The 57104-nt window shown below is 70.2% G+C and carries 49 protein-coding genes (2 of these 49 only partly in view); 30 read left to right on the top strand and 19 right to left on the bottom strand.

Annotation, left to right across the window (positions count from 1 at the left end; translation table 11 throughout):
* The 4 genes from GRI72_RS00490 to GRI72_RS00475 all read right to left on the bottom strand — a co-directional run.
* Positions 1–236 carry the beginning of an alpha-E domain-containing protein gene (locus GRI72_RS00490; protein WP_160731990.1) on the bottom strand. The gene continues 709 nt to the left of window position 1, outside the view, so the window shows 236 of its 945 coding nt (coding positions 1–236); the start codon lies at positions 234–236; its stop codon lies beyond the left edge, outside the window.
* Positions 237–252: 16 nt separating this feature from the next.
* Positions 253–1680, bottom strand: a complete 1428-nt coding sequence (locus tag GRI72_RS00485; protein WP_160731989.1) for a circularly permuted type 2 ATP-grasp protein — start codon at positions 1678–1680, stop codon at positions 253–255.
* 69 nt (positions 1681–1749) lie between these two features.
* A complete protein-coding gene (locus GRI72_RS00480; RefSeq protein WP_160731988.1) occupies positions 1750–2523 on the bottom strand; it encodes an esterase/lipase family protein in 774 nt (257 codons plus the stop codon).
* Between the two features lie 93 nt (positions 2524–2616).
* Positions 2617–3159 carry a DUF3617 domain-containing protein gene (locus GRI72_RS00475; protein WP_160731987.1) on the bottom strand — a complete coding sequence of 181 codons (543 nt, stop codon included), beginning with the start codon at positions 3157–3159 and terminating at the stop codon, positions 2617–2619.
* A 105-nt stretch (positions 3160–3264) separates the two neighbouring features.
* Here GRI72_RS00475 and uvrB point away from each other — a divergent pair, with 105 nt between their 5' ends.
* The 4 genes from uvrB to GRI72_RS00455 all read left to right on the top strand — a co-directional run bounded on the left by uvrB (position 3265) and on the right by GRI72_RS00455 (position 8227).
* Positions 3265–5454, top strand: a complete 2190-nt coding sequence (gene uvrB / locus GRI72_RS00470) for an excinuclease ABC subunit UvrB (RefSeq protein ID WP_160731986.1) — start codon at positions 3265–3267, stop codon at positions 5452–5454.
* Positions 5455–5502: 48 nt separating this feature from the next.
* Complete coding sequence (locus GRI72_RS00465) at positions 5503–6066, top strand: hypothetical protein (RefSeq protein WP_160731985.1); 564 nt, start codon at positions 5503–5505, stop codon at positions 6064–6066.
* 84 nt (positions 6067–6150) lie between these two features.
* Complete coding sequence (locus GRI72_RS00460; protein ID WP_160731984.1) at positions 6151–7665, top strand: S10 family peptidase; 1515 nt, start codon at positions 6151–6153, stop codon at positions 7663–7665.
* Positions 7637–8227 carry a hypothetical protein gene (locus GRI72_RS00455; protein ID WP_160731983.1) on the top strand — a complete coding sequence of 197 codons (591 nt, stop codon included), beginning with the start codon at positions 7637–7639 and terminating at the stop codon, positions 8225–8227. Before GRI72_RS00460 ends, GRI72_RS00455 begins: the two co-directional genes overlap by 29 nt.
* On the opposite strand, the gene GRI72_RS00450 is transcribed toward GRI72_RS00455, so the two are convergent.
* Positions 8139–10295, bottom strand: a complete 2157-nt coding sequence (locus tag GRI72_RS00450) for a protein-disulfide reductase DsbD family protein (RefSeq protein ID WP_337191099.1) — start codon at positions 10293–10295, stop codon at positions 8139–8141. The genes GRI72_RS00455 and GRI72_RS00450 overlap by 89 nt on opposite strands.
* A 4-nt stretch (positions 10296–10299) precedes the next feature.
* Between GRI72_RS00450 and GRI72_RS00445 the strand changes: the two genes are divergently transcribed.
* Entirely contained in the window at positions 10300–11553 is a 1254-nt protein-coding gene (locus GRI72_RS00445; RefSeq protein ID WP_237486634.1) for an FAD-dependent monooxygenase, read from the top strand.
* A 1-nt stretch (position 11554) separates the two neighbouring features.
* Here the strand turns inward: GRI72_RS00445 and GRI72_RS00440 are convergent, their stop codons facing one another.
* From GRI72_RS00440 to hemC, 3 genes are read right to left on the bottom strand one after another with little or no spacing between them, the layout of a single operon-like run.
* Complete coding sequence (locus GRI72_RS00440) at positions 11555–12478, bottom strand: MICOS complex subunit MIC60 (RefSeq protein WP_160731982.1); 924 nt, start codon at positions 12476–12478, stop codon at positions 11555–11557.
* Between the two features lie 51 nt (positions 12479–12529).
* Entirely contained in the window at positions 12530–13213 is a 684-nt protein-coding gene (locus GRI72_RS00435) for a uroporphyrinogen-III synthase (protein WP_160731981.1), read from the bottom strand.
* Positions 13210–14160 carry a hydroxymethylbilane synthase gene (gene hemC, locus GRI72_RS00430; RefSeq protein ID WP_160731980.1) on the bottom strand — a complete coding sequence of 317 codons (951 nt, stop codon included), beginning with the start codon at positions 14158–14160 and terminating at the stop codon, positions 13210–13212. Before hemC ends, GRI72_RS00435 begins: the two co-directional genes overlap by 4 nt.
* 45 nt (positions 14161–14205) lie before the next feature.
* On the opposite strand from hemC, the gene tsaD reads away from it, so the two are divergent.
* The 9 genes from tsaD (at position 14206) to GRI72_RS00385 (ending at position 22748) form a co-directional block, all read left to right on the top strand.
* Positions 14206–15234, top strand: a complete 1029-nt coding sequence (tsaD, locus tag GRI72_RS00425; RefSeq protein ID WP_160731979.1) for a tRNA (adenosine(37)-N6)-threonylcarbamoyltransferase complex transferase subunit TsaD — start codon at positions 14206–14208, stop codon at positions 15232–15234.
* Positions 15231–16247, top strand: coding sequence for an NAD(P)H-dependent glycerol-3-phosphate dehydrogenase (locus GRI72_RS00420; RefSeq protein WP_160731978.1), 1017 nt, complete (start codon positions 15231–15233; stop codon positions 16245–16247). The genes tsaD and GRI72_RS00420 overlap by 4 nt, the downstream gene beginning before the upstream one ends.
* Positions 16244–17743 (top strand): lipopolysaccharide biosynthesis protein, encoded by a 1500-nt coding sequence (locus tag GRI72_RS00415; protein WP_337191098.1) that lies wholly within the window; start codon positions 16244–16246, stop codon positions 17741–17743. The genes GRI72_RS00420 and GRI72_RS00415 overlap by 4 nt, the downstream gene beginning before the upstream one ends.
* A 65-nt stretch (positions 17744–17808) precedes the next feature.
* Positions 17809–18549: an OmpA family protein gene (locus GRI72_RS00410; RefSeq protein WP_160731977.1), complete on the top strand. Its 741-nt coding sequence runs from the start codon at positions 17809–17811 to the stop codon at positions 18547–18549.
* A gap of 111 nt (positions 18550–18660) precedes the next feature.
* The gene (locus GRI72_RS00405; protein WP_160731976.1) at positions 18661–19311 is read left to right on the top strand and encodes a hypothetical protein; all 651 of its coding nucleotides are present in this window, start codon (positions 18661–18663) and stop codon (positions 19309–19311) included.
* An 85-nt stretch (positions 19312–19396) separates the two neighbouring features.
* Entirely contained in the window at positions 19397–19759 is a 363-nt protein-coding gene (locus tag GRI72_RS00400) for a response regulator (protein WP_160731975.1), read from the top strand.
* A 156-nt stretch (positions 19760–19915) separates the two neighbouring features.
* Positions 19916–21091, top strand: a complete 1176-nt coding sequence (locus GRI72_RS00395; RefSeq protein ID WP_160732574.1) for an acyl-CoA dehydrogenase — start codon at positions 19916–19918, stop codon at positions 21089–21091.
* A complete protein-coding gene (gene maiA / locus GRI72_RS00390) occupies positions 21091–21741 on the top strand; it encodes a maleylacetoacetate isomerase (protein ID WP_160731974.1) in 651 nt (216 codons plus the stop codon). The genes GRI72_RS00395 and maiA overlap by 1 nt, the downstream gene beginning before the upstream one ends.
* Positions 21738–22748, top strand: a complete 1011-nt coding sequence (locus tag GRI72_RS00385; RefSeq protein ID WP_160731973.1) for a fumarylacetoacetate hydrolase family protein — start codon at positions 21738–21740, stop codon at positions 22746–22748. Before maiA ends, GRI72_RS00385 begins: the two co-directional genes overlap by 4 nt.
* 133 nt (positions 22749–22881) lie before the next feature.
* Here GRI72_RS00385 and GRI72_RS00380 read toward each other — a convergent pair whose 3' ends face one another.
* The 4 genes from GRI72_RS00380 to GRI72_RS00365 form a co-directional block, all read right to left on the bottom strand.
* The gene (locus tag GRI72_RS00380) at positions 22882–26085 is read right to left on the bottom strand and encodes an autotransporter outer membrane beta-barrel domain-containing protein (protein ID WP_160731972.1); all 3204 of its coding nucleotides are present in this window, start codon (positions 26083–26085) and stop codon (positions 22882–22884) included.
* A gap of 94 nt (positions 26086–26179) precedes the next feature.
* Positions 26180–28540: a TonB-dependent receptor gene (locus GRI72_RS00375; RefSeq protein WP_160731971.1), complete on the bottom strand. Its 2361-nt coding sequence runs from the start codon at positions 28538–28540 to the stop codon at positions 26180–26182.
* A gap of 2 nt (positions 28541–28542) precedes the next feature.
* Positions 28543–29502, bottom strand: a complete 960-nt coding sequence (locus tag GRI72_RS00370) for a FecR family protein (protein ID WP_160731970.1) — start codon at positions 29500–29502, stop codon at positions 28543–28545.
* A gap of 56 nt (positions 29503–29558) precedes the next feature.
* Positions 29559–30086, bottom strand: coding sequence for a sigma-70 family RNA polymerase sigma factor (locus GRI72_RS00365; protein WP_160731969.1), 528 nt, complete (start codon positions 30084–30086; stop codon positions 29559–29561).
* A gap of 187 nt (positions 30087–30273) precedes the next feature.
* Here GRI72_RS00365 and GRI72_RS00360 point away from each other — a divergent pair, with 187 nt between their 5' ends.
* From GRI72_RS00360 to GRI72_RS00340, 5 genes are all read left to right on the top strand, one after another.
* Positions 30274–31578 carry an acyl-CoA dehydrogenase family protein gene (locus GRI72_RS00360; RefSeq protein WP_160731968.1) on the top strand — a complete coding sequence of 435 codons (1305 nt, stop codon included), beginning with the start codon at positions 30274–30276 and terminating at the stop codon, positions 31576–31578.
* Between the two features lie 143 nt (positions 31579–31721).
* On the top strand, positions 31722–33158 hold the full coding sequence (locus GRI72_RS00355) for an MFS transporter (protein WP_160731967.1): 1437 nt from the start codon (positions 31722–31724) through the stop codon (positions 33156–33158).
* Positions 33159–33175: 17 nt separating this feature from the next.
* Positions 33176–34387 carry an acyl-CoA dehydrogenase family protein gene (locus tag GRI72_RS00350; protein WP_160731966.1) on the top strand — a complete coding sequence of 404 codons (1212 nt, stop codon included), beginning with the start codon at positions 33176–33178 and terminating at the stop codon, positions 34385–34387.
* A 15-nt stretch (positions 34388–34402) separates the two neighbouring features.
* A complete protein-coding gene (locus tag GRI72_RS00345; RefSeq protein ID WP_160731965.1) occupies positions 34403–35473 on the top strand; it encodes an acyl-CoA dehydrogenase family protein in 1071 nt (356 codons plus the stop codon).
* 4 nt (positions 35474–35477) lie between these two features.
* Positions 35478–36782: an MFS transporter gene (locus tag GRI72_RS00340; RefSeq protein WP_160731964.1), complete on the top strand. Its 1305-nt coding sequence runs from the start codon at positions 35478–35480 to the stop codon at positions 36780–36782.
* Here the strand turns inward: GRI72_RS00340 and GRI72_RS00335 are convergent, their stop codons facing one another.
* The 3 genes from GRI72_RS00335 to GRI72_RS00325 all read right to left on the bottom strand — a co-directional run bounded on the left by GRI72_RS00335 (position 36783) and on the right by GRI72_RS00325 (position 41013).
* Entirely contained in the window at positions 36783–38015 is a 1233-nt protein-coding gene (locus tag GRI72_RS00335) for a TetR/AcrR family transcriptional regulator (protein ID WP_160731963.1), read from the bottom strand.
* 62 nt (positions 38016–38077) lie between these two features.
* Complete coding sequence (locus tag GRI72_RS00330; RefSeq protein ID WP_160731962.1) at positions 38078–39832, bottom strand: class I adenylate-forming enzyme family protein; 1755 nt, start codon at positions 39830–39832, stop codon at positions 38078–38080.
* 2 nt (positions 39833–39834) lie between these two features.
* Positions 39835–41013: an acetyl-CoA C-acyltransferase gene (locus GRI72_RS00325; protein WP_160731961.1), complete on the bottom strand. Its 1179-nt coding sequence runs from the start codon at positions 41011–41013 to the stop codon at positions 39835–39837.
* A 214-nt stretch (positions 41014–41227) separates the two neighbouring features.
* Here GRI72_RS00325 and GRI72_RS00320 point away from each other — a divergent pair, with 214 nt between their 5' ends.
* The 6 genes from GRI72_RS00320 (at position 41228) to GRI72_RS00295 (ending at position 50710) form a co-directional block, all read left to right on the top strand.
* Positions 41228–42463: a serine hydrolase domain-containing protein gene (locus tag GRI72_RS00320; RefSeq protein ID WP_202388869.1), complete on the top strand. Its 1236-nt coding sequence runs from the start codon at positions 41228–41230 to the stop codon at positions 42461–42463.
* Positions 42464–42478: 15 nt separating this feature from the next.
* Positions 42479–44518, top strand: a complete 2040-nt coding sequence (locus GRI72_RS00315; protein ID WP_160731960.1) for a 3-hydroxyacyl-CoA dehydrogenase NAD-binding domain-containing protein — start codon at positions 42479–42481, stop codon at positions 44516–44518.
* A gap of 414 nt (positions 44519–44932) precedes the next feature.
* A complete protein-coding gene (locus tag GRI72_RS00310) occupies positions 44933–47944 on the top strand; it encodes a TonB-dependent receptor domain-containing protein (RefSeq protein WP_160731959.1) in 3012 nt (1003 codons plus the stop codon).
* 198 nt (positions 47945–48142) lie between these two features.
* Complete coding sequence (locus GRI72_RS00305) at positions 48143–49084, top strand: acyl-CoA thioesterase (RefSeq protein WP_337191097.1); 942 nt, start codon at positions 48143–48145, stop codon at positions 49082–49084.
* Between the two features lie 52 nt (positions 49085–49136).
* Positions 49137–49901 (top strand): SDR family NAD(P)-dependent oxidoreductase, encoded by a 765-nt coding sequence (locus tag GRI72_RS00300; RefSeq protein ID WP_160731958.1) that lies wholly within the window; start codon positions 49137–49139, stop codon positions 49899–49901.
* On the top strand, positions 49898–50710 hold the full coding sequence (locus GRI72_RS00295) for an SDR family NAD(P)-dependent oxidoreductase (protein ID WP_160731957.1): 813 nt from the start codon (positions 49898–49900) through the stop codon (positions 50708–50710). Before GRI72_RS00300 ends, GRI72_RS00295 begins: the two co-directional genes overlap by 4 nt.
* 39 nt (positions 50711–50749) lie before the next feature.
* Here the strand turns inward: GRI72_RS00295 and feoB are convergent, their stop codons facing one another.
* The 4 genes from feoB to GRI72_RS00275 are packed head-to-tail and all read right to left on the bottom strand — an operon-like array spanning position 50750 to position 54212.
* Complete coding sequence (feoB, locus tag GRI72_RS00290) at positions 50750–52615, bottom strand: ferrous iron transporter B (protein ID WP_160731956.1); 1866 nt, start codon at positions 52613–52615, stop codon at positions 50750–50752.
* Entirely contained in the window at positions 52612–52851 is a 240-nt protein-coding gene (locus GRI72_RS00285; RefSeq protein WP_160731955.1) for a FeoA family protein, read from the bottom strand. Before GRI72_RS00285 ends, feoB begins: the two co-directional genes overlap by 4 nt.
* A 55-nt stretch (positions 52852–52906) precedes the next feature.
* Entirely contained in the window at positions 52907–53584 is a 678-nt protein-coding gene (locus GRI72_RS00280) for a COQ9 family protein (RefSeq protein WP_160731954.1), read from the bottom strand.
* Positions 53585–53594: 10 nt separating this feature from the next.
* Positions 53595–54212, bottom strand: a complete 618-nt coding sequence (locus GRI72_RS00275) for an ankyrin repeat domain-containing protein (RefSeq protein ID WP_237486629.1) — start codon at positions 54210–54212, stop codon at positions 53595–53597.
* 136 nt (positions 54213–54348) lie between these two features.
* Here GRI72_RS00275 and GRI72_RS00270 point away from each other — a divergent pair, with 136 nt between their 5' ends.
* From GRI72_RS00270 to ribD, 5 genes are all read left to right on the top strand, one after another.
* A complete protein-coding gene (locus GRI72_RS00270; RefSeq protein WP_237486627.1) occupies positions 54349–54942 on the top strand; it encodes an SCO family protein in 594 nt (197 codons plus the stop codon).
* On the top strand, positions 54930–55373 hold the full coding sequence (locus GRI72_RS00265; RefSeq protein WP_160731952.1) for a YcgN family cysteine cluster protein: 444 nt from the start codon (positions 54930–54932) through the stop codon (positions 55371–55373). Before GRI72_RS00270 ends, GRI72_RS00265 begins: the two co-directional genes overlap by 13 nt.
* Entirely contained in the window at positions 55370–56095 is a 726-nt protein-coding gene (locus GRI72_RS00260; protein ID WP_160731951.1) for a YgjP-like metallopeptidase domain-containing protein, read from the top strand. Before GRI72_RS00265 ends, GRI72_RS00260 begins: the two co-directional genes overlap by 4 nt.
* 63 nt (positions 56096–56158) lie before the next feature.
* On the top strand, positions 56159–56608 hold the full coding sequence (locus GRI72_RS00255; protein ID WP_160731950.1) for a hypothetical protein: 450 nt from the start codon (positions 56159–56161) through the stop codon (positions 56606–56608).
* A 7-nt stretch (positions 56609–56615) separates the two neighbouring features.
* Positions 56616–57104, top strand: partial view of a bifunctional diaminohydroxyphosphoribosylaminopyrimidine deaminase/5-amino-6-(5-phosphoribosylamino)uracil reductase RibD gene (ribD, locus tag GRI72_RS00250; RefSeq protein WP_337191096.1) — the beginning only. 519 nt of this gene lie beyond the right edge of the window; 489 of the gene's 1008 nt are visible here — the first part of the coding sequence; the start codon lies at positions 56616–56618; its stop codon lies beyond the right edge, outside the window.

Genomic DNA, 57104 nt, shown 5'->3' with positions numbered 1-57104 from the left:
TCCGGATCGCGCAGCAGGTAGTTCCAGGCCTGGTGGCCGGTATAGGTGCCGTGCTTCGCCTCGTAACCGGCGCGCTGGCCGAACGCCTCGATGACGGAGCGCCATTCCTCCTCCGCCGTGGCCACGTCGCGGGTCAGCGCCATGTGGAACCCGGCCTCCAGCAGGCGCGCGGTATTCTCCGCCCGCTCGAGATAGCGACACATCCAGAACAGGCCGTGCGCGGTCCGGCCTAGCAAGGGCACCTCCTGTCCATCAGTCCTTCAACACCCAGGTATCCTTCGTGCCGCCGCCCTGGCTCGAATTGACCACCAGCGAGCCCTTGCGCATCGCCACCCGCGTCAGGCCGCCGGGCACGATCTCGATCCCGTCGGGCGAAACGAGAACGAACGGGCGCAAGTCCACGTGCCGGGGGGCAAGGCCGCTGCGGCTGAAGATCGGGCAGGTCGAAAGCGACAGCGTCGGCTGGGCGATGTAGTTTTCCGGCCGCGCCTCCAGCTTGCGCCGGAACCGCGCCAGTTCGCGCCGCGAGGCGGCCGGGCCGATCAGCATTCCGTAACCGCCCGAACCGTGGACTTCCTTGACCACCAGGTCGGCCAGGTTGTCGAGCACGTAGGCCAGGCTTTCGCGGTCCGCGCAGCGCCAGGTCTCGACATTGGGCAGCAGCGGCTTCTCGCCGGTATAGAATTCCACGATCTCGGGCATGAAGCTGTAGATCGCCTTGTCGTCGGCGACGCCGGTGCCGGGCGCATTGGCGATCGTGATCCTGCCCGCGCGATAGACGTCCATGATCCCCGGCACGCCGAGGATCGAATCCGGGTTGAACGTCAGCGGGTCGAGGTATTCGTCGTCCACCCGGCGATAGAGCACGTCCACCGGCTCGTAGCCGCGGGTGGTCCGCATCGCCACGCGCCCGTCGGTAACGCGCAGGTCGCTGCCCTCGACCAGCTCGGCCCCCATCTGGTCGGCAAGGAAGGCGTGTTCGTAATAGGCGCTGTTGTAGATGCCCGGCGTCAGCACCGCGACCGTCGGCCGGCCCGAGGTGCCCGAAGGCGCGCAGGCGGCAAGGCTCTTGGCGAGGCGGCGCGGATAGTCCGATACCGGGCAGACCGGGATCCGCGTGAACAGCTCGGGGAACATGGCCATCATCGTCTCGCGGTTCTGGAGCATGTAGCTGACGCCCGAAGGGGTCCGCGCATTGTCTTCCAGCACGTAGAACTCGTCGGGCCCGGTGCGGACCAGGTCGATCCCGACGACATGGGTATAGACCCCGCCCGGCGGGGTGAAGCCGACCATGTTCGGCAGCCAGGCCGCGTTGTCGCGCAGCACGCGCTGGGGAATGCGCCCGGCGCGCACGATTTCCTGCCGGTGGTAGAGATCATGGATGAAAGCGTTGAGGGCGCTGACGCGCTGTTCGATGCCCCGCGTCAGGCGGCGCCATTCGGCGGCCGTGATGATCCGCGGCACCATGTCGAAGGGGATCAGCCGTTCCTCGGCCTCGTCCTCGCCATAGACGTTGAAGGTGATGCCGGTGCGGCGGAACGCGATCTCGGCATCGCGATGCTTGCCCATCAGGAAACGCGATTCCTGGTCCTCGTACCAGTTCAGGTAATCGCGATAGGCCGGCCGTACGGCGCCGTCGCCGGCCCGCATCTCGTCGAAAGTCGCGTCAGGCGCGTACATGAACCCCCTTGCCACGAATTCCTGGCGCAGCATGGGCCGGCCGGTCGCACTTCGTGCCCAAAGAAAGGTTCAGGCCCGGTCCAGTTCCCGCAAGACGGCATGGATCGATTCGGGCGCGTAGGTGAACCCCATGTGCGTGCAGCGCAGGGCCACCGCGCGATCGCGCTCGCACCCGCGCCCGCAGGCGCTGCGGGGGCTGACGATCCCGTCGCGCGGGCTCCACAGCGCCACGGTGGGCACGGGCGGCTTCTCGCAGATGTCGGTTTCGATCGGCGGCTGGTCGACCCGGTGGCCGGTCACGAACTGGTACACCCGCCAGGCATGGTTGGCGCGCGGATTGCCGGAAAAGGGCGAACCCATGGTAATGACCTTGGCCACGCGGTCGGGGTGGCGCTTGGCGATCTCGCGCGCGAACAGGCCGCCCAGGCTCCAGCCGACCAGGTAGACGTCGCGGCCATAGCGTTCGTGCACTTCGACCAGGCGCCGTTCGAGGTAGCGGATATTGGCCTCTGTCGGCCCGAAATTGACGCCCAGGCCCCAGCGCTTGACCTTGTGCCCGGCGCGTTCGAGCAGGCCGGCCATGTAGCGCATGCGGATCGGATGGGTCGCGAAGCCGGGCAGGAGCATGACCGTGCGCACATGCGCGGCGGCGGGAATGTCGATCCGGCGGAAAGGCCGGCGAAACGGCTCGACCAGGTGCGACAGCTCGCCCACCAGGTATCGCAGCTTCGGCCCGCCGCGCGCATCGGCGGCCGGCTCGCTGGCCAGCTCCCAGCGTTCCAGCAGCTCTTCGCGCGAACTGGGCAAGTGCTCGAAAGAGGACGGGGCGGGAGAACTGGCCATGCGATCGCTATACCCTTTTCGGGCTAACGGCCGCTGAACGCCCCCGTTCCGGCGCGCGGCCGGCTTCATGGTCGGCCCGCGCACCTGCGCCCGTTACGGACAGTCGCCGACCCGTTCGGATTCGACTTCCATCGTCATGCGCATCTCGCCGCCGGGGATGGCGGCGGCTTCCTGGCGGATTTCCATCCGCATCCGGCTGGATTCGGGCGCCACCGTGCCGTCGATCGTCATCTGCGCGTTGACCCCGCCCGGCCCGGTGCAGGTCAGCGCGGCATCGAGATCGCTTCCGTCCGCCTCGAAGCTGGAGAAATCGCAGCTGACCCCGCGATCGCCCTCGCCCAGGTCGCGCACGACCCGGCGGAACCCCTCGTCCGCCTGTTCGCGCGTGACGCACTGGGTATGCTCTTCCCCGCGCAGGCCGGCCGCCATCTCGCGCATGCGCGCGGCCTGTTCGGGCGGAATGCCGGGAATGTCGAATTCCACGATCTCCGCCGTGCTGCGATAGAGGCCGGGCCGCGGCTTGGTCAGCTTGTCGGCCGCCGCGATGACTTCTTCCGCCGTTTTCGGTTCGTCCGGCTCGCTGCTGCAAGCCGCCAGCGCCAGCGCGCCCCCCGCAATCATGACAAACGCACGCATTCGATCGCTCCCTCTCGATGTCCCCGAGCGGTGACACTGCTACCAAGCGGGCCGCGCGCTGCCAACCGCTTGCCGCGGGCGGGATGCAGGCCCATATTCGCCGCCATGGCCGAACTCGTCATCCGCCGGGGCCTCGAAGAGCCGGACACTTCGGGCAGCTTCACCCCGCACAAGCCGCAGCGCCCCGAAAAGAGCATGGGCGGGCGCAAGTTCGAACTCGTGTCCGACTATCGCCCCGCGGGCGACCAGCCGGCCGCGATCCGCGAACTTGCCGAGGCCGCGAAGGAAGGGGAGCGGACCCAGGTCCTGCTGGGCGTGACCGGATCGGGCAAGACCTTCACGATGGCCAAGGTGATCGAGGAACTGCAGCGCCCGGCGCTGATCCTCGCGCCGAACAAGATCCTCGCCGCGCAGCTTTATGGCGAGTTCAAGAGCTTCTTTCCCAACAACGCGGTCGAGTATTTCGTCAGCTATTACGACTATTACCAGCCGGAGGCCTACGTCCCGCGGTCGGATACCTATATCGAGAAGGAAAGCTCGGTAAACGAGGCGATCGACCGGATGCGCCACTCTGCCACGCGCGCCCTGCTGGAGCGGGACGACGTGGTGATCGTCGCGTCGGTTTCCTGCCTCTACGGCATCGGTTCGGTCGAGACTTACTCGGCCATGATCTTCGACATCAAGAAAGGCGAGACGGTCGACCAGCGCGAGCTGATCCGCAAGCTCGTGGCCCTGCAGTACAAGCGCAACGATGCCGCTTTCGCGCGCGGCAACTTCCGCGTGCGGGGCGACAGTCTGGAAATCTTCCCCAGCCACTACGAGGACATGGCCTGGCGGGTCAGCTTCTTCGGCGACGAGATCGAGGAAATCAGCGAGTTCGATCCGCTCACCGGTGCCAAGGGCACCCGGCTCGACAAGGTGCGCGTCTATGCCAACTCGCACTACGTCACGCCCGGCCCGACGATGAAGCAGGCGAGCGAGGCGATCCGCTTCGAACTGACCGAGCGGCTGAAGGAACTGCACGAGGAAGGCCGCCTGCTCGAAGCCCAGCGGCTGGAACAGCGGACCAATTTCGACCTGGAGATGATCGCCGCCACCGGTTCGTGCGCGGGGATCGAGAACTACAGCCGCTTCCTGACCGGGCGCCTGCCGGGCGAACCGCCGCCGACCCTGTTCGAATACCTGCCCGAAAATGCGCTGCTGTTCGTCGACGAAAGCCACCAGACGGTGCCGCAGATCGGCGCGATGGCGCGCGGCGACCACCGGCGCAAGCTGACCCTGGCCGAATACGGGTTCCGCCTGCCCAGCTGCATCGACAACCGCCCCTTGCGCTTCAACGAATGGGACGCGATGCGCCCGCAGACCATCGCCGTCTCGGCCACGCCCGGCGGGTGGGAGATGGAACAGACCGGGGGCGTCTTCGCCGAACAGGTTATCCGCCCGACCGGCCTGATCGATCCCCCAGTCGAAATCCGCCCGGTGGAAGACCAGGTGCAGGATTGCATCGCCGAGGCCAAGGCCACCGCGCAGAAAGGTTACCGCACGCTGGTGACCACGCTGACCAAGCGCATGGCGGAGGACCTGACCGAGTTCATGCACGAACAGGGCGTCAAGGTCCGCTACATGCACTCCGACGTCGAAACGCTCGAGCGGATCGAGCTGATCCGCGACTTGCGCCTCGGCGTCTACGACGTGCTGGTGGGGATCAACCTGCTGCGCGAGGGGCTCGACATTCCCGAGTGCGGGCTGGTCGCGATCCTCGATGCCGACAAGGAAGGCTTCCTGCGTTCGGAGACTTCGCTGATCCAGACGATCGGCCGCGCCGCGCGCAACGTCGATGGGCGCGTGATCCTCTATGCCGATCGCGTGACCGGATCGATGGAACGGGCAATGGCCGAGACCGAGCGCCGGCGCGAGAAACAGCGCGCCTATAACGAGGAACACGGCATTACCCCGCAGACGATCCGGCGCGAGATCGCCGATATCGTCGCCCACACGGCGTCGAAGGACGGCGTCACCGTGGGCCTCGAGGCGGAGGACGGGCGCAACAACCTCGTCGGCCACAACCTGCGCGCCTATATCGAGGACCTGGAGAAGAAGATGCGCGCCGCGGCGGCCGATCTCGAGTTCGAGGAAGCCGGCCGGCTGCGCGACGAGATCAGGCGGCTCGAGAACGACGAGCTGGGGCTGGACGACAGCGAGAAGAAGGCCCCCCGCGTCGGGCGCAGCAACGAGGGGAAGCCGGGGACGCGCAAGCTGCGTTACGGCAAGACCCAGCGCAAGTGGGGCAAATAGGCGGAACGACTGGCCCGCGCGCACCGTTGCCGGTGCAGGAGGTGCCCGATGAAACATGTCATTCCCGCCCTGGCCACCCCTGCGCTGGCCCTTGCCCTTGCCGCGTGCGGCGACGCCGATCGCGGCGACGAGACCACCCTCGCCGAAAGCGACCCGATCGCTGCCGGCGATGGCGCGACGCCGCCCGCTCCGCCGCAGGGCGCACGCGACGACACCGACCCCGCCATGGGCCCCACGGCCGCGCCCGGGGGCTGGACCACCAAGACGATGGCCGGCGCGCCGGCGGCCCTGTTCGGTCCGCCCGATAGCGAGGCCGCCTTCTCGGTCCGCTGCGAAGACGGGACGCTCGTGCTCTCGCGCTCGGTCCTCCTGCCCGAGGGCGAAGCGTCGATGACGGTCGCCGCCGGGGGCGAGACGCGCACGCTCGCGGCCTCATCCTCGCCCGACCCGATGCCTTCGGTCACCGCCCGCCTGCCGGGCGCCGACCCCTTCATCGGCCAGCTGGCCGACGCGACCGGTGCGATCTCGGTCACCGTGGGCGGCGAACGGACGCTGGAAGTGCCCTCGGCCCCGGCCTTTCGGCAGGTCGTCGGCGGCTGCATGGCCAGCTGACGCGCCGCGCGCGGCTGGGGAAAGGGCCCGGCCGCACCGGCAGCGGCGATTTACCTTGCACGGCGGGTTTGCCATAGGGCGGACATGAAACGTCGTATCCTGCCCGCATTCGCCCTCTTCGCCGTGCTCGCCGCCCCGCTTGCCGGGGCACCCGCCCGGGCGGCCGAACCCGCCGACAGGGAAGCCGGCGACGGGCAGGCCGAAGCCTACGAGGCCAATTCGGCCAGTCGCACTTTCACCGGCACGTTCGGCGGGCGCAGCCTGCGCTATACCGCGACGGTCGAGGAACAAGTGCTGAAGGGCGATGACGGCACGCCCAAGGCGGCGATCGTCACGACCGCCTACGTCGCCGAGCCGCGCGACCCGGCCCGCCCGGTCACTTTCCTGTTCAACGGCGGCCCCGGCTCCGGCTCGGTATGGTTGCAGATGGGCGCCTTCGGCCCGCAGCGGGTCGCGATCCCGTCCGACGCGCGCGACGACGGCGCGCCCCCCTTCCCCATCGTGCACAACCCGGATTCGATCCTCGACGTCACCGATCTCGTCTTCATCGACCCGGTCGGCACCGGTTTCAGCCACACGATCGGCGATACGAAGGGCGAGGAATACTGGGGCGTGACCAAGGACGCCAAGTCGGTCGCCGCGGTGATCCGCAAGTGGATCAGTGACAACGGCCGCTGGAACAGCCCCAAGTTCCTCGGCGGGGAAAGCTACGGCACGACCCGCTCGGCCGCGGTCGTGCACGAGCTGGAGGGGGGATACAACGACGTGTCGCTCAACGGCGTGATCCTGATTTCCGCCGTGCTCGATTTCGGTGCCGGGGCAGAGACCCAGGGCGCGGAGCTGGGCTATATCACCACGCTGCCGACAATGGCCGCGACCGCGCTCTACCACGGCAAGACAACCGCCCCCTCGGTCGAAGGGTTCGTCGAGGAAGCCCGCCAGTTCGCGATCGGCCCTTACGCGGCCTTCCTGCTGAAAGGTCAGAACGCCGATGCCGCCGAACGCGCCGCGGTGCGGGCCCAGCTGGCGCGCTTCACCGGGCTTTCGGAAGACTTCCTCGACCGGGCGGACCTGCGCGTGACCTCGGGGCGGTTCTACAAGGAACTGCTGCGCGACCGCGGGCTGACGGTGGGCCGGCTCGACAGCCGCTATACCGGCGTTGACTACGACAATGCGGGCGAAACGCCCGACAACGATCCCAGCTTCTACGGGATCGACGGCGGCTATGCGGCCGCGATCAACCACTTCATGCGCGAGACGATCGGCTATCGCACCGATCGCGACTACGTGACGATCGGCAATGTCGGGCCGTGGGACTGGCGCCTGCCCGGCGGGCGCGATACCAATGCCTATCTCAACGTCGCGCCTTACCTCGGCAAGGCGATGCGCGAGAACGCCGACATGCGGATCCTCGTCGCGCAGGGATGGTACGATTTCGCCACCCCGTTCTTCGCCGCCGAATATGCCCTGACGCGGACCGGTTTCCCGCAGGACCGGATCGAGTGGCAATATTACGATTCCGGCCACATGATGTACATTCGCGACGAGGATCGGCGCAAGCTGTCGGACGATGTCCGGGCCTTCATCCGCGCGCGGTGACGCGGTGACGTTCCGGCCGGCCCTTGGCGCCGCCCTGGTCCTGCTCGCGGGCTGCAAGCCCCCGGCGACCGACGACTACGTCGAACGCGTCGCGCTGGACGAAACGCGCGCCCGCGCCAGCGACCCGCTTCCTTCGCCCGATGTCGAGGGCGCGCTCTGGGCCGAAACCGGCCAGGCGGGGCGCCTCGTCTACGGCAAGCCGGGCGAGGCGCCGCTGCTCGCCCTCGCCTGCGAACAGGGGGCCGGTGCCGCGCGCATCCGCGTGACCCGGTTCGTGTCCGCAGACCCGAAGGCGAAGGCGGTCCTGGCTCTCGTCGGCAATGGCCACGCCGCGCGCATCCCGGTCGATGCCACGTGGAACGGGCGCGCGTGGCTGTGGGAAGGGCACATCGCGGCCGACGACCCGGCCATCGGGGTGCTGACGGGCCCGCGCCGGATCGAGGCGACGGTGCCCGCCGGCGGGACGGTGGAAATCAATCCCAGCCCGCGCCCGCGGCACCTGGTGGAAGTGTGCGCGGGCCAGCGCGCGCCTGGCGATCCGGTACCGCCCGAGCCAGGCTGACGAGCGCCTCCGGCCCCAGGACCTGCGGCAGTTGCCGCCCTTCCTCGCCCGGGTCGTACCACAGGTAGAGCGGCACCCCGGCCGCGCCGTGATCGGAAAGAAACTGCGTGATCGCAGGGTCGCGCCGGGTCCAGTCGCCGCGCAAGGTCACGACGCCCGCGGCGGCGAAGGCCTCGCGCGTGGCCTCGCGCTCTATCGCGACGCTTTCGTTGACCTTGCAGCTGACGCACCAGTCGGCGGTGAACCAGACGAAGACCGGCTGCCCGCCGGCCCGCGCGCGCGCCAGCGCCTCTTCGCTGAAAGGCTCGGGATCGAGAAGGCTCTCGGCCGCTTCGACCTCCTCGCTCGCGAGCCGCGGGAGGAAGGCGATCGCGCCGATCGCCAGCATCAGCGCCGCGGCGAGGCCCGCCTGGCGGCCGGCGCCCTGCCTGCGCCCGGCAAGCGCGAGGAAGAGGATCAGGATCGCCGCCATCGCCGCGGCGACCCAGCCCAGTTGCGGGCCGCCGAGCCGGAACGCGAGCCACAGCAGCGCGAGCGCGGTCAGGCCCATCGGCACGGCCATGACCCGGCGGAAGGTTTCCATCCACGGGCCGGGTCGCGGCAGCAGCCGGCGCAGCGCCGGGACGAGGCCGATCGCGAGGAAGGGCAGCGCGAGCCCGAGGCCGAGCGCGGCGAACAGGACGAGCGCCTCCAGCGGGGGCAGGACCAGCGCGGCCCCCAGCGCGGCCGCCATGAACGGGCCCGTGCAGGGCGTGGCGACGAAAGCCGCCAGCAGCCCGGTCGCGAAGGCACCGGCCGGTTCGCCCCGCCGGGTCAGCGCGATCGAAGGCAAGGCGAACAGCCCGGCAAGATTTGCGGTGATCGCGCTCGCCAGTGCCAGCAGCGCGATCACGACGGCCGGTTCCTGCAACTGGAACGCCCAGCCGACCGCCTCGCCGGCCGAACGCAGTGCGAGCAGCACGCCGCCCAGCGCGACGCAGGCGAGCAGGGCGCCGGCGGTATAGGCGATCCCTTCGCGCCGCGCCTCGGCCTGGCTCTCCCCCGCCCGCGCCAGGCTCAGCGCCTTGAGGCTCAGGATCGGGAACACGCAGGGCATGACGTTGAGCAGCAGGCCGCCCGCCAGCGCACCCAGGACCAGCAGCCAGAGCGCCGGCGTCTCCTGAACCGCGACCGGCTTGCCCGCGCTCGGCACCGCGCCCGGCACCGCGGTGAAGCGCACCCCCACATCGCGCGAGAAGGCCAGGATGCCGTCGAGCCGGGAAGGCGCCGGTTCGCGCACGATTTCCGCCGGCAGGTTCAGCTGGTCCAGCGGCACTTCCGCCACCAGCAGGTCGCCGTCGCGATAGAACGTCTGCTCGCGCGCGTAGGCCGGCCGCCGGCCCTTGCCCAGCTCGCGCTCCTCGATGAACAGGTGCGGGCTGGACAGGGTCATGTCGGCAGGCAGGGGGATGCCGATGCGCAGGCGGCGATCCTCGATCGCGAAGTTCGCCCGGCTGTCGAGCATCGGCGCGATCGCCGCGCGCCAGCGCACGAAGCGCGGATCGCCGCCGCCGACCTCCGGCGGGTCCAGCGTCAGCTCGGCGCGCTGCGGGACGCAGAGCTTGTCGGTGCAGGCAAGATAGTCGGCCGTCACGCCGATCGGGCCGATCTCCGACAGGTCCGCCCCGCGCGGCACGCGGATCGGCACGAGGACCGCATAGGACCCTTCGTAGACGTGGTTCATCAGCCCGCCGATCACCAGCCGGCGCGGCACCGGGTATTGCGGCTCGCCCGCCGACCATCCGCGGGGGAGGTCCCAGGCGAGCTCCATCCCCAGCCCGGCATCGCCGGGGTTCGACCAGTACCCGTGCCATTCGGGCGACCGGGGGGTGAAATGCAGCGCCAGCATCCATTCGCCGCCCGCGACCGGGGGGCCTTCGGCCGCCAGGGCGGCACGGATGTTCTCGTCGCCGATCTCGGGCTGGGCCGCCGCGCGGCCCGGGGTGAACAGGGCCAGCACGGCCAGCAGTGCCAGCACGGCCCAAGCGAACCGGCGGCCCGCCCCGCCCATTGTCCTTGCCTCGATCACGCGCATGGCCCTAGGACGGAGAAAGGATTACCGCAACGAGAAGGCGATGGACGACACCCGCGACCTGTTGATCCTGGGCGGCGGCCTGGTGGGCATGACCCTGGCGCTGGCCGCGGCGCGGCAGGGCCTGTCGAGCCACGTGGTCGATCGCGCCGATCCGGCCGAGCTGACCGCCGAGGGCTTCGACGGACGGGCGAGCGCGATCTCGACCGCGAGCTGGAACCTGTTCCGCAACATCGGCCTCGCCCCCGCGCTGGAGCCGCATGGCTGCCCGATCGAGGCGATCGCGGTGACCGACCAGCTCAGGCCCGGGCGAATCGACTTCCGCCCCGAGGCGCACGAAGGTTCGCTGGGCCGGATGTTCGCCAACCGCACGCTGCGGCTCGCGCTGTTCGAGGCGGCGACGCAGGAACCGCTGATTGCCTGGCATTCGCGGGCCGAGGTGGTCGCGCGCGACAGGGGCGAGCACGCCGTTTCCGCCCGCCTCGCCGACGGACGCACACTGCGTGCCGCGCTGATGGTCGGCGCAGAAGGGCGCATGTCGCCCACGCGCGAGGCCGCCGGGCTGGCGATCGCGAACTGGCGTTACGGCCACAGGGCGATCATCGCCGGCCTCGAACATGCCGACCCGCACCGGGGGGTGGCATGGGAAATCTTCTACCCCGCCGGCCCTTTCGCCCTGCTGCCGATGCGCAGCGGCGATCCCGCGCACCGCAGCGCGCTGGTCTGGACCGTGGACGAGAAGGACGCCGCCGGCACGCTCAAGCTGTCCGACCGGGCCTTCCGCGCGGAAGTGGAAAAGCGCATGGGCGGCGTGCTCGGCGGCGTGCGCGCGGTCGGGCCGCGATCGTCGTTTCCGCTCGGCTTCCATCACACCGCCCGGATCACCGCGCACCGCCTGGCCCTGGCCGGCGATTCGGCGCACGGCATCCACCCGATCGCCGGGCAGGGCCTCAACCTCGGCCTGCGCGACGTGGGCGCCCTGGTCGAAGTCCTGGCCGAAGGCGCGCGCCTCGGCCTGGAGCCGGGCGATGCCCAGATGCTCGCCCGCTACGAGCGCTGGCGCGGGCTCGATTCGTTCATGGTTGCGCTCGCCACCGACGGGCTGACCCGCCTTTTCGGCGTCCCCGGCCGCACGGCCTCGCTCGTCCGCCGCGCCGGGATGGCGGGCGTCCAGCGCCTGCCCGCGCTCAAGCACTGGTTCATGGACGAGGCGCGCGGCGTTTCGGGCGACGTGCCCGAACTGATGCGCGGGTGACTTATTCCCCCTCGGCGGGATTTTCCGCCGGGCTGGGCTGTTCGATCTGGTTGCCCGACCCGTCGCGCAGGCGCCGCGGCTCCAGCACGGCGGAAGTCTCGATCAGGTCGAGCGCCTGGCGCGCCGCGACATAGCGTTCGGCGTCGGCGATCCACCGCTGCGCCTGGGCGGCGCCGGGCATCTTGCCGACTTCCTCGATAGCCTTGTTCACCCGCCCGCTCTCGAGGAAGAACCGCGCGCGTTCGATCCGCCGCCGCGGTTGGGGCGAGGGGGTGGTTTCGCGCCGGATGACGAACAGCTCGCTCAACTCGTGACCGATCCGTTCGATCAACGGGGCATCGCGCGCCTCGGTCAGTTGCGGCGCCAGCCCTTCCAGCCGCGCGACGAGCACGTCGAGCGTGACCGGGTTGCGCGAAAACTCGATGATCGTGTTGACCGCGTTGGGCTTGGCATCGCCGAAGCGCAGCCGCAGCTGGTCGGCGAGATAGCCCAGTTCGGCCCCGCGATCGAGCGCGCGGCGCGTGGCAAAGGCGATCAGCAGCCCTTCGGCGCGCGCGGCATTGCCGGCCGCGGCCTGGGCCTGGAGATCGAGCCGGGCGAGCCGCTGCTCGGCCGCGGCCAGCCGCTGGTCGAGACCGCCCTGTTGTTCGGCCACCTGCTCGACCCGCTGGTCCGCCCCGCCGGCGGCCGCGGTCGCCGCGGGCGACGGGCTGGCGACCGGCGTCGGCGCGGGATCGCCGGCCGCCGCAATCGGCTCGGCCACAGGCTGCGCGGGCAGGGGAGCGCCACCCATCCCGAAGTCGGCGCCCGAGCGCCAGGCGAAATAGCCGACGATCAGCGCGCCGAGGAGGAAGGCCGCCGCGGCAACTGCCAGAATGGGCTTGAGTGATCCGCTCGACCGGGTCTGGTTCGGGTATCTGTCCATCGAAATCCGTTCTGCTACCCGCAGTTCGTTGCAGGTGCCGCCCCGTGCGGGTCAATGGCACATGTCGCGCGCCAATGCCAGCAGCGCGGCATCGCTCGGCTCCGCCGCGACGCCGAGCGCGCGCCAGCCCCCGCCGGCGAGGTCCGCGATCCGCGGCGCCAGGGCGGCCAGGGCGACCGCGCCGCGGTCGATACCGCGCCGGTCGCATTCGGCGGCGAAATGACGCGCCGCCTCCCCCGAATGCAGCAGGACGAGCGCGCCCGCGCGCAGCCGCCCGGCCAGTTCCGGCGGGACGGGGCAATGGACGATCTCGTAGACCACGCACGTTGCGATCGACAGCCCGGCGACCGGCGCCAGCGCGCGGTGTCGGCGCCCGGCCAGCCGCAGCAGGCGCAGCGGCGCGCGCTCGCGCAGGCCCTCCACCACCGCCTGGAGGCCGCCGGTGCCGACCGTTTCCACCGCCAGCCCGGCCTCGCGCGCGGTCGCGGCGGTCGCCGCGCCGACGACGTGCGCGGGCCGCCCGCGCCAGCCGGCGAGCGCCGGCCCGGCATGGCGAACAGCATTCGCGCTGCCGAGCAGGAGGCCGTCGAACCGCGCGGCCTCGGGCGCGTCCCAGGCCACCGGGGCCACTTGTGCGAGCGGATGGCCGTGCACCGCCAGGCCCGCGGCGCGGGCGGCGGCAAGGCTCGCGCCCAGGCCCGGTTCGGGCCGGATCACGACCACCGGCAGGCTCATCGCGGCGTGGCCGCACCTTCCGGCGGCCCGGCAAAATGCGGGGCGATACCCGGCGTCGCCCGCGCCAGCAGGTCGGCAGCGAGCGCGGCGGGAGCGCCCGGCGCGCCGGGCGTGACACGGCATTCCCCCTCGACCCGTTCGTTGCCGTCGGGGCTGAACAGGACGGCGCGCAGGACGATGGCCTCCCCCTCGTGCCGCGACAGCGCGGCGACCGGGCTGTGGCAGGTCGCGCCCAGCGCCGCGAGCAAGGCGCGTTCGGCCAGCACGCTTGCCCGCGAAGGGGCGTGATCGACCGCGGCGAGCAGCGCACGCACGGCGGCATCGCCCGCGCGGCACTCGATCCCGATCGCCCCCTGCGCCGGTGCCGGCAGCCAGTCGGTCGCCGGCAGCGGCGTGCCCACCCCTTCTTCGCCCAGGCGGCCCAGTCCGGCGGCGGCGAGCAGCGTCACCTCGGCTTCCCCCGAAGCCAGCCGGGCAAGCCGGGTGGCGACATTGCCGCGGAACGTCACCACCGCGCAATCGGGCCGGTGGTGGAGCATCTGCGCCGCCCGGCGCGGCGCGCTGGTGCCGACGCGCGCCCCGCGCGGGATCTCGGCCAGGCTGGCCGCGCCGACCAGGACGTCGCGCACGTCGGCGCGCGGCAGGATCGCGGCAATCGCCAGGGCTTGCGGCCGCACCGTTTCCACGTCCTTCATCGAATGGACCGCCCCGTCGATCCGCCCCTCGCCCAGCCAGGCGTCGAGTTCCTTGGTCCACAGCGCCTTGCCGCCGATTTCGGCCAGGGGCCGGTCCTGCACCTTGTCGCCGCTGGCGCGCACGGGAACGAGCTCGACCGCGCTTTCGGGCCACCCGTGCGCCGCGCACAGACGGGCCCGCGCCTCGCGCGCCTGGGCCATGGCAAGCGGCGACTGACGGGTTCCGAGGCGAAGCTTTGGCTGGTCGGTCATGGGCGATGCTTGCCCTAGCGGGCCAATTTGTTCAGGGAAAGCGGCATGGGGATCGTGCTTGGCATCGAATCGAGCTGCGACGAGACCGCGGCCGCCCTCGTCACCACCGACAGGCGGATCGTGGCGCAGCGCATCGCGTCGCAGGACGCGGAGCACGCGCCGTTCGGCGGCGTCGTGCCGGAAATCGCCGCGCGCGCCCATGCCGACCGCCTGGCCCCGATGGTCGAGGCGGTCATGCGCGAAGGCGGGCTGGAACTTCACGAGCTCGACGCGATCGCGGCGACCGCCGGACCCGGGCTGATCGGCGGCGTCATGGTCGGGCTGGTCACGGCCAAGGCGCTGGCCATGGCCGGCGAGGTGCCGCTGATCGCGGTCAACCACCTCGAAGGGCATGCGCTCTCCCCCCGGCTGGCCGATCCGTCGCTGGCGTTTCCCTATGCCCTCCTGCTGGTTTCGGGCGGGCATTGCCAGATCCTGCGGGTCGAGGGCCTGGGCCGTTACCGCCGGCTGGCGACGACGATCGACGATGCCCTTGGGGAAGCGTTCGACAAGACCGCCAAGATCCTCGGCCTCGGCTTCCCCGGCGGCCCGGCGGTAGAGCGGCTGGCCCGCGAGGGCGATCCGCGCGCCGTGCCCCTGCCGCGCCCGCTGGTCGGCAGCGGCGAACCCCATTTCAGTTTCGCCGGGCTGAAGAGCGCCGTGCTGCGGGCCCGCGAAAGCGGCCGCTACCGCGATGCCGACATTGCCGCCAGCTTCCAGCAGGCCGCGCTCGATTGCGTGGTCGATCGCCTGGCGCTGGCGCTCGATGCCATGGAGCCGGTGCCCGCGCTCGTGGTCGCGGGCGGGGTCGCGGCCAATCGCGCGATCCGCGGCGCGCTGGAAGAGCTCGCGGAAGGGCGCGGCCTGCGGTTCGTCGCCCCGCCGCCCGCGCTGTGCACCGATAACGCGGCGATGATCGCCTGGGCCGGCTGCGAAAGGATCGGCCAGTCCGATCCGCTCGATATCGCGGCCCGCCCGCGCTGGCCGCTCGATCCCGGGGCCGAGCCGGTGCGCGGCGCGGGGTACAAGGCATGAGCGCGCGCGAGGGGGCGATCGGCGTCGTCGGCGCGGGCGCCTGGGGCACCGCGCTGGCGCAGATGCTGGCCTCCGACGGGCGCGACGTCCTCCTCTGGGCGCGCGAGAGCGACCTCGTCCGCGAAGTCAACGAAAGCCGCCGCAACCCGCTCTACCTTCCCGCGGCCGAACTGGCCCCGACGATCCGCGCGACCGAGGCGCTGGGCGACCTGGCGGCCTGCGCCACGATCCTGGCCGTGACCCCGGCGCAGCATCTCGGCGCGGTCCTCGGCGGGCTGGAGGCCGCCCCGCGCGACCTCGTCCTGTGCAGCAAGGGGATCGAGGCGGGCACAGGGCGCCTGATGAACGCCGTCGCTTCGCAGGCCGTGCCGGGCAGCGAGATCGCGGTCCTTTCCGGCCCGACGTTCGCCCACGAGGTCGCGGCCGGCCTGCCCACCGCGGTCACCCTCGCCTGCGGCGGGGGAGAGGCGCAGTGGGACCGGTTGGCCCCCGCGATCGCGCGGCCTTCGTTCCGCCCCTATTATTCCGACGACCTCGTCGGCGCGGAGATCGGCGGCGCGGTCAAGAACGTGCTCGCCATTGCCTGCGGCGTAGTCGACGGGCTGGCGCTGGGCCAGAACGCGCGCGCGGCCCTGATCGCGCGCGGCTATGCCGAGATGCTCCGCTTCGGCGAAGCGCTCGGCGCGCGGCCGGAAACGCTCGCCGGCCTGTGCGGGCTGGGCGACCTGGTGCTGACCTGTTCGTCCACCTCGAGCCGCAATTTCTCGCTCGGCAAGGCGCTCGGCGAAGGGCAATCGGCCGCGAGCCTGATGGCCGACCGGCGGACCGTGGCCGAGGGGGCCCATACTGCCCCCGTCCTGACCGAGCTGGCCATGCGGCACGGGGTCGCCATGCCGATCGTCGCGGCGGTCTATCGCCTGCTCGGCGGGGCGGCGGGGCGCGAGATCGTCAGCGAGTTGCTCGCCCGGCCGCTGCGGTCCGAGCAGGACCCGGCGCAGGACGACCCGGCGTGAGCGAGACCGCGCAACAGGGCGACATCGCCGCGCTGGCCAAGGGCGGGCGAACCAATTTTTTCGGCTTCCTCCTGCGGCTGGCGGCGCGCCTGCCGTTCCTGTTCATCGCCGGGCGCCTCTACGGCGCGGAAGAGCTGGGCCGCTTCGCCTCCGCCCTCGTCGTCGTGGAACTGCTCGCGCTGGTCTGCTCGATGGGGGAGAAGCGCGGCCTGGCGCAGCGCCTGTCCGAAGGCGAAGGCATTCGCCCCGCGAACCTGGTGTTCGACGGGCTCCTGCTCGCCCTGCTCCTTTCCTGCGGCGCGGCGGTGTTCCTGTGGTTCGTGCCGGCCCCGATGTTCCCGGCCGGCGAATACGGCCTGCTCGACAAGCTCCTCGTCACCGCGATCCCCGCCTATGCCCTGACCGAGATCCTGCTGGCGGCCCAGGCCTATCGCTATGACATCGCGACCACGGTGCGCGCGCGCGCGATCGTGGAGCCGTGGACGATCTCGATCATGGCCGGCGTGTTCTATTTCCTCGTTCCCGAGGCGGGCCTGTCGCTGGCCTATATCGCCTCGATCTACGCCGGGCTGGCGGCGGCGGCCTGGCCCTTCGCGCGGACATACGGCCTGCCGCGCGGCTGGCGCCCCAACCTGCCCGACATGTGGCGCATGTCCACCCGCGCCTTCCCGCTGGCGACGGCCGACGCGATCGAGTGGGGAACGCGCCGGCTCGACATCTTCATCCTCGGCCTCTTCGCCGCCCCGGCCGCGGTCGGCATCTATTACGTCGCGCAGCAGGTCGCGAGCCTGCCGCAGAAGCTCAAGACCAGCTTCGAGCCGATCCTCGGCCCGGTGATCACCCGCAACCTGAAGGAGAACAATCTCCCCGCGATCGCGAAACAGGTGTGCCAGGTCGGCTTCTGGATCGTCGCCGCGCAAGCGGGCATCGCGCTGGCGCTGGGCGTTCCGGGGGAAGCGGTCATGGGCCTCGTCGGGCCCAATTTCGTCGGCGGCACCGGCGCGCTGTCGTTCCTGCTCGCGGCCGAAGTGGTCGCGGCCACCGCCGTCGTGTCGGAAGCGGCGCTGGTCTATGTCGCGCGCAAGCGCAACCTCGCCATCTCGCTCGCCACGATCGCCCTGCAGGGCGCGCTTACCGTGGCCGCGATCCTGGCGGTCGAGCGGATGGACCTCGGCGAACCCTACAAGGCGGCTGCGGCCGCGATATCGCTTATGGTCGCGCTGGGCGTGGCCTCGCTGGTCAAGGCCTGGCTCCTCTCGCGCATCCTGGGCGAACGGGTGAACAACTGGCGCTGGGCGCTCGTCTGGGCGGCCGCACCGGCGATCGCCGTCGGATACCTGGCCACGCGAATGCCCGAATGGGCGGAACTGATCTTCGGCATCCCGCTGATCCTGCTGACATATGGCTGGGTGATCTGGCGCAAGGGCTTCGGCCCGGAAGACCGCGTGCTGTTCCGCCGCAATGTCGAGGGTGCCGGGGGCGAGGCGCAGGCCTGACCGGGCAGGTGCGCGGCACGGCCGCGATTGCGCCGGCGGCGGGCAGTGATTAAGGCACTGGAACGATGCCGTTTCGCCCGATCATCGCCATTGTCGCCGGCGCGCTGGCAACCGCCGCCATGGCGCTCGCCGGGGCGACGATGTCGGCCCACGAGATCCAGGCGGGCCTGGAACGGCAGGCGGCCGCGGCGATCGCCCGGAACGGCGGGACCGGCGTGACCGCCCGTTTCACATCGCCTTCGGGCTGGCCCTCGCGCCACCCGGTGCTGGAAAGCCGGGGCGGGCTGGACGAAGGAACGCGGGCCGAGGTCGCCCGCGCGGTCGCGGACATTCCCGGGATCGGCGGGGTGCGCTGGGCCGACGGCGAGGCGCGGGCCCAGGTCGAGGGGATCGAATATACCCCGATGCATTGCCAGGAAGACGTCGATGCACTGCTGCGCGCCCGGACGGTGCGGTTCGAACAGTCGCGCAGCACAATCGATCGGGCGAGCCAGCAATTGCTCGACGAAGTCGCCGCCGCGCTGCGCCCGTGCCTGGGCAGCATCATCGCGATCACCGGCCATACCGACAGTTCCGGGACCGAGCCGGGCAACCTTGCGCTTTCGCGCGAACGGGCCGAGGCGGTTCGCCAGGCGCTGATCGCGCGCGGCATCCCGGGCGACGGGCTGCGCGCGCGGGGCGTCGGTTCCAGCGAGCCGGTGGAAGGGCTCGCGCCTGCCGACCCGGCCAACCGCCGGATCGAGTTTTCCGTCATCGCGACCGAGCCGCTGGAAATCGCGCCGGTCGATGTCCCGGGGGCGCGCTGATGGCGATCTGGTTCGAACTGATGGTGATGCTGCTGGTCACATATGCTCTCGGCCTGGGGGTCGGCTGGCTGCTGTGGGGCCGGGTATCGAGGGACATGGGAGAATGATCGCATGATGCAGATTGTGCAGACCTGGTGGCCGCTTTTCGTCGCGGCGCTCTTGCTGGGCATCGTCGTGGCCTGGTGGATCTTCCGGCCCGGGCGCAGCGCCCGCGTGGTCGATCGCAGCGGGGCGGACGTGCTCGACGAAGGGGCCGCGCCCGCCGCGCGCAACCAGGCGCTCATCGACGCCCCGCCCGCCGCGGCGGCCCAGCCCCCGGTGGTTCCGCCGGGCGTCGCCGGAACCGGCACGGCGGTCGCCGCCGCGGTCGAGGCACAGCAGGCGAAAGCCGCGCCCGACGCGGCCGAGGAAGCCCCCGCCGCCGGAAGCAGCGCCCCGCCGCCGCCCGCTCCGGCCCCTGAAGCGAAACCCGCGGCCCCCGCCGGCACCGCGACCCCCGACACCGCGACCACCACCGCAGCGGGCGCGGACGATCTCACCCGGATCAAGGGCGTCGGCCGCAAGCTGGACGAGCTTCTGCGCTCGCTCGGCGTCACCGGCCTGGCCCAGATCGCGGCGTGGGACGATGCCGAGATCGACCGCGTCGATGCGCAGCTGGGCCGGTTCCAGGGCCGCATCCGGCGCGACAACTGGGTCGAGCAGGCGCGGCTACTTTCCGCCGGCGACATGCGCGGTTACGAAGACAAGTTCGGCAAGCTGTGAGCCGTGTTCCCGGGCAATCCCGGGAACATTTTGCCTGTCTGAGATTTAATCGATTAAATGTAATCGTAATTTCAACAGGTTCGCCATGTCTGATCATGTTCGTATTCTCGTCGCCGAAGACGAATTCATCGTCGCTTTCGACTTGTGCGATACGGTGAAGGAAGCCGGCTTCGAGGTCGAAGGCCCGCATTCCGAGATTTCGACCGCCATGCTGGCGGTGCAGAAATCGCGCCCCGACCTCGCCATCCTCGACGTTCGCCTGGAAGACGGCGACAGCTTCAAGCTGGCCGAAACCCTGATGGCGGAGGACGTTCCCGTCATCTTCCACTCGGGCCAGTTCAGCCCGGACGAGGTGCGCCGGCGCTTCCCCTCGGCCATCGCCTGCGCGAAGCCCTGCCCGCCCACTGTCATGCTGGACAAGGTGCGCGAGGCGCTGTCGGTCCACTGATGCGGCCGGCAGGCGGCGGCAGTTGCTTTTGCCACCCCAAGGATTTCTCCGCGACGCAGCCTCGCCGCAGCCGCCCGCGCAAGGTGCGCGGGCTTGTCGTGTTTGCCCAAGCCTGCAAAAGGTGAGGAGACAGTTACAGGAGAAACCATGGCCGGAATGGTGCCGTTCAACTGGCAGGACCCGCTCGACCTCGACAGCCAGCTGAGCGAGGATGAACGCATGATCCGCGACGCCGCCCGCGGCTTCGCGCAGGGCGAGCTTCAGCCGCGCGTGCAGCAGGCGTTTCGGGACGAGGCCGATGCGCCCGAGCTCTTCCCCCTGATGGGCCGGGCCGGCCTGCTGGGCGCGACGATCCCCGAGGAATTCGGCGGCGCCGGCGCGGGCTATGTCGCCTATGGCCTGATCGCGCGCGAGATCGAACGGGTCGATTCCGGCTATCGCTCGATGGCCTCGGTCCAGTCGAGCCTCGTCATGTACCCGATCCACGCCTACGGCACCCCGGAACAGCGGCGCAAGTACCTGCCCGGCCTGGCCAGCGGCGAGCTGATCGGCTGCTTCGGCCTGACCGAGCCCGACGCCGGCTCCGATCCCGGCGCGATGAAGACATATGCGAAGAAGGACGGCGACGGCTATTCGCTGTCGGGCTCGAAGACCTGGATTTCCAACGCCCCCTTCGCCGACGTCTTCGTCGTCTGGGCCAAGAGCGAGGCCCATGGCGGCGCGATCCGCGGCTTCGTGCTGGAAAAGGGCATGGCCGGGCTGTCCGCGCCGAAGATCGAAGGGAAGCTGAGCCTGCGCGCATCGACCACCGGCATGGTGGTGATGGACGAGGTGAAGGTCGGCGCCGACGCGCTCCTGCCCGACGTCGAAGGGCTGAAGGGGCCGTTCGGCTGCCTCAACCGCGCGCGCTACGGGATTTCCTGGGGCGCGATGGGCGCGGCGGAATTCTGCCTCGAGGCGGCGCGCCAGTACGGCCTCGATCGCCACCAGTTCGGCGTGCCATTGGCCTCGAAGCAGCTTTACCAGCTGAAGCTGGCCAACATGACCAGCGAGATCGCCCTCGGCCTCCAGGCCAGCCTGCGCGTCGGCCGCCTGATGGACGAAGGCCGCTTCGCGCCCGAGATGATTTCCATCGTCAAGCGCAACAATGTCGGCAAGGCGCTGGAGATCGCCCGCGCCGCGCGCGACATGCACGGCGGCAACGGCATTTCCGACGAGTACCAGGTGATCCGGCACATGGTGAACCTGGAAACGGTCAACACCTACGAGGGGACGCACGATGTCCACGCGCTGATCCTCGGCCGGGCGATCACGGGGATTGCGGCGTTCTGATGAAGCTCCACGGATACTATCGCAGCTCGACCAGCTATCGCCTGCGGATCGCGCTCAACCTGAAGCGGATCGATTACGAGTACGTGCCGGTCAACCTGCTGGCGGGCGAGCAGGCGGGCGATGCCTACAAGGCACGCAACCCCTTCGCCAGCGTGCCCCTGCTGGAGGCGGACGGGCGCGACCGGGCGCAGTCGATGGCGCAGCTGGAATGGCTGGACGAGGCCTATCCCCAGCGCCCCCTCCTGCCCGCCGACACCGAACGGCGTTTCACCGTGCGCGAGCTCGCCTATGCGATCGCGACCGAAACGCACGCGCCGAACAATCTCCAGGTGCTCAAGTACCTGAAGGCCAATTTCGGCGCTTCGCAGGAACAGGTCGATACCTGGTACCGGCACTGGCTCTCGCGCACCTTCGCCCCGGTCGAGGCGCGGCTGGAGCAGCTCGGCACCGGCGATTTCCTGTTCGACGGCCCCGGCCTGTTCGAGGTCGTCCTCCTCCCGCAGATCTACAACGCGCGCCGCTTCGCGCTCGACCTGTCGGCCATGCCGCGGATCGAGCGGATCGAGGCGGCGTGCCTCGCGCTCGAACCCTTCCAGCGCGCCCATCCCGACAACCAGCCGGACAACCCGAAAAAGGGACAGGACACATGAAGCTCGCAAGCCTCAACGACGGAACCCGCGACGGCAAGCTCGTCGTCGTTTCGCGCGATATCACCCGCTGCTGCGCGGCCGACAATATCGCCCCGACGATGCAATATGCGCTCGACAACTGGGCCGAAGTCGCGCCCAAGCTCGAAGTGCTCTACCGCGATGTGGAGCACGAGGCGGTCCCGTGCGAGCGGTTCCACGAGCGCGACGCCCATTCGCCGCTGCCGCGCGCGTACCAGTGGGCGGACGGTTCGGCCTACATCAATCACGTCGAACTGGTGCGCAAGGCGCGCGGGGCCGAAGTGCCCGAGAGCTTCTATCACGATCCGCTGATGTACCAGGGCGGCTCCGACGATTTCCTTCCCCCGCGGGCGGACATCCCGCTGAAGGACACCGCGTGGGGCTGCGACATGGAAGGCGAAGTCGCCTGCATCGTCGACGACGTGCCGATGGGCGTTTCCGCCGAGGACGCGGCCGGGCACATCAAGCTGCTGATGCTGGTCAACGACGTTTCGCTGCGCGGGCTGATCCCGGGCGAGCTGGCCAAGGGCTTCGGCTTCTTCCAGTCCAAGCCGGCGACGGCCTTCAGCCCGGTCGCGGTGACGCCGGACGAGCTGGGCGACGCCTGGCAGGGCAACGTGGTTCATCGTCCGCTGATGGTGGATTACAACGGCCAGCCCTTCGGCCGCGCCGATGCCGGCCAGGACGCGACCTTCAGCCTGGCAGAGCTGGTCGCCCACGCGGCCAGGACGCGCAACCTGGGCGCGGGCGCGATCATCGGCTCGGGCACAGTGTCCAACCAGGGCCCCGAAGGCGATCCGGGCAAGCCGGTGTCCGAAGGCGGCAAGGGCTATTCCTGCATTGCCGAGATCCGCATGATCGAGACGATCGCCCAGGGCGAGGCGAAGACGCCGTTCATGTCGCCGGGGGACAAGGTCGCGATCTGGATGGAGGACGAGGCCGGTCATTCGATCTTCGGCAAGATCGAACAGGAAGTGGTCCAGGCCTGACCGGTCCGACGTTCCGGTAGAAGGGACGCTCCCGGCAACGGGGGCGCCCCCGGACAAAAGGATGGCCATGCCGCCCGGCCGGAGGGGACCGGACGGCATGGCCGGCCCACGTCAAACGTGGGCTGGGGGGGCCTCAGAATCCCATGCGGATCGTGCCCCGCAGGGTGAAGCCGACATCATCATGACGTTCCTCGGCACCGGCTTCACCCGAGATGGTGAAGGCTTCGTCGCCGCCGAGCGCACGCAGGCGGGCGAACCAGCCGTTGGCGCCCTGCTCCGCCTGGAGCGTGAACGGGTCCCCACCTTCGAAATGCGCGGTCGTGTCGCCCAGCGAGCCGCCGACGATCTCGCGCCAGCCGCCCTCGCCCTCGATCCGGAACCATGTCCGGTCGCGCGCGCGCATGCCCTTGAAATCGACCCCCAGCGTCAGGCCGCCGTTCACGGCGAACTCGTCGCTGGTGCGCTCGGCTACGGTCAGGTTCAGCCCCTCGCCGCCGGTATCGGTATATCCGTCTTCCTTCAGCCGGACGTAATCGACGCTTACCGCCGGGCGGAAGAAGAAGAACTGGCTGCCCCCTTCGAACGATGCGCCGGCCATGAAGCTGGTGACGGTGCCATCCCATTCGCGCTCGATATCGCGCGAGACGACCTCCTCGCCCAGCTTGGCGTCGAAGTGGCGCGTGCCGTCGAAATCGACCATGCCGATGCCGGCCCGGGCGAAAGTCTGCAGGCCGCCCCACTTGCCGACCCAGTGGGCCGCGACCTCGTAAGTGCCCGAATGGACCGCGCTCGTGTCGCCGGTGTCGTGGCGGTTCCACAGGTATGTGATCGTGCCGCCGAAGCGGCCCAGCCCGGTCGCGATCTCGGCACCGGCGGCGAAGCCGAGGCCGCTCTGGTCGTAGGCGGCCGTTTCGCCCTGGTCCTTCTGCGAGCCCCAGCCGCCGGCATCGAAGATCAGGTGGATCCTGGATGACGGTTCGATCGGCCCGTGCGGATCGGCGAGGAAGCGCGCCATCGTGCGGGTGCCCAGGCTGACCCCTTCGAACGCGCCGCCGGCGTGGTCGGGCAGCATCAGCGTCACCGTGTCGCGGAAGGCATTGCCCTCGGTGATGTTGAGAAAGACGCCGGCGATCTCCTCGTCGCCGCCCAGGGCATCGAGGATCGCGTCGTACGCTGCCGCCTGCGACCGGTTGAGCCCCAGTTCGCTCACGGTCTTGCGGCCGATTTCCACCGCCAGCTCGTTGGCCGCCTCGTCCGCGTCGATCGTCGCCTTGTACATGAACGGCAGCAGCGAGCTGTCGCCGGTCAGTTCGTCGCCCACCTGCAAGTCGCCGGCGGTCAGGACGACATAGCGCCCTTCGGCATCGTTGATGTCGGCCAGGCGGAAGCGCAGCTTCGCCTCGTCGTCGAAGGCGGCCGTGCCGGCGACGTCGATCAGCGTCCCCTCGCCCGCGTCCTTGTCCAGCGTGACGTCGAGGATCGCGCCCGAGGCCATGTCGAGCGAGGCGATCGCCGTCGGGCGGGAAAGCGCGAGCGTGCCGCCATCGACCCGGACCGCGAGGCTGGCCGCATTGGTCAGCGTGCCGCTGAAGCGCGCCGAGCCGGCCAGCGTCAGTTCGTCGGCGCCGCCGCCGAAATCGACCGACCCGTCGAACGCCGACTTGCCGGCCAGGCTCATCGTGTCGGCGCCGCCGCCGAACACGACCGCGCCGGATTGCTCCGCGTCGCCGGACAGGGCGAGGCTGTTGTCGCCTGCACCGAAAGTCACGTTGCCTTCCACCGTGCCGTCGGCGATCTCGAAGCTGTCGTCGCCGCCGCCGAACAGTACGTCGCCGGTGATCGAGGGGGCATCCTTGTTCGCCGCGACCTCGGTCTGCCGCACGGTCGCGCCGGTGGTATTGGCAGAAAGGTCGATCGCGATGTTGCGGTCCGAATCCTCGTCCGCCCCGCTGGCCGAGATCGCCCCGCTGTTTTCCACCAGCGCAACGCCGCCGCTGCGGTCCACGATCGCGATCGCGGTGCCGTCGTCGCCCGAAACGGCGGCCTTGATCGTCCCGCTGTTGCGGATCGTGTCGACATTGCCGCCTTCGTCCACGACCACTGCGATCGCGCGCGATTCCTCTTCCTTGCCGGCGCTGGCGTTGATCGTGCCGGAATTGCAGATCTCGGGCACGGTCGCATCGGCCCCGATCCGCAGCGCGGTCGCCTCCGCCGCGCCGACCGCCTTGGCCGCGACGGTGCCGGAAATGGCCATGCCATTGGCAATATCGACCGCGCCGCCGCGGCCGCCGATCACCAGGCCGTTTCCGTCGATATCGGCATAGACGCCGGAGCCGCCGACTTCGCCTTCGATGATCAGCCCGAAATCGTTGCCGCTGGCCGCGACGGGGCCGATCGCGATGTCGCGGTCCTCGGCGCCGATCACCATGGCCGGCGCTTCGCCGGCGGACACGATCTTGGCCGTGCCTTCCTTGTCGTCGTCGATCCCGTCGCCGTCTTCGTCGTCGTTGCCCGAATCGCTGTCCTTCGGCGCCGCGGCAAGGACGATGCCGCCCGTCACGTCGCCTTCGACGACGAGTGCGGACCCGCCCTGCAGCATGTCGTCATCGTCGAGCTTGGACGCGTCGGACGGGGGCGAGGGATAGCGATAGCCGCTGGACGAAATCTCCCCCTGGACGACCATCGCCCCGTCGACGTCGCCGTCGAAGTGCGCGCCCACGGTGCCTTCGCCGCGCACGGTAACCTTGCCCGCCAGGCGCACGTCGCCGTCGATGTCCTGCGTGCGGACGCCGACCGAATCGGTGCCGATGACGGTGGTTTCGCCGTCGTGCGTGAAATCGCCGGCCAGCGCGCCGCCCAGCACGATGCCGGCCGACTGGTTGCCCTCGACCACGATGTCGCCGCTGTTCACGATATTGCCGGTGTGGGCGCCCAGGGTACGGATGCCCGCGCGCCCGGTGCCGACGGCAAACGGTCCGTCGGGATCGCCGTCGTTATCGATGTCTTCCGCGGTATAGGTTTCGTCGATCGTGATCGTGCCCGCGTTGACGATGTCGCCGCTGGTTCCCGCTTCGGCGGCGATGCCGGTCGCGCCGTCGGCATTGGTGATCTCGATCGTGCCTTCGTTGGTGACCGCGTGATCGCTGTCCATCGTGACCGCGGTGCCCCCCGAGACCACGACCGAGCCGTCTTCGTCGATGCGGATCGAATCGGGCGATCCGTCCTTGATCGTCGACGTGCGCACCGGCTCGGTCCGTTCGTCCGAGATCACGGTCTGGGCGGCGAGCGGCGTGGCGACTGCGGCAAGCGCAGTAGTCGCGAACAGGTAACGGTTCATGGGTCCTCCGGTCAGTTATCGACCGCAAGACGGAGACGGCCCGCCCGAACCTTGGCGCGCAGGCGATTTTTTCGGCGCGGCCGGTTCGGCGCGGCTAGAACGCCAGGTCCAGCCCCAGCCGGACCGTGCGCGGGCGCAGCGGCGTGATCTGTTCGCGCCCGACCTCGAACGGCGTGCCGAGCGCGAAGCGGTTGCCCTCCGCGTCGAGGATGTTGGTCACCCCCAGCGACAGCCCGATCCGTTCGCGCCCGACGCGCACGGTCAGCGCGCTGTCGAGATAGTCGCCCTGCTCCTCGCCCAGCTCGGGCCCTATGCCGAGCCGCGACTTGCCGACGTAGCGGGCCCAGCCCTGCGCCGTCAGCACGAGGCCGTCGCCCAGCGACCGCTGGTAATCGAACCCGGCGCGCGCGTTGACCCGGGCGATGTTGGGGACTTGCCCGATCTCGGTGGAGGCCAGGGTGCGCGGGCTGTCGATCCGGCTGCGGTTCCACGACAGCCCGCCTTCGAGCCGCAGCCCGCGGGCCACCGCCACGCCGCCGGAAACGGTCGCCGTCCAGACCTGCCCGTCGCCGATATTGGCGGTCGTCGGCAGGCCCAGCGGGTCGATGAAATCGGCCTGGATGTCGCGCCAGCGAGTGAAGGCGAGGCTGGTCGCGAGGTCGAAGGGGCCCGATCCCTGCCGCCCGTGGCGCGCGCCGAGTTCGAAGGTCGCGGTCCGGTCGCTGCGGAAACGGCGGACGAACTCGCCGTCGATCGCCAGGCCGCCGGGGCGGAACCCCTCCTGGTACTTGATGTAGAACGAGGTATCGGCCAGCGCGCTGGCGGTCAGCGAGAGCGAGGGCAGGAAGACCGTCTCGTGCCGCTCCGCCGTCACTTCCGCACGCATCAGGGCCAGCATGCGATCGACGTCCTCGCCCTCGCCGCCCAGTTCGGACCGGGTCACGCGGCCGCCTGCCGTGGCGACCAGCCCTGCGCGCAGGCGATAGCTGGCCTCGCCATAGAGCGTCACCTCGTCCACGCTGTTGCGGACGCCGGTGCTCGTCACCAGCGCCTCGGCCGCCTCGAAGCTGCGCGTCAGGCGCGTGCGGTTATGGGTGAAGCTCGCGCCCAGGACCCAGCCGAAACGGCCCTCCATCGGCTGCCAGAGACGCGTCTCGTTCGCGATCATGCGCGAATCGTTGTGCTGCACGAACAGCCGCGTCGGATCGTCGGGACGCGTCGCGTCGTAACGTTCCTCCAGCTCCTGGTGCACCACGCCGGTGGACGACCGCAGCCGGATCGCGCCGAGTTCGCCGGTCACGACCAGCTGCCCCTGGACATAGCCGGCGTCGAATCCCTCGGTCACCCGGGCGGAACGGGTCAGGTCCTCGCCCTCGCGGTCGGCATACTGGCTGTCCGCCCCCTCGGTCCGCTGGCCCAGGCCGATCAGGTCCACCGTCCACCCGCCGCCGGCGTCGAGCCGGGCGAAGGCCCGCCCGCCGTATATCCGCGTGCGGTTCACGTCGCTTTCGCCCAGCAGGGGCTTGTCGATGTAACCGCCCTGCGTTTCCGCGTCGAAGACCAGCCGCAGGGTCGCCCGCTCGCCCGCGAGCGGCAGGTTGGCGACTGCGCCCAGGTCCGCCCCGGGCGCGCCGTGCTGCGTCGCCGAACCGCCGATCCCGCCCGAGAGGCTGGTGACGCCCGGCTCCGGCTCGTTGGGCACGAGGCGGATGATACCGCCCAGCGACCCGGCGCCATAAAGCGTGCCCTGCGGTCCCTCCAGAACTTCCACTTTCTCCATGTCCGACAGGCGCAGGTCGGGGTCGGGCGAATTGTAGCTGAGCCGCAAGTCGCCGAAATACTGGCCCACGGTCGCCTGGGTCGGGCCGGTGAAGCTCGAATCGGCAATCCCGCGGATGAACAGCTTGTTGCGCCCGCTGCCGAGATAGGTCGAAGTGACGCTGGCGACGCGGTCGGCGATGCGGTCCGTCCCGACCGGCCCGCCGAGCGAAAGCGAACTGCCGTCGAGGATCGTGATCTGCCCGGCATAGTCGCGCAGGCGCATGTCGCGCTTGCTGGCCTGGACGATGATCGGCGTCTTGCCGATCCCCGGCGGGGGCTGCGCAACCGGGGCCGCCCGGCGCGCCGGCGGGCGGGCGAGCGTGCGCCGCGCTTGCGCCGGGCGGGGATCGGGGACGAGGCGCCACCCGGACCCGCCCGCGGCCACCGGACGGGCGCCGATCGCCCGCGCGAGGCGGCGCACGGCCTCGCCGGCAGTGTAATGCCCGCGGATCGCCGGCACGCTGCGGGCCGCAAGGTCGGGTTCGGCGATGACGATGCTGGTGCCCGTCTGCCGCGCGATCGCCGCCGCCGCCTCGCCCGCGCGCCCGGCCGGTGCGTCGATGCGCTGCTCCTGCGCCTGTGCGGCGGTGGCGGCGAGCAGGGCGGCCAGGGCTATCGGCAGGCAGGTTCGCATCGTCAGCGGCTATCGATCGTCCAGCCATCCCCTTCGCGCCGGACGACGACGCCGAACAGGGGCCCGAGGGAAGCCGGGTCCTGCGCCAGCGGCGCCAGCGCGACGCTGCCGCTTGCACGGCGGCCGGCGACGGCCGGCGCGGCGGTGAAGGCAATCCCCGTGCTGCCCGAAAGCTCGCGCGCGACCTCGGCCAGGGAAGCATCGTCGAAAGTCAGGTGCCCGGTGCTCCATTCGCCGATCCGCGCGATCGGGGCGGTGCCCCGGCGATAGTCATGGCCGCCGTCGGCCACGCTCAGCGTGTCGCCGGGTTCGAGCCGGGCGAGCTTGCGCGCCGGGTTGACCAGGACGACCCCTTCCGAAACCGCCACACTGGTGGCCCCGCCGGCACGCGCCACGTCGAACACGGTCCCGGCATCGACCAGGGTGTGTTCGCCGACGGTGACGGTGAACGGGTCGCTTTCGTCGTGGCGCACGGTGAACAGGGCCCGGCCCTGCTCCAGCGCGGCGAAGCGCGGCCGGTCGCGGTCGAGCGCGATCCGCGTACCCCCACCGAGCGCGATCTCGCTGCCGTCCGCGAGCGGCACGACCATGGTTTCGCCGGGCGCGGTCTCGACCACGTAGCCGGACCCGCGGAGCTGGAGGAAACCGACCATCGCGACCAGGACCACCGTGGCCGCCAGTGCCAGCCAGCGCCAGCGCCGGCCCCCGCCTGCGGCGCCGGCTCCCGCCGATGCCGCGGCGGCTGCGGCATCTTGCGGCGCGGGCGGCTCGCCCGGCCGCGCGTCGTCGTTGACTGCCGGCGCGGCGTGCCCGGCCTCGGCCGCATCGGCGACGGCGGCCATTGCCCGGTCGTAGGCGCGCGCGCGGCCCGGGTCGCCCTCCAGCCAGGCGGTGAAGGCATCCCAGTCCGCGAACGCGGGGTCGCCGGTTTTCACGGCCCAGGCAATTGCTTCGTCGGTCATCCGGTCATCTTGCCCCATGGCGAGCCCCTTTCGCTGACAAGACGGAGCCGTTCGCCTCAATCCTCATCGAGCCGCTCCCTGATCTCCAGGACGGCGCGATAGGCGCGCCTCAGGTCGCTTTCCACCGTGCTCAGGCTGACGCCGAACTCGCGCGCCACCACCTTCTGCGGAACGCCGTCGATCCGGTGGCGGCGAAAGATCGCGGCCGGCCGTTCGCCCAGCGCGTCGAGCGCGGCGGCGACCATGCGCGCGTACTGGCGCGCGATCACCACCCGCTCTCCCGACGGGGCGTCGGACACGCCGGGCACGGTCGCTCCGGCCGCCTCGCTCCAGGCCCGCTCGCGCTTGCGCGCCTGGTTCTCGGAGCGATAGCGATCGATCATCACGAGGTTCGCCGTGCGGTAGAGATAGGCCAGCGGCGCGGCAACCGGCCCCGGCCGCGCGGCCGAGACCTTCAGCCAGACCTCGTGCAGCAGGTCCTCCGCCGCTTCGCCGGCCCCGCGCGCGCGCAGGAATCGCAACAGGCGCTCGCGATGGGCGAGGAAGGCGGCTTGGAGACCGTCGGGCGCAGGGGTGCTGGTCACGGCAATACCTTGGGCGGCGCGCGATACGGCAAAACCGGCGCGGTGGGAAGACGGAGACGTTCGCGCCGCCCCTTGCCCGCCACCGCGCCGGCACCCGGGCAGCGCACCCGCCTTGTGCTGTTTCAAATATCGGGTATGTTGATTCGCGCACGACCCGGCAAACGGGCGGCCTTTGGGGACGAGAGCGATGGCCTGGGATTTCGAAACCGAGCCCGAGTTTCAGGAGAAGCTCGACTGGATGGCGGATTTCATCCGCGACAAGGTCGAGCCGCTCGGCCTGCTGGGCATTCACCCCTACGACGTGAAGAACCCGCGCCGCAATGCGCTGGTCCGCCCGTTGCAGGAGGAGGTGAAGGCCCGCGACCTGTGGGCCTGCCACCTCGGCCCGGAGCTGGGCGGCCAGGGCTACGGCCAGGTCCGCCTGGGCCTGATGAACGAGATCATCGGCGGCGCCAGCTTCGCCCCGATCGTTTTCGGATGCCAGGCGCCCGACACCGGGAACGCGGAGATCATCGCCCATTTCGGGACCGCCGAACAGAAGGAACGGTATCTTCGCCCCCTGCTCGCCAACGAGATCGTTTCCGCCTTTTCGATGACCGAGCCGCAGGGCGGGTCCGACCCCACGGGCTTCGTCACCCGGGCCGAGAAGGACGGCGATCACTGGGTCATCAACGGCGAGAAGTGGTTTTCCACCAACGGCAAATGGGCCGAGTTCCTGATCGTCATGGCCGTCACCGATCCCGACGCGCCGCGCCATGAACGGATGAGCATGTTCATCGTGCCCGCGGACACGCCGGGGGTGGAGATCGTGCGCAACGTCGGCGTCTATGGCCAGCAGGACGGCAGCGAGAGCTACATCCGCTATACCGACGTGCGCGTGCCGGCCGATCACCTGCTGGGCGAACGCGGCGGCGCCTTCGCGATCTCGCAAACCCGGCTGGGCGGCGGGCGCGTCCACCACGCGATGCGCACGGTCGGCAACTGCCGCCGCCTGCTCGACCTGATGAGCCGCCGCGCGGTCAGCCGCCGGACCCGCACCGGGACGATCGCCGATTATCAGGCGGTCCAGATGCAGATCGCCGACAGCTATATCGAGCTGGAGCAGTTCCGCCTGTTCGTTCTGAAGACCGCGTGGGCGATCGACAGGCACCGCGATTACCGCAAGGTCCGCAAGGACATCGCCGCGATCAAGGCGCTGATGCCCAGGGTCTATCACGACATTGCCGCGCGCTGCATCCACATCCACGGGTCGCTGGGCGTCTCCAACGAGATGCCCTTTGCCGGCAACCTGGTGGCGGCGATGGTCATGGGGATCGCCGACGGCCCGACCGAAGTGCACAAGGTCACCGTCGCCAGGCAGCACCTGCGCGCCTATCGCGACGTGGCCGACCCGGTCTTCCCCGATTACTCGCTGCCCAGCCGCCGAGCGGCCGCGCGCGCGCTCCACGACCCGGTGGAGGAACTGGCCGAGGCGGCGGAGGCCCTCGCGTGAACGCCAGCCGGGCCGCTCCCGACTCGGGCCCTGACTCCGGCCCTGACTCTGGCCCTGACTCTGGCCCCGCCCCGGTCGCCGCCTCCGGGCCGGAGAGCGCCGGGGCGCCGCCGCTGAGCCTTCCCACGCGCCTCAGCTACGGCATGGGTGCGATGGCCAACGGCATCAAGGGCGCCGCCTTCTCCAGCTACCTGATGCTCTATTTCAACCAGGTTGTGGGCGTGCCGGCGGCGATCGTCGGCACCGCACTGGCCTGCACCCTCCTGGTCGATGCGATCGTCGATCCCTTCCTCGGCCGCTGGGCCGACGTCACCCGCTCGCGCTGGGGCCGCAGGCACCCGTTCATGTATGCCGCGGCGATCCCGACCACGGTGTTCTTCTTCCTCACCTGGTTCCCGCCCGACGGGCTCAGCCACGTCCAGCTGGGCCTGTGGATCTTCGCCTTCGCCGCCGCCACCCGCGCCGCGATCAGTGCCTTCGAGATCAACGCTTCGGCCATGGCGCCCGAGCTGAGCGGCGACTACACGGAGCGCACCCGGCTGTTCTCGCTGCGCTACTGGTTCGGCTATGCCGGCGCCTACGGCTTCACCGCGTTCTCGCTAGCCTTCATCTTCGTCGAGAGCGAGGCCTATCCGCGCGGCCAGCTCAATCCTGAAAGCTACGTCAACTTCGCCGCGCTGGGCGCGGGCCTGATCTTCCTCGCGATCCTGGTCTGCGCCGCCGGGACGCACAACCGGGTTCCGTGGATGCGCCAGGCGGACGGGCAGGCCGGCGACCCGGCGATGCCGCTGCGCGAACACTTGCGCGAAATGCTCGCCGCCTTTCGCAACCGCGCCTTCCTGGCGATCTTCGGCTTCGGCGTGTTCAAGTATACCGCGATCGGTCTCTACAGCGCGACCACGCTCTATTTCGGGACTTACCTGTTCAAGCTCGACACGGCCCAGCTCGCGCTGCTGACGCTGGACAGTTTCGTGGCCGCGACGCTGGCGGCGCCGCTGGCCCCGATCTTCTCCCGCTGGTTCGGCAAGCGCACGAGTTCGATGGTCTTCGCCGTCCTCGGCGTGTCGATCGGCCTCAGCCCGCTGCTGCTCAGCCTGTTCGGCCTGTTCTTCGTCCCCGGCGACGCGCTGCTCGTGCCGGTGCTCTTCGCGATCGGCGCGATCTACGGCGCGATGGTCGCGATCTCGCTGATCAACACCAGCGCGATGCTGGCCGACGTGGTGGAAGACAGCGCGGTCGAAACCGGGCGGCACACGGCCGGGACGTTCTTTTCCGCCTCCAGCTTCATGCAGCAGTGTTCGAACGCGCTGGGCATCTTCGTCGCGGGACAGGTCCTCGCGCTGGCCGAGTTTCCCGAGCGGGCGGACCCCGATACGATCCCCCGCCCGGTGGTGGAAAGCCTGCTGATCCACTATATCCCGACCTCGATCGGGCTCTGGACGATTGGCGCGCTGATCCTGCTGTTCTATCCGATCACCCGCGCCCGGCACGAACGCAACGTCGAGATCCTTCGCGCCCGCGAGGCCGAGGCGCGCGAGAGGGAACAACGCGACGCGGCCCTGGGTGGGCCGGCGCGATAACACGTGAGGAGAATTGAATGGCGACCCAGCCCGACGTGACAGCCCCAGGCGCGGACGACGCCTTCCGCGAGGAGGTGCGCCAGTTCCTGGCCGAGAACTTCCCGCCCGAGCTCAAGGGCAAGGGAAATGCGCTCGCCAGTGTCGAAGGGCCGACGCAGGAAAGCGACGCCCAGCGCAAGTGGCGCGAGGCGATGGGCGAACGCGGCTGGGGCACGCCCACCTGGCCGCGCGAATACGGCGGCGGCGGGCTGACCCGGCGCCAGGCCCGGATCCTGGACGAGGAAATGGCCCGCGCCGGCGCCTACAACCCGATCGGGGGCATGGGGGTGATGATGTTCGGCCCCACCCTGCTCGAATACGGCAGCGAGGCGCAGAAGAAGGAACACATCCCGCCCATCTGCCGGGGAGAAATCCGCTGGTGCCAGGGCTATAGCGAACCCAATGCCGGATCGGACCTCGCCAACCTGCAGACCACGGCGGAGGACAAGGGCGATCACTACCTGGTCAACGGGCAGAAGACCTGGACCAGCGGCGGCCAGTGGGCCGACAAGTGCTTCTGCCTCGTGCGGACCGACAAGAGCGACAAGCATCGCGGGATCAGCTTCCTTCTGATCGACATGGACGCGCCGGGCGTCGAAGTCCGCCCGATCCAGATGATCAGCGGGATGAGCCCGTTCTGCGAGACGTTCTTCACCGACGTGAAAGTGCCCAAGGAGAACCTCGTCGGCGAGGAAGGCCAGGGCTGGACCATCGGCAAGCGCCTGCTCCAGCACGAGCGGACCAATCTTTCGGGCGGCGGCAGCCTGGCCCGGATGATGGGGGCGAGCCTTTCGGACCTGGCGAAGAAATACGTCGAGACCGACGCCGACGGCGCGATCGCCGACAAGGTCCTGCGCGACCGGATCGCCGATTTCGAGATCCGCTGGAACGCCTTCCTCCTCACCGCCCGGCGCGCGGCCGAGGAAAGCAAGGCCGCCGGCGGCGTCTCCGAGATCAGCTCGGTGCTCAAGAAACTGGGCACCAAGCTGGGGCAGGAACGGGCCGAGCTGACGATCGAGATCATGGGCCTGCAAGGGCTCGGCTGGGAAGGCGAGGGCTTTTCCGAGGCCGAGCTGGCCGGGGTTCGCGCCTGGCTCTTCGGCAAGGCGACGACGATCTACGGCGGTTCGACCGAGATCCAGAACAACATCATCGCCAAGCGCGTGCTTGGCATGCTCGACCACCAGTAAGGGGCGCGAAGAATCATGGCGGTTCTCAACGAAGAACAGGAAATGCTGCGCGACATGGCGCGCGAATGGGCCACCAACGAAAGCCCGGTGGCGGCTTTCCGCAAGATCCGCGCGAGCGGCGATCCCGAGGCGTTCGACCGCGATGCCTACGGCGCGATGGCGCAGATGGGCTGGAGCGGGATCATCGTGCCGGAAGAACACGGCGGGTCCGATTTCGGCTGGCTTTCGGCCGGGCTGGTGGTGGAGGAACTGGGCAAGACCCTGACCGCGAGCCCGCTGATCGCCACCACGCTGGCGGCGGCGGCCATCGTGCTGGGCGGCAGCGACGAGCAGAAGGCGAAATGGCTTCCGCGCCTCGCCGCCGGCGAGACGATCGGCACCCTCGCGATCGACGAGGGGCCGCGGCACGATCCGGCGAAGCTGTCGGCCAGCGTGGCGGGCGGCAAGCTCTCGGGCACCAAGGCCTTCGTGCACGAGGCGCACGGCGCCGACCTGTTCGTGGTCGCCGCGGCGGACGGCCTCTACCTGGTCGAGAAAGGCGACGGCGTATCGCTCGCCACGCGCAAGCTGGCCGACCAGCGCAGCCATGCCGAAGTCACCTTCGACGGCGCGCCGGCGGAAAAGCTGGAGAACGGGGGCGACAGCCTGCTTGGCGACGTGCTCGACCGGGCGCGCATCCTCACCGCCTGCGAAATGCTCGGCATGGCCCAGGCGGTGTTCGACATGACGCTCGACTACCTGAAGCAGCGCGTCCAGTTCAACCAGGTGCTCGCCACGTTCCAGGCGCTGCAGCATCGCATGGCCGACCTGTTCGGCGACCTCGCGATGATGCGCTCCGCGGTCGAGGGCGGGCTCCAGGCGCTGGACAGCGGCTTCGGCGTAACGCGCGCGGCGACCATCGCCAAGGCGGAGGCGAACCGCGTGCTCCACGCGATGAGCCGCGAGGGGATCCAGCTGCACGGCGGAATCGGGATGACCGACGAATACGACGTCGGCTTCTACCTCAAGCGCGCCCGCGTGCTGGAGGCGAGCTGGGGCAGCACCGCCTACTTGCGCGACCGCTTCGCCGGGACGAGCGGCTACTGACCCCTTGGGGCCGGAGCGCGATAGCGAAGACGACGATGCATCGGCCGGCGCCCGGGAACGGGCGCTGGCCGATCACGCCCGGTTCGTCGATGCGAACCTGAAACGGAATTTCCGCGCCAATTTCATCCACGGCGTGCTGGGGATGACGGGATTCCGCCTGATCTATGCCCCGACGATCATCCCCGCCTACCTGATGCTGCTGACCGGCAGCGCGGCCGCGGTCGGGCTCGGCACCGCGCTGCTCCAGCTGGGCGCGACGATCAGCCCGATCGCCAGCGGGGCCCGGATCGAACATCGCAGCCATATCCTGCCCTATGCGATCAGGGTCGGCTCGCTGATGCGGCTCATGGTCCTGCTGCTCGCGCTAGCGGGCTGGCTGCTGACGGGGGACCTGCTGGTCCTGGCCACCTTCGCCTGTTTCCTGCTGCTGGGGTTCTTCTCCGGCGCGCAGCGGGTCGCCTTCCAGATGCTGATGGGCAAGCTGATCCCCATCCGCAAGCGCGGGCGCCTGCAGGGATACCGCAATTTCGCCGGCGGGCTGATCGCCGCGATCCTGGCCTGGGTCGCCGGCAACTGGTTCATCGCCGACCGGTGGCTGGGCAACGGCTATGCCAAGACCTTCCTGTTCGCTTTCGTCCTCACCAGCGCGGGCCTGGTCGTGCTCAAGACCATGATCCGCGAGCCCGCCGCGCCGCTCGCACGCCCGCAGATGCCGATGCGCGAACGGGTCAGGGAGTTTCCCCAGCTCCTGGCCGATCGCGATTTCGCCCATTTCCTGGGCGTTCAGAGCCTGGCGACGATGGCCCGCGTCGGCGCGCCGTTCTGGACCGTCTATGCCGGCAGCCTGCTCGGCCTCGACGGGGCGCTGATCGGCGGGCTCAGCTTCGTCTTCCTCGGTTCCGACACGATATCCAACATCGCCTGGGGGCCGATGGGCGACCGGCTGGGTTTTCGCATCGTCTATGCGCTCTCGCTGGCCTGCTCGATCGCCGGTGTCGCGCTGCTGGTCGCGGCCGAGAGCGCACCGCCGATCTATGCCGCCTTCATGCTGCTCGGCTTCGGCCAGTCGGGGTGGATGCTGGCCGCGACCACGATGGTGCTGGAATTCGGCACGCCGCAGGACACGCCGATGCGGCTCGCCTTCGCGACCACGGTCGAAGGGGCGATCGCCGCCGGCGGGCCGGTCGCGGCCGGCCTGCTGGTCGCGATCTGGGGCTTCACCCCGCTGTTCGCGCTGGTCTTCGCGGCGCTGGCGGCGGCGCTGGCGCTCCTGCTGCTGCGGGTGCGCGAACCGCGCCGGATCGGCTGATCAGTCGACCGGGGCGAGCAGGCCCTGCGACAGGGTCGAGGCATATGTCTTCAGCGCCAGGGCCGGATCGCCGAAGCGATCCGCCCAGTTGCGCGCCTCGTATGCGCCGTTGAGGGTGGACATGATCACCTGGCTCGCGACCAGCGGGTCGATCGGGCGGACCGAGCCGTCGGCCACGCCGTCGATCAGCATCCCGGCGAAACGCCGCGCGAGGCGGTTGGACCGGGTCACGACATCGGCCTTGTGATCGCTGTCGAGCGCCTGGAGCGCCGTCGTGCGCAGCAGGGGCATGGCATCGAAAAGCTGCACCTGGAGCAGTTCGTCCAGCACGCTCGCGAGCCGCGTCCAGTAATCGGCGTCGATCGTCTGCCCGGCCATCTGCACGGCGGAAAGCCGATCGTAGCTGCGCTGGAAGCACGCGAGGACGAGGTCGTCCTTGGCATCGTGGTGGTGGTAGAAGCTGCCCTTCGTCACGTTCAGCGCGCGGGCGATGCGGTTGACCGAGGCCCCGCGATAGCCGCGCTGGTTGATCATGACCGTCGCCGCGCGCAGGAACTCGTCGTTCTGGCTCGGCTTCGCATCCTCGCGCGTGCGCCATCCGCCGTCGTCCAGCGCGCGCGGCTGCCACGCGCCGCGGCGGGCGGGAATGCCATGGGCGAGAATGTCGAACATCCGCTCGCTCACGCGCGGGAAATCCAGCGTCGAATAGCGCAGCGACCACACGGGCCACCACATCACCGCCTCCAGCAGGACATGGGCCCGCGCGGAGAACAGCGCGCGCGCGCGATCGCTTTGCGGTTCGCCGAAAAATCCGCGCACGTGGTTCACGATCTCGCGATACCGGGCGAGCAGCGGGGCCTGGGCCGCCGGGTCGAGCGTGCGGATTTCGGACAGCGCGGTCAGCAGGCCCTTCTCCCCCCGGCGGATGCGGGTGCGCAGCGCGACGTGTTCGTCGATATAGCGGCGCAGGCGGGCGGCCGGGTCCGGTTCGGCCAGGGCCTCGGTCGCCATCCGCTCCATCAGGTCCAGCGTCGCCTCGTAAACCGCGACGACGAGCTGTTCCTTGCGCGAGAAGTAGTACGTGATGCTGGTCGCGTTGAGGCCGATCGCGCGCGCAACGTCGGACAGAGTCGTCGCCTTGACCCCCACTTCGTTGATCAGGACCGAGGCGGCGTGGATGATCGCCTGGCGCTTTTCGCCGAACCGCCTCGTTTCCGCACTCTTGCTTGCCATCGGCTCCCCCGTTTCAGGCGCGTTACATCAGCCGGGATGAAACTGCCAAGCGGGCAGGCTGGCTATTCCCCCTCGAACAGGGCGCCCAGGTCCTTCTTCAGGATCTTGCCGTTGGCATTGCGCGGCAGCGTGTCCTCGACGAAGGCGATCCGCACCGGCACCTTGAACTTTGCCAGGCGCGCAGCGACCCAGGCCTGCAGCTCGCTTTCGCTGGCGCTGCTGCCGGGGGCGAGGTGGACGACGGCGGCCGGCTCTTCACCCAGTTGCGGATGGGGCAGCCCGATCAGCGCGGCGTCGGTCACGGCCGGGTGGTCGTAGAGCACGTTTTCCACCTCGGACGAATAGATGTTCTCCCCGCCGCGGATGATCATGTCCTTCGCCCGGTCGACGATGTAGCAGAAGCCTTCCTCGTCCAGCCGCGCGAGGTCGCCGGTCCGCACCCAGCCGTCGACGAACGTGGCGGCGGTCGCTTCGGGATTGTTCCAGTACCCCTTCACCACCATCGGGCCGCGCGCCCACAGCTCGCCCACTTCGCCGGGCGGCAGCTCGCGTTCGCCGTCCTCGCTCATGATCTTCAGGTCGGCCACGGCCACCGGCGGACCGCAGCTGTCGGGGCGGTTCAGATAGTCCTCGCTCGAATGGCCGGTGACGGTGGCCATCGTCTCGGTCATCCCCCAGCCATTGCCGGGAAGCGCGCCGAAGACCTCGCGGATCTTGCGCACCAGCTCGGGCGCGGCGGGCGCGCCGCCATAGGCGATCGCCTCGATGCTCGACAGGTCGTAGTCCTTGCGCGCCGGGTGTTCGATCAGCTGCCAGGCGATCGTCGGCACCCCGCCGGTGACGTGGACTTTCTCGCGCTCGATGATCTCGAAGGCCTTTATCGGGTCCCACTTGTGCATGAAGATCAGCGTGTTGCCCGCCGCGAGGTTGCCCATCAGCCCGGCCGAACAGGCGGTGACGTGGAACAGCGGGATCACGGTCAGCCCGACCTTGGGCGTCGGCTCGGGGATCTCCTCGCCCCGGCGCAGCACGGCGCAGGCCGCGTTGTACCCGCTGGACAGGATATTGGTGCACAAGTTGCGATGCGTGCCCAGCGCGCCCTTGGGATTGCCGGTCGTGCCGCTGGTGTAGAAGATCGTCGCGTCGTCTTCGGGCGCGATGTCCACCTCGGGCAGTTCGGCCGCGGGCAGGCCGGCATAGTCGTGCGGGGTGCCGATCACGTCCTCCAGCCGCGCGGCGCCCTCGCGCGCGGCGGCGCTGCGCGAGACCAGCACGCTTTCCAGTTCGGGGCACTCGCCGCGATGCGGCGCGATCCGTTCCCACCGCTCCGCGTCGCAGACCAGCAGCCGCGTGCCCGAATTGGACAGGCCATAGGCCAGCTCCGGCCCGGTCCACCACGCGTTCAGCGGCACGCAGATCGCGCCGATCGTGGTCGCCGCGAAGAAGGCCACCGGCCATTCGGGCAGGTTGCGCATGGCCAGTGCGACCCGGTCCCCCTTGCCCACGCCGCGTGCGCGCAGCGCCTGGGCCAGCGTGGCCACCGCCCGGAACCAGGCGTCGTAGGTAACCCGCTCGTCCTCGTAGATCAGGAACTCGCGGTCGCCATACATGCGCCCGACCAGTGCGATCGCGCGCAGGCTGGGCGGGGCGTTCTTCCACACGCGCGTCGGCACGCCGCGAATGTCCACCGTCTCCATCTCGAACCGCTGGCCCGGCGCGGTCAGGATGTCGCGGCACCGTTCGCGCGTGATCGCGGGCCAGCCCGCGGGCGGGGTCCAGCCGATGGCCGCGGCGAGATCGCTTGCCTGTGTCGCCATGATCAAAGCACCTCGAACAGGCCGGCGGCGCCCATGCCCCCGCCGACGCACATCGTTACAACCACGTGGCGGACGCCGCGCCGGCGCCCCTCGATCAGCGCATGGCCGACGCAGCGCGCCCCGGTCATGCCGAAGGGATGGCCGATCGCGATCGAGCCGCCGTTGACGTTCAGCCGTTCGTCGGGAATGCCCAGCCTGTCGCGGCAATAGAGGACCTGGACCGCGAAGGCCTCGTTCAGTTCCCACAGGCCGATGTCGTCGATCGACAGGCCGAACCGGTCGAGCAGCCGGGGAATCGCGAAGACCGGGCCGATCCCCATCTCGTCGGGCTTGGCCCCGGCCACCGCCATGCCGACATAGCGGCCGAGCGGCTCCAGCCCGCGCGCGCTGGCGAGCCCCGCCTCCATCAGGACCGAAGCGGCCGACCCGTCCGAAAGCTGGCTGGCATTGCCGGCGGTAACCGTATGCCCTTCGCCCATCACCGGCTGCAGGCGGGCGAGCCCTTCCAGCGTGGTGTCGGGCCGGTTGCAATCGTCCATCGCGATCGTGACCTCGCGCTGGCTGACCTCGCCGGTTTCCCTGTCGGTCACGTTCATCGTCGTCGTCACCGGCACGATTTCATCGTCGAACCGGCCGGCTTGCTGCGCGGCGGCGGTGCGCTGCTGCGACCGGAGCGCGTATTCGTCCTGCGCCTCGCGCGCGATGCCATAACGTTCCGCAACCACTTCGGCCGTGCCGATCATCGGCATGTAGATATCGGGATGCATCTTCAGCAGGTCTTCGTCGCGCTGCGTGTTCTGCTGGCCGGAGCGGATCGAGGTGATCGATTCGACCCCGCCGGCGACACAGACGTCCATCCGGTCGACGATGATCTGCTTGGCCGCGGTCGCGATCGCCATCAGGCCGGAGGAACACTGGCGGTCGATCGTCATCCCCGCCACTTCCACCGGCAGGCCGGCGCGCAGCGCCACCTGGCGCCCCATGTTGAAGCCCTGTTGCCCCTGCTGGTTGGCGGCGCCCATGATCACGTCGTCGATCTCTTCGCGCGCGATCCCGGCCCGTTCGACCGCGGCGGCGACCGACCACGAGCCAAGCTCGACCGCGTGGGTAGCGTTGAAGGCGCCGCGCATGGCCTTGGCCAGGGGCGTGCGGGCGGTGGACACGATCACGGCGTCGCGCATTTCGGGCAGGTTCCTCTCGTCGTTCGCCTGTGCGATTTCTTGTTTGGCGCTTGTGCGATTCTTGTCGCACGATTTATGCAGATGCCGCGCGCGCTGGCAAGGCGGAACGCGGATTTTCTGAATGTGAGGTATGAGGGTTCAAAAGCGCGCTGAATTGTCTATCGTCGATTGTCAGAAGAAAAGGTATGCCCCGCCCAGGGGCGCGGGAGAGAGCATGATCGAACTGGCCGACGCAGGGGAACTGGGCTTCGACGCGGAGCGCCTGGCCCGGATCGACGGCTTCCTGCAGGAACGCTACATCGATACGGGGCGCCTGCCCTGCGCGCAGATCCTGGTCGCGCGCGAGGGGCACCCGGTGCACTACGCCCATTTCGGCACCCTGCGCGAAGACGGCACCCCGATGCGCGAGGACGCCCTGTTCCGCATCGCCAGCATGACCAAGCCGGTGACCTCGATCGCCTTCATGCAACTGGTCGAGCAATGCCGCGTCGCGCTGGAAGACCCGGTGACGCGCGTTTTCCCCGAATTCGCCGATCTTGCCGTCTATGCCGGGGGCGGCGGTTCCGTGCCCTTCGCGCCGGGCACGCCCGCCCCGCCGATGCGCTTCGTCGACCTGCTCACCCACATGTCGGGCTTCACCTACGGGCTGCAGAACCGCACCAATATCGATGCGCTCTACCGCGAAGAGAACCTCGATTTCGCGCGCGACCACCTCGATTCGGATGCCTACGTGGCAAAGCTCGCGCGCCTGCCGCTGGAATTCGCGCCCGGGACCGGCTGGAACTACTCGGTATCGACCGACGTGCTGGGCATCGCGGTCGAACGGCTGAGCGGAATGCGGCTGGGCGATTACCTGGCCGAACACGTCTTCGGCCCGCTGGGCATGACCGACACCGCCTTCGGCGCGGGCGACGCGGGGGCGGATCGGCTGGCGGACGCCTATGCCTATCGCCCGGGCAAGCCGCCGCGCATGGTCGATGCCGGGGCGACCAGCCGGCTCAACCGGCCCGGCACGTTCGACAGCGGCGGCGGCGGCCTCGTCGGCACGATCGCCGATTACCAGCGGTTCGCGACCATGCTGGCGAACGGCGGCGCGCTCGACGGCGCGCGGATCGTCTCGCCCAAGACCCTGCACCTGATGCGGACCAACCACCTGCCCGGCGGCGCCGACCTGACGCAGGTGTCGCGCAGCCTCTTTTCCGAATCGCACAATGCCGGCACCGGTTTCGGCCTCGGCTTCGCCATGGTGATCGACCCCGCGCGCACGCTGATGCCGGCGAGCGAGGGCGAGTTCTACTGGGGCGGCGCCTATTCGACCGCCTTCTTCGTCGACCCGGTGGAGGATGTGACCATGGTCTTCATGACGCAGCTCTACCCCTCGTCCGCCTATCCCGTCCGCCGACAGCTCAAGACGCTGATCTACGCGGCCCTGACACACAGCAACGCCTGAAGGAGAACCCGACCCATGACATCGCCCATTCGCACCGAGCGGCACGACAACGTGCTCGTGATCGTTTCCGACAATCCCCCGGTCAACGCGCTGGGCCAGGCCGTCCGCGCCGGCCTCGCCGCCGGGATAGAGGAAGCGCTGGCCGATGACGCGGTCGAGGCGGTCGTGATCCGCTGCGACGGGCGCACGTTCTTCGCCGGGGCCGACATCACCGAATTCGGCAAGCCGCCGCAGGGACCGAGCCTGCCCGAGGCGCTCGACAAGCTGGAGGCGAGCGACAAGCCGGTCGTCGCCGCGATCCACGGCACGGCACTGGGCGGCGGCTGCGAAGTCGCCCTCGCCTGCCATTACCGTGTCGCGGTGCCGAGCGCGAAGCTGGGCCTGCCCGAGGTCAAGCTGGGCCTGATCCCCGGCGCGGCGGGCACCCAGCGCCTGCCCCGCCTGGTCGGCGCGGAAGCCGCCCTGCCGCTGGTCGCGGTCGGCAACCCGATCCCGGCCGGCAAGGCCCAGGCGATCGGGCTGGTGGACGAGATCGTCGGGGAAGACAGCCTGGAAGCCGACGCGATCGCCTTCGCCAAGGCTCGCATCGGCCAGCCGGTGCCCCGCACGTCGGAAGGCACCGCCAATCAGGACGGGGTCAAGAACCCGGCGATCTTCGACGAGTTCCGGCAGAAGAACGCGCGCAAGATGCGCGGCTTCGATGCCCCCAATGCCGCGATCGAGGCGGTCCGCGCGGCGGGCGAACTGCCCTATGCCGAAGGGGTGGAGAAGGAACGCGAACTGTTCATGAAGCTGATGGGCGGCACCCAGTCGAAGGCCATGCGCCATTACTTCTTCGCCGAGCGGGCGGCGAACAAGATCGACGACGTGCCGGCCGACACCCCGCTGATCCCGGTGAAGAAAGTCGGCGTCATCGGCGCCGGGACGATGGGCGGCGGGATCGCGATGAATTTCCTGTCCGCCGGCATCCCGGTCACGATCCTGGAAATGAAGCAGGAAGCGCTCGACCGCGGCACCGGGGTCATGCGCCGCAACTATGAAAACACTGCGAAGCGCGGGCGGATGACCGCCGAACAGGTGGAAGCCGCGATGGGCCTGCTGACGCCGACGCTCGACTACGCCGACCTCGCCGACTGCGACCTGGTGATCGAGGCGGTCTATGAAAGCATGGACGTGAAGAAGGACGTCTTCGGCAAGCTTGACGAGGTGGTGAAAGAAGGCGCGATCCTGGCGTCGAACACCAGCTATCTCGACATCGACGAGATCGCGACCGCGACGCAGCGCCCCGGCTATGTCATCGGCCTGCATTTCTTCAGCCCGGCGAACGTGATGAAGCTGCTGGAAATCGTCCGCGGCGCGAAGACGCGCGACGACGTGCTGGCGACCGCGATGAAGCTGTCGCGCAAGATCGGCAAGGTCGCCGCCGTCTCGGGCGTCTGCCCGGGCTTCATCGGCAACCGCATGCTGTCCAAGCGGCAGGAACAGGCGAACCAGCTGATCATGGAAGGCGCCGATTACTGGGAAGTGGACGAGGTCCTGCTCGATTTCGGCTTCCCGATGGGGCCGTTCCAGATGGGCGACCTGGCGGGGATCGACATCGGCTGGCACCGCGATCCGAGCAAGGTGACCACCGTGCGCGAGGCGCTCTGCGCCGTCGGGCGGTTCGGCCAGAAGGCGGGCAAGGGCTTCTACGATTACGACGAGGCGCGCAATCGCACCCCGTCGGACGAGGTCAAGGCGATCATCGCCGACTTCGCGCAGAAGGAAGGGCACGAGCAGCGCGAGATATCGAAGGACGAGATCCGCGAACGCCTGCTCTACCCGATGGTCAACGAAGGGGCGAAGATCCTGGACGAGAAGATGGCGCAGCGCGCCAGCGACATCGATGTCGTATGGATCAACGGCTACGGCTGGCCGCTCTATACCGGCGGGCCGATGTTCTGGGCCGACACGGTCGGGCTCGACACCGTGGTCGCCGGGCTGGAGAAGCACGGCCTTCCGGTCAGCGACTACCTGCGCGGCAAGGCGGAACGGGGCGAAAGCTTCACCGGCTAGACCGCCCGCCCGCCGCCACCCGCGGCATTCTTGCGGCACCGCCCGGCCCCGGCCGGCGGTGCCGCTTTCGCATCCGGCCGCCGCACCGCGCATTGTTCGAACACGCGGTATGAGTGGCATAGTGCAACTGGAAACCGGGCCGCGGCCGCTCCGCACGCGCGGGCTGCGACCACCCCTGTTCCGCCTTCGGTATGGTTCGGAACGGCAGATTTCCGCCGCGTTATGGCCGTAGACGACTCCGCACGAATCCTCATTCGGAATAAGGGTTTGACGAAACATTCGCACGAAAGGCGCGCCGGCGAACCGCGTTCCATTCCACGAATCGCTTGACATAGGACCCGTGAAATACTCCACTTTCGATGACCGGGTATGCATCGCCAAGAGAATGCAGCCCGTCATGGAGAGGAGAGGATCATGAGGACACGAGCCTTCAGGCACGCGTGCGCCCTGCCGGCACTGGCAACGGCGCTCGCCGCGACACCCGCACTGGCGCAGCAAGGCGCGCCCCCGCCGGACGGCCCCGCCCCCGGCACCCCGGCCCAGGCCGCCGCCGGCAGCGGCAATCCCGTCATCGTCGTCACCGGATCGCTGATCCGCGGCACGCCCGAGGACGCCGCGCTCCCGGTCGAGGTCATCTCGCAGGAGGAGCTGCTCGACCAGGGCTCGCCCACCGCGCTCGACCTGATCAAGAACCTGCCCGGCTCCAGCGGGGTGCTCGGCGATTCCAACCAGTTCGATTCCCGCTCGCAGGGGGGCGAGGGGATCGCGACGGTCAACTTGCGCGGGCTCGGCCCGTCGCGCACGCTGATCCTGCTCAACGGCAAGCGGCTGGCCAATTCGCCGATCGGGGTGCCCGCGGTCGATGCCAACCTCCTGCCCTCGGCCGCGATCGGCCGGATCGAGGTGCTGAAGGACGGCGCCGCCGCGACGTACGGTTCCGACGCGATCGGCGGGGTGGTGAACTTCATCACCAACAACCAGCTCGACGGCCTCGTGCTCAGCGGCGACTATCGCTTCATCGACGTGTCGGACGGCGACTGGACCGCCTCGGCCGCCTTCGGCCACCAGGGCGACGGGCTGCGCGTCCTGGCGAGCTTCGGTTACCAGCACCGTTCGCCGCTGGCGGCGGTCGACCGCGATTTCGCCGTCCGGCCCTATGCCGACAACCCGGCCGGCGGCTTCACCCAGGGCGGCAACCCCAGCGCCTTCCTGCCCTTCGCGTTCTACCCGGGCACGTTCGTCGGACTGACCGCCGGCTTCCAGGTCGATCGCGGGTGCGACGACCTGGGCGGCGTGCCGGTCCACGATTCGGCGCCGACCGATATCGACAGCGCGACCCGCTGCGCGACCCAGTACACGCCGTTCGACCTGCTGGTCGAACGCGAAGACCGCTGGCAGGCCTACCTCGAAGCGGAAGTGGAACTGACCGACACGCTCAGCGTCGAGGTCAGCGGCCTGCTGGGCAATACGCGGGTCTCGGCCAATACGTCGCCCAGCTATATCCTGCTCAACACCCCGACCCCGGGGCTGGCCAACCCGATCGGGTCGCAGTTCTGGGTTCCGCCGAACAATCCCGGCCTGATCGCCTATCGCGCGGCCAACCCGGACCAGTTCCCTTCCGGCGCGAACAGCGCGCTGCTGGCGGCGGGCGTGTTCCGCACCGCCCTCCTGGGCGGCAACCCGCTGTTCGCCGACCAGAACGGGATCGACGGGGCCGCGCCGGTCACTCGCGACAGCGAATCGACCCGCTTCACCGCGACCCTGCGCGGCGAGCACAGCGACGCGTTCAACTGGCAGTTGAGCGGGACGTACCATCGCTACACCCGCGAATCGACCGGCTACGACACGATCATCGACCGGGTGCAGCTGGCCCTGCGCGGCCTCGGCGGCGAGGACTGCGACCCGCTGACCGGCACGCCCGGCGTGGGGCCGTGCATGTTCTACAACCCGTTTTCGAACGCGATCGACCGTCACCCGGTCACCGGGGCGACCAATCCGGGCTACAACGCCGCGGTCGCCAACGATCCGGCGGTCTTCGACTACTTCACCAAGAAATCGAGCAGCCGGATAGAAAACGCGCTCAAGGTGGCGGACTTCGTGGTCAGCGGCCTTACCGGGATCGCGCTGGGCGGCGGCAATGCCATCGGCTACGCCATCGGCGCGCAATACCGGCAGAACGACTACAGCGCGCGCTACGGGATCTACAACAATCTCGACGTCTATCCCTGCCCGGCCTCGCTCGATTTCGGGGTCGATACCTGTCCGCGACCGATCGGCCTGTTCGGCTTCCTCGGGTCCGACCAGCCCAACGCCAGTTCGCAGGACGTGCGGGCCCTGTTCGCCGAATTGCAGATCCCGATCGGCGAGCGCGTCGATATCCAGCTCGCCGCGCGGTGCGAGGATTACGGCGGGGCGGTCGGCTCCACGTTCGATCCCAAGGCCAGCGCGCGCGTGCAGGTGACCGACTGGCTGGCACTGCGCGGATCGTACCAGACGACCTTCCGCGCCCCGCCCTCCAACCTCTTGACCGAGGGCGACTACGTCACCTCGCTGCAGTTCGTCGGCGGTTCTTTCCGCGCGGTCCAGGTCAACGACAACCCGGCCCTGACCCCCGAAAGCGCGGAAAGCTACGGCGGCGGCGTGCTGGTCGATCTCGGCCGCTTCCGGGCCAGCGTCGATTACTGGCGTTATGACTTCGCCGACGACATCGCGGCCGAGCCGGTTTCGGGTCTGCTCAACGCGGTGTTCGATTCCACGCTGGGATCGAACACCCCGGGCACCGCGCCGGCCGACTGCTCGAGCCCGCTGGCCGATCGCTTCACGTTCTCCGGCGGCCCGGCCGGCGGCGGGTGCGGCGCGCTGGCGCCGACCCTGGCCGACGTGACCACGATCGACACGTTCTACGCCAATGGCGCCGGGCTCCGCACCTCGGGCATCGATTTCCAGGCGAACTATCGCGGCGATTTCGGCGCGCGGGGAACCTGGGGCCTGGGCCTCACCGGCAGCTATGTCATCGACTACGAAACCAACGATTTCTTCATCGGCGACGAGCTGATCCAGCCCGGCTTTTCCGCGGTGGGCAAGCTCAATTACCAGACGACGGCCTATCCGCTGCCCGAATGGAAACTGAACGGCCATGCCGACATCGGCTGGGGGCGGCACAATGCCCGCCTGACGGTGACCCACATCAAGGGCTACGTCGACCAGCGCCAGCAGCCGGGGGACCGCGGCTACCGCATCCCCGATTTCACGACGCTGGATTTCACGCTGCGGCTGGGCCTGCCGATGGATACGGACCTGACCCTGTCGGTGCTGAACCTGCTCGACAAGGACCCGGGCTTCGCCGCGCTCGATTACAACTACGATCCGTTCACGGCGAACCCGCTGGGCCGCAATTTCAAGGTCGGCCTGCGCAAGGCCTTCTGACCGGGGCCGGGGCGGCTTTCACGAGCTGCCCCGAAACCGGGGCCCGTCGTTTCCAGTGCCGGGTATGGGGCCGCCGCGCCCACGCGCCTTTTCGCCCGGGCGGGCCGGTGCGCGCGGACGTTCGGCCCGGCCGACAAAACTGCCGGTTGCAATATGCGACGCAAATGCGCATCGATCGGGCAGAAACGATCGCTGGGGGTGGATTTGGAATATCGGGTACGCGCAGACAACGGCGAAGAAGGCAGCCGGCTGGAAGAGATCCTGCATCCCGCGCCGGGGGGCGAAGGCAGCTGGATCGGCGCGCCGGGGCCGAAGATGGGCCCGCGCCTGTTCGGCGGCCAGGCGGTGGCGCAGGCGCTGATGGCGGCCTCCCTCGAAGAGGATTCGGGCCGGCTCGCCCATTCGCTGCACTGCTATTTCCTCAAGCCCGGGATGGCCGACGAGCCGGTCGAATACCGGGTGACCCACCTCACCGCCGGGCGCAGCTTCGCCGCCCGGCGGGTGGAGGCCTGGCAGGGCGCCTTGTGCATCTTTTCCATGATCGCCTCGTTCCACCGGCCCGAACCGGGGTTCCGCCATGCCGACGAGTGCCCCTATCCGCTCGATGTCGAGGCCGCGCGCGCCGCGCTGGCCGAATGGCGCGCGCGGGGCGACGACGGGGCCGAGCCGCCGCTCGCCCGCCGGCTGCAGCGGCGCCCGATCGAGATCGTGCCGATCGACCCGGGATCGGTCTTCGGCGGGGCGGCCCGCGCGCCGCGGGCGGCGTGGTGGATGCGCCGGCGGAGGCCGTCGGGGGCGGGGCCGGAGATGCAGCGCGCGCTGCTCGCCTATGCCTCCGACATGCTGTTCATGCGCAATGCCATGCTGCCCCACGCGATCCAGCCGGGCAGCCACGACGTCCAGGCCACCAGCCTCGACCACGCGCTGTGGTTCCACGAGACGCCCGATTTCGACCGCTGGCACCTGTTCGCCAGCGAAAGCCCCTGGGCCGGCGGCGCGCGGGGGCTGAGCCGGGGGCATTTCTATGCCGAGGACGGGCGGATGATCGCCACCGCGCAGCAGGAAAACCTGATGCGCCCGCAAGGCGAGGCGCTCGAACGCCTCGCGCAGCAGGAAGCGGGCGCGCCGCCGCCTGCCTGACCGGGCGCACCCGGCGGGCCACACGAGACAGGAAGCGAAGAGAGGAACCGCGATGTCGCTATTCGACCTTACCGGCAAAGTCGCCGTCATCACCGGATCGAGCCGCGGGATCGGCCGCGCCATTGCCGAGGAACTGGCCGCCCACGGCGCGAAAGTCGTGATCTCCAGCCGCAACCAGGAAAGCTGCGACGAAGTGGCCGCGGCCATCGACGCGCAGCACGGCGCGGGGACCGCGCTGGCGCTCGCCGCGAGCATTTCGGACAAGGCCCAGCTGGAAGACCTGTTCGCCCGCACGCGCGAACGCCTCGGCCCGGTCGATATCCTGGTGTGCAACGCGGCGAGCAACCCGCACTACGGTTCGCTCGACGCGATCGACGACGAACAGTTCCGCAAGGTGCTCGACAACAATATCCTGTCGAACCACTGGCTGATCCAGCTCGCCCTGCCCGACATGCGGGCGAAGGGCGACGGTGCGGTGATCGTGATCAGTTCGATCGGGGGGCTGCGCGGATCGCCGACGATCGGCGCCTACAACGTGTCCAAGGCGGCGGACTTCCAGCTCGTCCGCAACTACGCGGTCGAGAACGGCGAGCATGGCATTCGCGTCAACGCGATCGCCCCGGGGCTGGTGAAGACCGACTTCGCCCGCGCGCTGTGGGAAAATCCCAAGGCCCTGGCCGCGACCGAGGCGCGCCTGCCCATGCGCCGGATCGGCGAGCCGCGCGACATCGCCGGGGCCGCGGTCTACCTCGCCGCCCCCGCCGCGCGCTGGACCACCGGCCAGATGATCGTGGTCGACGGGGGGGCGACGATATGAGCGGCCGGCTGGAAGGCAAGGTCGCGGTGGTCACCGGCGCGGCCTCGGGCATTGGCCGGGCGAGCGCGCTGCTCTTCGCCCGCGAGGGCGCGCGCGTCGTCGCCTTCGATCGGGCCGAGGGCGTTCACGAAACGGCCGAGGCGGTGCGCGCCGGCGGCGGGCGGGCCGTGGCCAGAACGGGCGACGCCGGCAGCGAGGACGACATTGCGGCGCTGGTCGCCGCCGCCGGGGCCGAGTTCGGCGCGCTGCACCTGTTCTTCGCCAATGCCGGGATCACCGGCGGCGTACGCGGCGGGTTCTTCGATGCATCGCCCGACGACTGGGCCGAGGTGCTGCGCGTCAACCTGATCGGCCCGTTCCTGGCGGTGAAGCACGCCGCCCCCGCGATCCGCGGCGCCGGCGGGGGCGCGATTGCCTGCACCGCGTCGGTCGCGGGCCTGCGGTCGGGCGCCGGGCCGGCACAGTATTCGGCGAGCAAGGCCGGGGTGATCAACCTGGTGCAGACGGCGGCGCAGCAGCTCGCCGGCACCGGGGTGCGGATCAACGCGGTCCTTCCCGGCCTGACCGAGACCGGCATGACCCGCCCGCTCTACGACAGCGCGCGCGCGGCGGGGAAGGAAGGGCGCATCGGGCAGCTCAACCCGCTGCTGCGCGGGGGCGAGCCGGAAGAGATCGCGGCGGCCGCGCTGTTCCTGCTTTCGGACGAGGCCAGCTACGTCAACGGGCAGGCGCTGGCCGTGGACGGCGGGCTGTCGAGCTCGCACCCGACCTCGCGCCCGCCCGGCGACCCGAACCGGCCCAGCTCCTGAGGAACCTGGGCCGCGTCGTGCGGGGCGGCGACAACCGGCCTAGAGCCCGGCGGCGACCGCGATCCAGTAAGTCGCCCCGGCGAAGACGTAAGCGAGCGCGAAGAGGTAGCCGACCATGAACATCGGCCATTTCCAGCCGTTCGTCTCGCGCCGGGCGACCGCGATGGTCGAAAGGCACTGCGGCGCGAAGACGAACCAGGCGAGGAAGGCGAGCGCGGTCGGCAGGCTCCAGCGCGCGGCCACTTCCTCCTCCAGCGCCATCGCGGTCTGCTCCTCGTCTTCGGAGGCCACCGCATATGTCGTCGCGAGCGAGGAGACCGCCACTTCGCGCGCGGCCATCGCCGGCACCAGCGCCAGCGCCATCTCGCGGTTGAAGCCGATCGGCTCGACCACGGCGTGGACCCCGGTCGCGATCGTGCCCGCGAACGATGCCTCCACCTGGCTTTCGCCCGGGTCGGCCTTGGGGAACGTCAGCAGGACCCACAGCGCGATCGTGGCGACGAAGATGATCGTGCCGGCCCGCCGCAGGAACACCCAGGCGCGTTGCCACAGCCCGATCGCCAGATCGCGCAGGCGCGGCATCTGGTAACGCGGCATTTCCATGATGAAGCCGCTCGCCGCGCCCTGCGCCACCGTGCGGCGCAGCAGGAGGGCAGCCGCCATCGCGCCGAAGATCCCGGCGACGTAGAGCGCGAAGAGCACGAGGCCCTGCAGCCCCACGCCCGGCCCGACCGTGGTGTTGGGGATGACCGCCGCGATGATCAGGGCATAGACCGGCAGGCGCGCCGAACAGGTCATCAGCGGGGCGACGAGGATCGTCGTCAGCCGGTCTTGCGGATCGGCGATGCTGCGCGTCGCCATGATCCCCGGAATCGCGCAGGCGAAGCTCGACAGCAGGGGGATGAAGCTCTTGCCCGACAGGCCCACGCGGGCCATCAGCCGGTCCATGATATAGGCCGCCCGCGCCATGTAGCCGCTCGCCTCCATCACCAGGATGAAGGCGAAGAGGATCACGATCTGCGGCAGGAAGACGACCACCGAACCGACCCCGGCCAGCACCCCCTCTGTCACCAGGTCGCGCAGGAAACCGCCCGGGAAAGCGGCGACGACCCATTCGGAAACCGCGGCCACGCCGGCTTCCAGCCCGTCGGCGAAGGGCGTCGCCCAGGCGAAGACGGCCTGGAACATGACGAACAGCAGCGCGAAGAGGATCGGCACGCCGAGCCAGGGATGGAGCAGGACCTTGTCGAGCCCGGCGTGGAGCCGGCGCCGGGCGGTTTCGGAACGCACCGCCGCACGCGCCATGTGCCGCGCGGCCAGGCGCCTTTCGGGCAGGGTCATGTCCTGCCGGGCGCGGGCAGCTTCGCCGGCCCCGCCCTCATCGGCCCCGCGATCGCCGGCGCGCGCGATCGCCGCGGCCAGTTCGTCCAGCCCGCGGCGGCGCACGGCGACCGTGGGGATCACCGGTACGCCCAGCGCCTGGGACAGGGCCGCGGGGTCGAGCGTCAGCCCGTCGCGTTCGGCGAGATCGACCATGTTCAGCGCCACGACCGTCGGCCGGTCGAGCGCGATCACTTCCTGCGCGAAGACGAGGTGCTGTTCGAGGTTGGCCGCGTCGAGCACGAGCACGAGGACTTCGGGCAGGGCCTCCCCCTCGAACTCGCCGTGGACGACCTTGCGCGTCACTTCCTCGTCGGGGCTGGCGGCGTCGAACGAATAGGAACCGGGCAGGTCGATCAGTTCGACCGGCTCGCCCGAGGGCAGGATCAGCCGCCCCGCCTTGCGCTCCACGGTCACGCCCGGATAGTTGGCGATCTTCTGGCGCGCGCCGGTCAGCGCGTTGAACAGCGCGCTCTTGCCCGCGTTGGGATTGCCGACCAGCGCGGCCGTGCGCTGGCGGCTCATGCCCGTTCCACCTGCATCGCGGCGGCATGGGCGCGGCGCAGGGCGACCGTCATCCGGCCGACCGTCACCGCCAGCGGATCGGCCCCGCCGAACATCCCGCGATGGGCCAGCGACACGCTGGCCCCTTCGTCGAGGCCCATGGCCCGCAGGCGCTTGGCATCCTCGGGGGCGAGGCTGGCCCAGTCCACCGCGACGACGGTCGCACGCTGGCCGCGATCGAGCTGGTCGAGCGTCATGCTGCGCGCGCTATGGGATGCAGGCGCACTTTGCAACGCATTATCAATAGGGCGGTCAACGCGCCGGGTAACGCAGGCGGCCGAGGAAGCGGGCGACGTTGAACCCATCGCGCTCGCCCCCGCCCAGCAGGCGGGCCTTGGCCTTTTCGAACCGCATGATCCCGGCGATCCGGCGATCGAGGAAGGCGCGCGTCTCGCGCTTGCCCTCGCTCTCGTCGTCGACGAAGACGCTCAGCGTCGCGCCGTAGATCGCGCCCAGCATCGTGCGCTTGGTATAGTGGTTGTAATCGGTCGCGGTGTCGCCCGCGCGGCGCCACATGATGTCCGCCGTGCGCCAGCCGAGCTGCAGCGCGCGGGCCGCGTTCTGCGGCATCGCCAGCACCGCCAGCGCGCGGCGCAGCGCCTCTTCCCGCCCGCGCATCGCGTCGAGCCGGGCGAGCACGAGGCCGGCGATCCGGTCGCGGATCTTCATTTCGGCGAGGCGTTCGGCGGGCAGCGCGGCGATCATCGCCAGGTCCACCGATCCGATCCACGCCGCGATCATGTCCATCGCCCCGCCGGGATAGGCGAGCGCGGCCACGTCCGGGTCCACCCCCTCGATCTCCGCCGCGGCGCGCACCGCCGCCTCGCTCCAGCCATCGAACACGACCGCGTCGGCCACGGCCGGGGCCAGCGCGAGGCGCAGCTCGTCCAGCGTCGGGTCTTCGGGCAGCGGGGGCGTCGGGCCGGTCATCGCGCGCGCCTCAGAACCGCGGCCCGTAGGTGGCACCGCCGTCGTCGCCGCGACGGGCATCGGCATCGGCGATCGCCTTCGCGATCCGCGGGTCGGTGCCGGGCATCGCGGCATAGTCTCGCGCGGAGCGGCCGGAATTGTCGGTCCGATCGGGGCTCGCGCCGTTTTCCAGCAGGGTTTCGACCATCGCCGTGTCGCGCCGGTGGATCGCCACGATCAGCGGCGTCTCGCCGGTGGCGTTGGTCTCGTCGACCCGCGCGCCGGCCTCGATCAGTTCCTTCGCCCCTTCGACGAAACCGAGACTGACCGCGAGCGAGAGCGGGCTGTTGCCGCGCTTGTCGCGCACGTTCGGATTGGCGCCTTTCTGCGTCAGGAACCGGATCCACACCGCGTCGCGCCGCTCGGTCACGATATGCAGCGCGCTTTCGCCGCTGGTGATGTCGCGCGCGTTGACGACGACCGATCCGGGCTGGCTCAGCGCCTCGGTCACCGCGGTCCCGTCGCGGTCGCGCACGGCCTTCAGGAACTCGTAGCCTTCCGACATCATCTGGGCCGCGGCGGGCGCCGTGAAGAGCGCGGCCGCGAGGCCGGTGGTCGCGATCGCCTTGCGCAAGAGGGCGCGGGCCATGCCTGTCCTACCTTTCATCGCGTTTCGTCCGTGCGGGCCGCCACGTCTGGGCGGGGCCGCGATCCGGGGGCATGGCGCCCCCTTGCCGAACGGCGATTAGCAGAGCATGAAGCGGCGCGCCATGCCTCTCCCCATCATGCCCTCCCTCCGCCGCGCGGCCCTCGCCCTTGCCGGGGCGCTCGCGCTGACCGCCTGCGACAGCCAGCCCACGCTCGAATCGGCCCCGCTCCACGGCGCGGCGATCGGCGGGCCTTTCGCGCTCACCGGACAGGACGGCGCGGTCCATCGCTGGGCGGATTACGACGGGCAGTGGCGGATCGTCTATTTCGGCTATACCTACTGCCCCGACATCTGCCCCACCGATGTCCAGCGCCTGTCGCAGGGGCTGATGCAGTTCGAAGACGCCAACCCGCAGCGCGGGGCCGGGGTCCAGCCGATCTTCATCACGATCGACCCGGCGCGCGACACGCCCGACACGCTGGCCCAGTTCGCTTCCAACTTCCACCCGCGGCTGGTCGCGCTGACCGGCAGCGAGGACGAGATCGCGCAGACCGCCAAGGCCTTCGGCGTCTATTTCTCGCGCGGGCGCGAAGGCGAAGGCGGCGCCTACGACATGAATCATTCGAACATCGCCTATCTCTTCGCCCCCGACGGCGCGCCGGTGGCGATCCTGCCGACATCGGAAGGCGCGGATGCGATTGCCGCGGAACTGGACCGGTGGGTGCGCTGAGGGACCGTTTCTGGGAACTGCCACTGGCGGATCTCTCGCGCGAGGAGTGGGAAAGCCTGTGCGACGGCTGCGGCCGCTGCTGCCTGCACAAGATCGAGGATGCCGACAGCGGCGAGATCGCCGATACCAATGTCGCCTGCAAGCTGCTCGACACCGATACCGCGCGCTGCAGCGACTATCGCCATCGCAAGGCCTACGTGCCCGATTGCCTGCGCCTGACGCTGAAGATCGTGGACGAGGTCGAATGGCTGCCCGAAACCTGCGCCTACCGCCGCCGGGCGGCGGGCCGGCCGCTGCCCGAATGGCACCACCTGCTGACCGGCGACCGCGAGGCGGTGCACCGCGCCGGGGCCTCGGTCGCCGGGCGGGTCATCAGCGAGCGCGAGGCCGGGCCGCTCGAACACCATATCGTGGACTGGGACGCGCCGTGATCGACTGGCTCCGCCGCGAACCGCGCGAGGCGCCCGAGATCGCGCTGGGCCAGCGGCGCCTGCCGGTGATCGTCGTGCGCCACCCGCGCGCCCGGCGCATGACGCTGCGCCTCGCGCCCGCGGGCGACGCGGTGCGCGTCACCCTGCCGCGCTGGGGCCGGACGGCCGAGGCGCTGGCTTTCGCCCGCTCGCGCGCCGAATGGCTGGCGGCGCAACTGGCCAAGGTCCCCGCCCCCGATCCGCCGCGCCCCGGCGGCCGCCTGCCCTACCGCGGGCGGGCGCTGGCGATCGCCTGGTCGGCCGAGGGCCCGCGCGGGCCGCATCTCGTCGACGAGACGATCGCCGTCGGCGGGCCGCAGCGGCACCTCGCCGCGCGCCTCGCCCGCTGGCTGGAGGGAGAAGGCCTGCGCCTGATGGCGGCGGACCTGGCCGATTTTGCCGCCGCCGCCGGTCTGCCGCGGCCCGCGCTGCGCCTGTCGCGCGCGCGGCGTCGCTGGGGCAGCTGCGCCAGCGACGGGACGGTGCGGATCAACTGGCGGCTGGTCATGGCGCCCGACGCGGTGCGCCGCTCGGTCGTCGCGCACGAAGTCGCCCACTTGCTCCATTTCGACCACGGGCCGGCGTTCAAGGCGGCGCTCGAACGGATCTACGACGGCGATCTCGCCGCCGCCGACCGCTGGCTGAAGGACCGCGGCCGCACGCTCTACGCCCCGTTCGGCTGACCGATCGCGGCGCGCGCGATCGCGGCACTGGCACTCGGGCCGGCGAACGCCTATCTTGGCGCCATGCGACTTATCAGCCGCCTCAATCCCGCCGAAGGCGTCGGCGACTTCTGGGCCTATATTCGCCGTCCGCAGCCCTATCGCTGGCCGATCCTCGGCCTGTCGATGCTGATGACCGGCAGCCTGCTGTTCTGGGTGATGCAGGAACGGTACTACCTGCCGCCCGAACGGCCCGAGGTCACGTACATCACCACTTTCGCGCCGGGGCGCACCGACGAGGAGATCGCCGCCTCCAACCGCGCCAACCAGGAACGGCAGGAGGCGCTGGCGGCCGAGCGGGCCGAGCGCGAGGAGCTGCGGCGCGAGATCTACCGCACGTTCGGCCGCGCGGCGGGGATGGACGTCGAGCGGATCGAGCGCGAGGCCGCCGAGGAACGCGCGCGCGAGGAAGCGGCCGAGGCCGCCCGCCGCGCGGCGATGGCCGGCGATTCGATTGCCGAACGCGCCGAATAAGGCCGGCGTGCCCGAGCGGGCCGTGCGGGCGGACGACGCCCGCTGGCTGGCGGCGGCCGCCCGGCTGGCCGCGCGCGGCCGCCCGCTGAGCCGGCCCAACCCGGCAGTCGGGTGCCTGGTCGTGCGCGACGGGATCGTCGTCGGGCGCGGCTGGACCCGCGCCGGCGGCCGCCCCCATGCCGAGGCGGTGGCGCTGGCCGAGGCGGGCGAGGCCGCGCGCGGGGCGAGCGTCTATGTCACGCTGGAACCCTGTGCCCATCGCGCCGGGCGCGGTCCGGCCTGTTCGGACCTGCTGGTCGAGGCGCGGCCCGCGCGGGTCGTGGTGGGCCAGCGCGACCCGGACGAGCGCACGCGCGGGCGCGGGATCGAGCGGCTCGGCGCGGCCGGGATCGCGGTCGCCCTGCACGATTGCCCGGCCTCGCGCGCGAGCCTCGCCGGCTATCTCGTGCAGGCCGAGCGCGGCCGCCCGCACGTCACCCTCAAGCTCGCCACCTCG

The organism is Pelagerythrobacter marinus (assembly GCF_009827515.1).
Taxonomy (GTDB): domain Bacteria; phylum Pseudomonadota; class Alphaproteobacteria; order Sphingomonadales; family Sphingomonadaceae; genus Pelagerythrobacter; species Pelagerythrobacter marinus.
This window is presented reverse-complemented; position numbering and strand designations above follow the sequence as displayed.

Coding starts and splice junctions, on each gene's coding strand:
- GRI72_RS00345 (WP_160731965.1), top strand. CDS start 34,403: ATGGCGGTTCTCAACGAAGAACAGGAAATGCTGCGCGACATGGCGCGC.
- GRI72_RS00270 (WP_237486627.1), top strand. CDS start 54,349: ATGCCCTCCCTCCGCCGCGCGGCCCTCGCCCTTGCCGGGGCGCTCGCG.
- GRI72_RS00435 (WP_160731981.1), bottom strand. CDS start 13,213: ATGAGCCTGCCGGTGGTCGTGATCCGGCCCGAACCGGGCCTGGGCGCG.
- GRI72_RS00385 (WP_160731973.1), top strand. CDS start 21,738: ATGAAGCTCGCAAGCCTCAACGACGGAACCCGCGACGGCAAGCTCGTC.
- GRI72_RS00335 (WP_160731963.1), bottom strand. CDS start 38,015: ATGGCAAGCAAGAGTGCGGAAACGAGGCGGTTCGGCGAAAAGCGCCAG.
- GRI72_RS00350 (WP_160731966.1), top strand. CDS start 33,176: ATGGCGACCCAGCCCGACGTGACAGCCCCAGGCGCGGACGACGCCTTC.
- GRI72_RS00395 (WP_160732574.1), top strand. CDS start 19,916: ATGGTGCCGTTCAACTGGCAGGACCCGCTCGACCTCGACAGCCAGCTG.
- GRI72_RS00360 (WP_160731968.1), top strand. CDS start 30,274: ATGGCCTGGGATTTCGAAACCGAGCCCGAGTTTCAGGAGAAGCTCGAC.
- GRI72_RS00400 (WP_160731975.1), top strand. CDS start 19,397: ATGTCTGATCATGTTCGTATTCTCGTCGCCGAAGACGAATTCATCGTC.
- GRI72_RS00275 (WP_237486629.1), bottom strand. CDS start 54,212: ATGGCCCGCGCCCTCTTGCGCAAGGCGATCGCGACCACCGGCCTCGCG.
- GRI72_RS00325 (WP_160731961.1), bottom strand. CDS start 41,013: ATGCGCGACGCCGTGATCGTGTCCACCGCCCGCACGCCCCTGGCCAAG.
- GRI72_RS00380 (WP_160731972.1), bottom strand. CDS start 26,085: ATGAACCGTTACCTGTTCGCGACTACTGCGCTTGCCGCAGTCGCCACG.
- GRI72_RS00405 (WP_160731976.1), top strand. CDS start 18,661: ATGATGCAGATTGTGCAGACCTGGTGGCCGCTTTTCGTCGCGGCGCTC.
- GRI72_RS00440 (WP_160731982.1), bottom strand. CDS start 12,478: ATGGACAGATACCCGAACCAGACCCGGTCGAGCGGATCACTCAAGCCC.
- GRI72_RS00330 (WP_160731962.1), bottom strand. CDS start 39,832: ATGGCGACACAGGCAAGCGATCTCGCCGCGGCCATCGGCTGGACCCCG.
- GRI72_RS00255 (WP_160731950.1), top strand. CDS start 56,159: ATGCGACTTATCAGCCGCCTCAATCCCGCCGAAGGCGTCGGCGACTTC.
- GRI72_RS00355 (WP_160731967.1), top strand. CDS start 31,722: ATGGGTGCGATGGCCAACGGCATCAAGGGCGCCGCCTTCTCCAGCTAC.
- GRI72_RS00295 (WP_160731957.1), top strand. CDS start 49,898: ATGAGCGGCCGGCTGGAAGGCAAGGTCGCGGTGGTCACCGGCGCGGCC.
- GRI72_RS00285 (WP_160731955.1), bottom strand. CDS start 52,851: ATGACGCTCGACCAGCTCGATCGCGGCCAGCGTGCGACCGTCGTCGCG.
- GRI72_RS00410 (WP_160731977.1), top strand. CDS start 17,809: ATGCCGTTTCGCCCGATCATCGCCATTGTCGCCGGCGCGCTGGCAACC.
- maiA (WP_160731974.1), top strand. CDS start 21,091: ATGAAGCTCCACGGATACTATCGCAGCTCGACCAGCTATCGCCTGCGG.
- GRI72_RS00445 (WP_237486634.1), top strand. CDS start 10,300: ATGGCCCTAGGACGGAGAAAGGATTACCGCAACGAGAAGGCGATGGAC.
- GRI72_RS00420 (WP_160731978.1), top strand. CDS start 15,231: ATGAGCGCGCGCGAGGGGGCGATCGGCGTCGTCGGCGCGGGCGCCTGG.
- GRI72_RS00375 (WP_160731971.1), bottom strand. CDS start 28,540: ATGCGAACCTGCCTGCCGATAGCCCTGGCCGCCCTGCTCGCCGCCACC.
- GRI72_RS00455 (WP_160731983.1), top strand. CDS start 7,637: ATGTCCGGGCCTTCATCCGCGCGCGGTGACGCGGTGACGTTCCGGCCG.
- GRI72_RS00475 (WP_160731987.1), bottom strand. CDS start 3,159: ATGCGTGCGTTTGTCATGATTGCGGGGGGCGCGCTGGCGCTGGCGGCT.
- GRI72_RS00485 (WP_160731989.1), bottom strand. CDS start 1,680: ATGTACGCGCCTGACGCGACTTTCGACGAGATGCGGGCCGGCGACGGC.
- feoB (WP_160731956.1), bottom strand. CDS start 52,615: ATGAGCCGCCAGCGCACGGCCGCGCTGGTCGGCAATCCCAACGCGGGC.
- GRI72_RS00320 (WP_202388869.1), top strand. CDS start 41,228: ATGATCGAACTGGCCGACGCAGGGGAACTGGGCTTCGACGCGGAGCGC.
- GRI72_RS00280 (WP_160731954.1), bottom strand. CDS start 53,584: ATGACCGGCCCGACGCCCCCGCTGCCCGAAGACCCGACGCTGGACGAG.
- hemC (WP_160731980.1), bottom strand. CDS start 14,160: ATGACCGACCAGCCAAAGCTTCGCCTCGGAACCCGTCAGTCGCCGCTT.
- uvrB (WP_160731986.1), top strand. CDS start 3,265: ATGGCCGAACTCGTCATCCGCCGGGGCCTCGAAGAGCCGGACACTTCG.
- GRI72_RS00300 (WP_160731958.1), top strand. CDS start 49,137: ATGTCGCTATTCGACCTTACCGGCAAAGTCGCCGTCATCACCGGATCG.
- GRI72_RS00460 (WP_160731984.1), top strand. CDS start 6,151: ATGAAACGTCGTATCCTGCCCGCATTCGCCCTCTTCGCCGTGCTCGCC.
- GRI72_RS00465 (WP_160731985.1), top strand. CDS start 5,503: ATGAAACATGTCATTCCCGCCCTGGCCACCCCTGCGCTGGCCCTTGCC.
- tsaD (WP_160731979.1), top strand. CDS start 14,206: ATGGGGATCGTGCTTGGCATCGAATCGAGCTGCGACGAGACCGCGGCC.
- GRI72_RS00315 (WP_160731960.1), top strand. CDS start 42,479: ATGACATCGCCCATTCGCACCGAGCGGCACGACAACGTGCTCGTGATC.
- GRI72_RS00480 (WP_160731988.1), bottom strand. CDS start 2,523: ATGGCCAGTTCTCCCGCCCCGTCCTCTTTCGAGCACTTGCCCAGTTCG.
- GRI72_RS00370 (WP_160731970.1), bottom strand. CDS start 29,502: ATGACCGACGAAGCAATTGCCTGGGCCGTGAAAACCGGCGACCCCGCG.
- GRI72_RS00310 (WP_160731959.1), top strand. CDS start 44,933: ATGAGGACACGAGCCTTCAGGCACGCGTGCGCCCTGCCGGCACTGGCA.